Raw genomic sequence first — 57,671 nt, 5'->3', positions numbered from 1 at the left:
CTTCAAGATACGACACATGACTGCCTTCATCGGCAATAATCAAAGTACGTTCAAACTGTCCGGTGTTGGCAGCATTGATGCGGAAATAGGTGGACAATTCCATCGGGCAGCGCACGCCTTTGGGGATATACACAAACGAGCCGTCGGTAAACACCGCCGCATTCAAGGCGGCAAAATAATTGTCGGTATGCGGCACAACCGAGCCAAGATACTGTTTGATCAATTCGGGATGGTCACGCAAGGCCTCGGAAATCGGGCAGAAAATAACCCCGACATCTTTCAGCTTACCCTTAAACGTGGTCGCCACTGACACGCTGTCAAACACCGCATCCACCGCCACACCCGCCAAACGCTCCTGCTCATCCAACGGAATGCCGAGCTTTTTGTAGGCTTCCAAGACTTGCGGGTCGATTTCATCCAAACTTTTCGGGCCGTCTTCCTTACGTTTGGGCGCAGAATAATAGCTGATCGCCTGATAATCAATCGGCTCAATCTTGAGAAACTGCCACTTAGGCGGGGTCATGGTCTGCCAATGCCGAAACGCTTTCAGGCGGTATTCCAGCATAAACTCCGGCTCGTTTTTGACTTTAGACAACTTATGAATCACCGCTTCATCCAGGCCGACCGGAAAAGTATCGGTTTCCAGTTCCGTCACAAAACCCTGCTTGTAACCTTGGTTGATCAGATTGTTAATTTCTTGCGTACTGGCTGACATACAAAACTCTCTCTAATGTGGCGGGGATAATCAAGCTTACGGCGGGATTATCGACCCAGCTCTCGGTATAAACTGGCGACGGGGATATGAAATTCTTCGGGCAGTACGGCAGTTCGGGTCATATCCGCTAAAGATACGGACTCCAGGGCTTTTTGGATGGTCTGGTTAATCACGCTCCAGTTACCGCGAATCTCGCACCCAGAAGATTGCTCACAACCCTCATGGGATATACTGCATTCGGTCAGAGCTATAGGCCCTTCCATCGCGGCGATCACATCGGCAACCGTGATGCTGACGGGTTCCCTAGCCAACACATAGCCGCCTTTGGCACCGCGTGTGGACACCAACACCTTGCCATTCAGCAACAACTTCAGTATTTTGCTGACCGTCGGCAACGCAATGCCGGTTGTGGTCGCAATCTCCATTGCTGCGTGTATTTCCGCCTTATCTTTAGCCATAGCACTTAACATAACAATGGCATAGTCCGTTAACTTACTGATGCGTAACATGCCCTACCTCTGATTAATGTGGACTATTTTAGTCCTATTTAAATCCATGGTAAAGTAATCTTGTTATAAGCCATCAAACTAAAATTTTATGATGCATAAAATAAAAGATATTTAAAGCAAGACAACTAAAAACAAGCTGGTATATTGTTATGGATAATCGAGCAATAAAACACTGTGCTCCCTTTCTCTGAGGGAGGAGGTTGGAATGAGGGCAATCAAATGAATCATTACCACTACAGCCCTATACAATTTAAACTATTTCTAGTTTTAAGGACATTACCCACATGTATGAGTTCCACGCAAAAATTATTTGATCTAAATCAGTTACATTTTGATAATCGCTTTATCCGCGAATTACCCGCTGATCCAGAAATTACCAACACGCGCCGCCAAGTTGTGGGGGCTTGCTACTCTCGCGTTGTGCCTACCCCAGTTACCAGACCACAGAATATTGCTTATAGCCGAGAAGTCGCTGAGTTACTGGATTTATCCGATGAAGCTTGCAAATCCGAGCTTTTCGCACAAGTCTTTGCCGGCAACCAACTTATTTCAGGCATGGAATCTTACGCCACTTGCTACGGCGGCCATCAATTTGGTAATTGGGCAGGACAACTGGGTGATGGTCGCGCTATTAATTTAGGCGAAATTATTAATCAACGCGGTGAGCGCTGGGCGCTGCAACTCAAAGGCGCAGGCCCCACGCCGTATTCCCGCACTGCCGACGGCTTAGCGGTATTGCGATCTTCAATACGTGAGTTTTTGTGTAGCGAAGCCATGTACCATTTAGGCGTACCCACTACCCGCGCATTGAGCCTAACGTTAACCGGTGAATCAGTGCTGCGCGATATGTTCTATAACGGCAATCCGAAAACGGAGCCTGGTGCGGTCGTGTGTCGTGTTGCGCCCTCGTTTACCCGTTTTGGGCATTTCCAGCTCTGCACTGCCAGGCAAGATATTAGCCTGTTAAAACAACTGGCCGATTACACCATCCGTACCGATTTTCCACATTTAGATACTAGCGCACCAGACGTTTATAGCCAGTGGTTTAGTGAGATTTGTATTAAAACTGCTGAGATGATTGTGCATTGGCAACGCGTGGGTTTTGTACATGGCGTTATGAACACCGATAATATGTCAATATTGGGATTGACCATCGATTATGGCCCGTATGGATGGCTGGAAAACTATGATCCCAACTGGACGCCAAACACCACCGATGCCCGAGATCATCGTTATCGCTATGGCCATCAGCCACAAATCGCTTTCTGGAATCTTACCCAATTGGCGAATGCCATCTATCCGCTAATTGAAGCCATAGAACCGCTGCAAGATGCCTTAAACGCTTACGTGAAGGCATTTGAAAAAGGCTGGCAAGCGATGATGGCTGCTAAATTAGGTTTGCCGAACTACCAAGCCGAAACTGATGATGACCTCAGTGCCGATCTGCTTAAGCTTTTAGAGCAGAATGAAACCGACATGACTATATTTTTTCGTCAGCTTGCTTACCTTAAAACTGATACCGATTTTTTGAATAAAACCGACAATGAGTTATTAGCGCCCCTTTTTTCTAGCTACTATGCCCCCGAGCAACTAAGTTCCGCATACATAGCGCATATGGGCGATTGGCTACGCCGGTACATACAACGGGCGCGGGATAATCCATTTAATGATGATGACCGTAAAATAGCCATGCATGCCGTCAATCCGAAATATGTGCTACGAAATTATTTAGCTCAGTTGGCTATTGATAAAGCGGAACAAGGCGAATTTTCTATGGTTAATGAACTGCTAGAACTGTTGCGCAAGCCCTATGATGAACAACCAGAGCATGAAGCTTTTGCGGCCAAGCGCCCGGATTGGGCAAGAGAACGGGCAGGATGCTCTATGTTGTCGTGCAGTTCTTAATCAGTACTGGGCGGAGTATTTGAGAAGAACTGCACTTCGCCAAACTCAGCGCTAGCGGTATCCAATAATGACAGTTTCCGCGCCGCGCTCAGCAATATGCACACAAATTTTTCCGGTATTTTCTGTGCTGTAACCAACCGGTGTAAGTAGCAACATTGCAAAAAAACACCTGATTTTCATGCTCAAACCTAAGCGAGTTGATTAATTGGCATTTAACGATAACTGGCTGGTTATCGCCTTGTCTTTGCGCTCTGGATTAACTACTGTATCCAAAATATAAATACGTTCATTGGGTATGCCTGTCTTTTGCACCAAATATTTAGCGATGGCTTCGGCGCGGTCGGTAGCCAAATCTTTTAAACGTCTGAGATCGGGTTCTATGGATTCTGACAGTTTCTTTTTGGCAAAGGCATAAAAATCGGCATCTTCATTACCAATCAGTTTTGGCGTACCAAAAAGGGATATTTTGCCCAGTTGAGGATATTGCTCAATGAACACATCTCTTAGTAAACGGTTATAGTCATCAGCAGACAGATAAACATATTCCGATAAGGTTTTTTTACTGCTGCCCTTATTAACTTCATTAGCCCTAAGACCTTTTAGTCGGGCATGTAAAGCATCTTCGCGCAACATAGGCCAATCCTGTTCCTGAAATGCCGCACCTTTGATTTCAATATTTAAACTAGCCCGTTCTTTAAGTGCTTTAGCGATATTATCCAGTTTTTTCATCTCTTCAGGCATTAAAATGTCGGTGCCTGGCGCAAAGCTAACCATACTTAAATCGGCATTACTGCTACCGGCTAACCCGGCTATCGCATTAAAAGGCGAAGCAATAACTTTAGTCAGCAGATTAAGGAAAGCATCGCCTAGAATTTTACTGATACTGAACTTAGGATCTTCTAGGCTACCGGTAAGCGGCACATCAATTTTTATTTTGCCACTGGAATCTTTTAATAGGGCTACGGCCAATTTTAAAGGTAAAGACACCGCATTGGGATTTTCAACTTTTTCACCCAGTTCAAGCTGGTCGATTAAAATATTGTTCGCGGCAACCAACTGCTTATTTTCGATGGCATATTCCAGCCCCAGCGTTAACTTGCCTTTTTCGACTTTATAGCCGGCAAATTGCACCATGTAAGGCGATACCAACGGCATGGGCATGCCATCAAATTTCATTTTAATATCAAAATTACCCAAGTAAGGACTGATTGAACCCTTGATGTTTACCGGCGATAATTCAAAAGTGTTACCTTCCAAAGCAAGCGTCATTTTAGAAACTCGTTCTGAAGAAATACCGCTAGCTCCACCGTTAAGATTTTTAATGGGTGCGGAAAATGGCAGAATCAAGGAAAAATCCGAAAAGTCGGATGCGCCATCGATGATTTTAACGGTATTTAATTTGAAATAAGGCTGTTTACGGGGGTTTATATCAGCTTTATCCAGGGTTTTTTTAGTGGCAACTTCTATTTTTTTACCCTCTGAAATCAGTATATCTTTAAAATTTACCGTTTTGTCCTTTCTAATCGTCACCCTAGCATACGGTTTATTCATAATTAAAGCGTCGGCAATATAACGATTGCCCAGTACATCCGCATCAATATTTTTTAAACTCACATTCTCCCATTTTACAAAATCTTTATTAACCAGCTGATCACGCGTTAACAGCTTGGCAATATTGGTATTGCCTTTAAATTTAACATCCATAGTGTCGGTTTTTTTAGCCAGCGCGAGCTTGCCATCGACATTAAAATTACCTTCAATAATGTCCAACCGGGCAAATTTATCGACATAAGGCTGAAACTTTTCCAAAGCGATATCAGTGACCGCTACCTTTAACTGGGTAGAAAAAGGCTGTATTGTTGCATTGCCGTCCACTTTTATAGATCCGGTTTTATTAATGCCCACACTCAACTGCAATGGCAATGCAACGCCGGTTTTATTAGTAAAGTTTTTTAACTGCACATCAATAGGTCTGGCACTCATCGTAACGGGCTTTGCTAAGCTTTTATCTTCAAAGTCCACACCAAAATCTGTTAGTGCAAGTTTGTCGACTTTGATTTTCCAAGACGAGTCAGATTGTGCTTTAACCACAGCAACAGGTTTGGATTCACGGCGTGGCGTGCTATGTTTAGGCGTTACGAATAAAGTTTGATAGTTAATGGTTTTATCGGCATTAAGCCAGGCTTTAAAATCAGCATTTTTTCCGCTCACCGATTCCAAGACCAGCTCTTTGTTTTTAAGATTAACGCCTAAGCCACTGAACCCAAAAGCACTGATTTTAGCCAGGGTCGTTTTGTGGTCGGTATCATCCAACTGTAGTTTTTGCAATGCGCCACTGCCTTTGCTGGCAACAAAATTAAAGCCGTTATCTTTATTATCGGTTTTATAGGCAGCCTCTAACGCAATTTCAGTTGTTTTAAGCAGGATAGGCGCGATATCCATACCCGAAAGCTGGATATTCCGGCTGGATATTTTGGTTTTATTGGCAGCCACTTGCCAGATTTTATCCGCAAAATTAAACTGCATATCGGTTTCATGGCTAAAACTGGGTATTTTTACCGCCATTTTATGTTGGCCACTGTCTTTAAAATCAAAATTGCTGATATCCAGCTTGGCTTTATTGACATTTACCTGCAAGCCTTTGTCGTTCTGGCTATATTTAATATCGGTTTGATGGCTAAAGATCGGAATGTTAATTAACCTTTTATTAGCGCCTTGTTCTTCAATATGGATATCACGTACATCCAATTTGTCTTTATTGCTGGTTATTTGCAAATTATTGTCGGTTTGATGATATTGAATATCCGCTTCGTGGCTAATAACCGGAATTTCAATACGCCGGATTGTGTCACCGTGCTGGTCAAAACTCAGATCGCGTATCTCAATGTTACTTTTAGCGGTGCTGATGTCTAAGCTTTTATCCGTTTTATTAAGCTTAAAATCGGTTTTCTGTGACAAGCTAGATACTTTAATGATTTTCTTATCAGCGCCTTGTTGTGCAAAATACAGCTCGCGCACCGCCATTTTATCTTTGCTAGTGGTCACTTGCAGCACGTTTTCGACCTTGCTGACAACGATATTAGCTTCGTGGGTAATGTCGAGAATTTTTAGCAACAGCGCCGTCTGGCCTTTTTGTTCGTACTGAAAGTCCTGAATGGCTAATTTGAGTTTATCGGTATTAAGCTTTAAATGATTTTTTGTCTGGTCAATGCTGTAATCAGCAGCCAAGGTTAAGCTTGGAATATTAATAACGATAGGGTTCGGGACTTTTTTAGAAAACTTCACATCACGCAGATCAAGCTTGCTCTTGCTGAGCGTCAGCTTTAAGCTGTCTTTGATGTAATTGAGTTTATAATCAGCACTGAACAGCTCATAGCCTTGTAAATCAAAAGCGGGTTTGTTGGGCAACGCTAGCGCCAGCAGAACGGGTAATTTAATTTTATCGAGCTTAATTTGCCCATGCGATGCAATCGGGTTAACGCCAATTTCACCTTTCCACTCCAATTTGCCACCCGAATTTAAAACCAGTGTAATACCCAGTTTAGATTCATGATCGGCATGGGTAGTAAAGTTATCAATATTAAGATTAATAGGATTAATTTTTTCTTGGACGGATTTATCCAGATGATGATCTTCCCAAAACACCTTGCCATCAATAATGGCTATTTTGTTAATATTGACCGGAAAAATTTTGCTGTCCGACTTTTTCTTTTCGGGTTTATTTTTGGAAATGTCGGCAAAATTAAAGCCGTCGTTTTTTAATCGGGCAATATGGACAAACGGCTTGGTTAACGTGACTTCTTCTATGGCTAATGCTTTTAGTTTAATGGATTGCCAGGCGTTAATTTTGGTGGCGAAACTGTCGAAGCTGACAAAGGGCGAGCCATTTTTTTCTTGTATGTTGAAGCCTTGCAAACGACATCGCAAATTAAACGGATTAAAGGCAATTTTAGCAATGGATGCTTTCCTGCCGGTTTGCTGGTGAATAATATCCGGCAATTTTGCCGTGAGGATTTTGGGGAGTATCACAAAACCCATTAACCCATAGAGCGCAACCACTGCAATAATAATGGCAAAAATCTTGATGATTTTAGATGCTATGCTTGGAATTTCCATACTACCTCGCCCCACCTTGATCATTTGAATAACTGATATTACAGATTGTCTACGAAAACCAAAAGTAGGCGCTTTTAAGCGGTACGAAAGACACGAAAAAGCTTAGCTAGCTGGTTTTGATTGAGCCAATATTACCCATGAGACCTCATCCGCTTTTAAATACCTGCACCACCTGCAAACAAAAAAGGCAGCCTCTCCGTGTTGAGAAGCCGCCTTTTTACATTAGCCTTATACAGCCATCTTATAAATCGAGATAGCCAGTTTCTTCATGCAATACAGTATCAAGCCCTTGCACTTCTTCGTCCACAGTCACACGCAATCCGATAAGCTTGTCCAAACACTTTAAAATAACGTAACTGAACAATGCACTCCAAACAATGGTAACAACAACGGCCAGCGCTTGCACACCCACTTGATGCGCTATAGTGACGCCTTCCGCCAAACCTAAACCTCCCAAACTGCTGGCGGCAAATACGCCTGTCAACAAAGACCCGGTGATACCGCCAATACCGTGGACGGGAAATACATCGAGCGAGTCATCGATTATTAACTTGCGTTTAACAATTTGTGTGGCGTAAAAACACACGATGCCTGCGGTAACGCCTATTACTAATGCACCGATCGGCCCTACAAAACCTGAAGCCGGTGTTATCGTGCCTAATCCTGCCACCATACCGGTCACAATACCTAATACACTAGGCTTGCCATAGCGCAGCCATTCAATAAACATCCAGGTTAAAGCGCCGGAAGCTGCGCCAATATGGGTCGCCAACATGGCCATACCAGCGCGTCCGTCTGACGTTAACGCACTACCGGCATTAAAACCAAACCAACCTACCCATAACATACCTGCACCTGTCACCACCATTGTCATGTTATGGGGTGGCATGGCAGTAGTCGGAAAACCTTTTCTTTTACCGATAACTAAGGCAGACACCAATGCAGCAACGCCCGCATTAACATGGATAACAATGCCGCCAGCAAAATCCATCGCACCCAAATCGGCTAACCAACCACCACCCCAAATCCAATGGCAAACCGGCACATACACAATCATTAACCATAACCCACTGAACCACAACATCGCCGAAAACTTCATCCGTTCGGCAAACGCGCCAACAATCAAGGCGGGCGTGATAATAGCGAAGGTCATTTGAAACATAAAGTACACACTTTCAGGGATGTCGCCTGTTAATGAGCCTGTAGTTATACCGGGCAAAAATACTTTTGCCGCACCACCAATATATTTTTGCAGCTCGCCACCATTGGCAAAAATAAAGCTGTAACCGCCTGCCAGCCAAAGTATAGACACCAAGCAGGTGATAGCAAAACATTGCATAAGTACCGACAAGACGTTTTTACTGCGCACCAACCCCGCATAAAATAACGATAAACCTGGAATAGTCATAAACAACACCAGGGTTGTCGATGTTAAAATCCAGGCAGTATTAGCCTGATTTAATTCTGCCGCCTGTGCAAATTCTGGCAGCAAAAACAAGCTCACTAAAAGCTTAGAGTTTATTTTTGACATGATTTTATTATAATTATTGTAGGGGACGTTAAATGGCATCCTCGCCTGTTTCGCCAGTTCTGATACGGACAATTTGTTCCAAGTTGGTTACAAATATTTTACCATCGCCAATTTTTCCGGTGCTGGCAGCGTTAACAATGGCTTCAATGGCTTTATCCACCATGTGATCGGCAATTGCAATTTCCAGCTTAACCTTGGGCAAAAAATCGACTACATATTCCGCCCCTCTGTACAGCTCGGTGTGGCCTTTTTGTCGGCCAAAACCTTTAACTTCAGTTGCCGTTACACCGGCAATGCCAATCTCAGATAACGCTTCGCGCACATCATCCATTTTGAATGGTTTGATGATAGCCGTGATTATCTTCATAATTTATCTCCCAGTATTGAACCAAATGCCTACCGGCAAGTTTGCAATAATACACTGTATTAATCAACAGGAAATTAACCGTATTTAAACAATTGCACCGCGTTAAGCCTTAAATTGGCACGATTTTTCAATAATCTTGTTCTGGGAAACGAGTTTTAATATAAGACCTTGGCGGAACCGCGCGTCATAGTTATTGCAGTGACGATGACTGTGTAAAAAAAAATGACAGCTGGTCAATACCTCTCTGTATAGAAGCTATAACCTATTTTTACATAGACTAAATTTGCCGATTTATGGGTATACCCTGAAATTATTAAAATTAAATGATTCACTTATCAATTGGTTACAATTAACAACGTTCAAAGTATTTATTTTGTATTTTTTATGATACTTTTGTCAGAATAATTTACGTTATTGTTGGCGAGCTTTATTGTCACTTGGTTATTTCTTTATTAAAACAGGCCGTTAGAAATATAATTTTTATATGGCAAATAAGTTGCTAGGTAATTGTATTACTGATATTTTTAAAATTTGAGAAGGTATTATCTAGAATTTTTAAAAAAGTATATTTTAAAATATCCCGCACCCGCCCCTCACATTATGCCTAGAGATAAAAGGCATCCATGTGGCTCATAAAGTTTCAAATTTGGGAGAAGCCCTTGTCTACAAAGCACAGATTTCAAGATACTAAAGATGCCGTTACGGCCAAAGACGACGCCAGTGCATTAAAGCCAAAAGTCGTGTCACAAAGCGACAAACGCTTGATGGAGCTTACCGAAAGCATTCAGCTCGCAGAGCAAATTGAAATTTTTCAAGGCACTGCGTTGTTTGTTGATAAAGACAGTGGGGAGTTTATAGGCCCAATTGCCGAAGGTACTATGGGGATTATTCTCTATGCAGGCTCGGCCAAAAAGATTAAAGAAGATGGCTTAAACAGTGCCGATGCGATTCGTATTCCACGTTTGCTGCAACTGGATGAACTGTTAAATTTCCATATCGCAGAAATTTCCTATCATGAAGGCATACAAGCCGAAAAAGCCGCCGATCTTTCGGGATTAGGGGGTGCAAAATGTATGCTACGCCCTGGAAAACCGAATTATCATGCCACCATTCCTGGCGGCGATCGCAGCCCGTGCTATGTCGGCTTTTACTTGTCGCCTAATGCAAAATACAGCTTGGCACTGGTATCAGAAAAACAGGCATGGCCGCTGGAATTTGCCAATTATTTACATCAGGTAGGTTATGAACCCAAAGATCTATACGCGGAAATTGATCGTTTTACCAGTCTGGATATTGAAAATCGCGCGGTAGACAGAAGTGATACCTTAGAAACCTTGTTATACCTGCCCGACTTACGTAAACGTAAACAAAAAAACCGAAAAGCCCACGAAGAAGCAGAAATTAATGCTCAAAAATCAGCCAGCAAATTACGTAGCCTAGGACGCAGTATTATAGAAGAAGCTTATACCCGCAAAGATGTTGGAGGCTGGTGGTTTAATCTGCCGATTTGTCTTTATAGCTGGATGACTTCGGATATGGAACGCTTACTGACCGGCTTACTGGACGATGACACCACCGCTCCCCCTGATCCTGGCGCTGAAAACAGCCCCATGTCCGATGCAAGGTTATTATCAAGCTGGCGCCCCATTACCTGGCTGTCATTAGCACGGACGCTCACTTTAGGCTTAAGCGCATTACATACCAAAGGTTTGATACACGGTGATCCTCGCCCTGCTAACATCATGGCCAAATTATCGGAAGAAGATGTGCTGCTGCCCGATCACTTTCGTTGGATCGACGTAGGCTTAGGCTACGGCCATGTGTCGTCAAACTCAACCGAACCCGATGGACGCGTAACGCAAACACCACCAGCGCCTTTAGGCGGTGGACGCGTAACGCCTTTCTACGCACCGGAACGGGTTGAATCCGTAGAGTTTGAAGATGCGGATATGGTGCGCTTATCCAAACGCAGCGATGGTTATTACAAACTGGAATTTCTCTGGAAACGCCGCACTTACGAAGAACCGGTATCTTTATTGCTTAAAGATGCGCGCGGCAAACCATTGCGCGAATTAGGCAAGCTTGGCAAAGGCGACCGCATTCAATTGCGCGAATTTATTTTTGATGTTGAACGCGTAGAAGCCAACCATGTTGTGGTATCGCGAATTTATGAAGTGGTGCTGGATCGGGTATTGATTGAACACAAAGAAACCGAAAATGAAGCCAGTATCATCAGCAAGCTGCAAAATGTTGCCATTTCCCGGTATCGTGTATTCAAACAATGGAGTCAGGCTACCGATATTTTTGGGCTGGGCATTTTAGTCCTGTACATGTTTTTTATCCGTGGCTTATATTTAAGAAAACAGTATCTCAACAAAGAAAGCCCGTCCAGTAATCACAGTGAATTCTATTTAGAAAAGTCCAGCCGAGAGCGTATTTTTCATGAGTTATCCACCTTAATTCGCAGCCAAATTTTTCTCAACGGCTTTATTGCCGCCATCAAAGAACGCGGTAAATACGCTAACAAAAGTCAGCTTTGGCAAAAAGATGTGCTCATGCCTTTAGCGCATGACTATAAACGCGAAGATTTTACTGCCAAGGCTAATCCGGCCCATCCGGAACGCATCCAACAAATTGTCGATCATGTACTGACCATGGATGCCAACTTTACCACGGTGTTAATGGGCGCTAACCGTAACAATGGCTTGTTTGTTTTGATCATTTATTTTTGCCTGTCTTGTGTATGGCGGCGTGATGAAGTATCTGACTTACTGGCATCAGATTTCCCTTTTGAACCGTATTGCGATTCACGGGAAATTATTACCGATAAAGAAGGCCGCTCTAAACCTGCACGTAGAGCCAGAGAAGATTTGGAATTGCTGTGCGAACTCATTAATGCCGCACAGATCAATGAAGACATCAGCAGTGATGAATTAGGCAACTATTCTTCGGAGGTTATTTTGCGCTCTCGTAATGACCAAATGCAAATTGCCCTGGAAAACGCCCAAAAATCCAAGCGCGAAGTGCAAGACAAAGAAGCTAAAATCAGCAGCCTGGAAAAATTATTAGCGGATTTTGAAGCCTCAATGCGCATAAAAGACAGCAGTCTTGATGAATTTAAAGAACAAACGGAAAAATTTCAACAAGACCAACAAAAACAAAAAGACAGAATCCGCGAAGAAGAAAAGAAAGCCCGCCATTTGGAAACTGAGAATAAACGCCTGCAAGACATGCTGACGCGCTCACAAGAGCAATTAAATCGCAGTATTTTCCGTATTTTTAAAAATGACTCTAATACCAAGCCCCAAAAATGATAAGCATCAACGGTCTATTTTAACAGTAGCTTTTTGGAGGTTCCACAGCTTGATTTCCTACGAATAACTTACCCCACAGAGACGCAAAATCTTGCGTCTCTACATTAATTTAACAGCAGGAATGGGATGTATTATTCTCTATAAATCACCGTTAATTATGTAATCTGATATTTTAAAATACTTTCCATCCATCAATTCCCCTTTTTTAAAGGGGGGGCGAATAGATACTATTTTATTGAGAATTATGAATTACGCAATCAGCCAAATGTAAGTTATAATGACACCAGAAAGAGTCGGTTGAGCAGTCGCTATTGCTATCGCAAGATAACGGTAGAGGAAAGTCCGGGCTCCAATGGGCAGGGTGCCAGGTAATACCTGGGAAGCGTGAGCTTACGGCAAGTGCCACAGAAAATAAACCGCCTAGCCTCTGAATTTTTTGTCTATTTGTGTTTAAACACAAGATAGATAATTCAGGGGCTGGGTAAGGGTGAAAAGGTGCGGTAAGAGCGCACCGCGCAACTGGTAACAGCGGTGGCATGGTAAACCCCACCCGGAGCAAGATCAAATAGAGGGACAGACGCGTGGCCCGCGCGGTTCCTGGGTAGATTGCTTGAGCCGAAGGGTGACTTTCGGCCTAGATGAATGGCTGCTCGCGACAAAACCCGGCTTATAGACTGACTCTTTCTTTTATTTCTTTCCGTTAAACATTACTCCCCATTCACAAGGCGGGGTTAAACTTCTCACCGCGACATATCTGTCACCCTTAACTTTTACGCGGATCACAAACCCCTTTCCTCACGAACTCATCGTTTTTGCAAAAAGATTACAGCGCTATAAAAATAATTTGATAATTGTACAGAAAACCTGAAATAATTGACCCTATTAGGCGCGATTTTATGGGGTAGTTATGCACTGGATATTGATTGGTATCGGATTAATTGTTTTACGCCTTACCGAACCCATGTTTGGCATGTTTTTAAGTGAAATCAGTTGGTTTGTTTTTTCTGGGCTATTCATTTATCTTGGTTTTGCACTAAACAACCTACAAACAGCTATTCGAGAATTACAAATAAGGCAACGCGAATTGCTGCTGGAATTAAAAAGAGTCTCAAAAACCACGCGGCGTGCTGTACAAACTCTGGATTATAACTTCGGCCACGAATCTTCAAATGCAGCCCAAGCCAATACCTGGCTTGAAACTGATGATGGCAGCCAAGATATGTTTTTCTCTGAAATAGCCGATACGCTTAATGAGGATGAATGGGAGGATTGGTTAGCTGACGAGCCGGGTGAAGTGCCTAATATTTATAAAGAAGCACAAGCAACATCCAGTCCCCATACCACTCATTCAAAAACTGATCAAGCCTTTGTAGAGACCGATGAGTCACCGAGAAAAAATAAAGAGCATGATCCGTTAAATTAATAGGCGACTTGTCAACTGAACATGAGAGATCAAAACACATTATCCCGCGCATTATCCAAAATAGCCGTCACCGCCGGATGCTTAAGTTGCCTACGTACCGTAATTGCGTAAAAACGCTCTTTGACCGCCGCAATTCTCCCCACCACTTCCACCACATACTGGCGTTGAATTTCCGCCTCAACCGTGGTGGGCGCAACAAACAGCCCCATGCCGCCTTTGCCAAAGGTTTTTATTAACGCGCTGTCCTCAATTTCGGCCTGAATGTTGGGTCGGATGCTTTCGCTGTCAAACCACTGGTCTAAAGATCGGCGCAGTGCCGTATTGCTGGTGGGCAGCAAAAACGGCGCGCCACTTAAAGAACGCGGAAAATTGGGGCGATAAATGGCTGCCAATTCAGCAGTTGCAAACACCGTCACCGAAGACTCACCCAATAGATGGTTGAATACATTGGCATTGCTGTTAGAGGTAAGCGGTGTATCGGACAGCACCAGATCAATACTTTGCAGTGACACATCAGTCAACAAACGTTCCACCTTATCTTCATAACAGAAAATTTGCACAGGTTCCGGCAGTTGGAACACCGGCTGCATCAACCGATAAACCACCAATTTGGGCAACGCATCGGCAATACCAATACTTAAGCGTAATGCCCTGCCAGTCGGCAAGCCTTTTAAGGTATTGCCCAACTCACGCCCTAAAGCAAAAATCTCCTCAGCATAATGAAAAACAATGCGTCCGGTATCGGTCAATTGCAGTTTACGGCCTTGTTTATAGAATAATTTTTCGCCTATCGCCTGCTCAAATACTGTCAACTGCCCACTGATGGTCGGCTGGGCGAGATGCAGCTTTTCACAAGCCGCAGTAATGCTGCCTTCGGTGACGACATGCCAGAAATAAAACAGATGTTGATAATTGATGCGCTGCATAGTAGGCCAATAGTTCGTAATTTACGATAGTATTCTTCTAAACATTCTATTTTTCAATAAATAAATGACCGTGTACACTGTTATCAAGTCATTTAACTACCAGGACATGTCATGCAAAAGTTACTACAAGGCCTGCAACATTATCAAACCACGGTTTTCGGCTCACAACGCGAATTGTTCGAACGCCTGTCGGAAGGCCAAACACCGGAGGTTTTGTTCATTACCTGTTCCGACTCACGCATTAACCCCAACTTACTCACCCAAACCGAGCCTGGCGAATTATTCATCTTACGCAATGCCGGTAATTTGGTGCCACCTTACGGGGCATTGCAAGGCGGCGAGGCGGCGACGATTGAATTTGCTGTCGCAGGCTTGGGTGTTAAAGATATTATCGTCTGTGGCCACAGCCATTGCGGCGCCATGAAAGGCCTGCTTGCGCCGCCTGCACAAACCGACTTTCCCGCCTTAAGCCAATGGCTGCACCATGCAGAATCCACTCGCCGTATTGTGCGTGATAAATATGCCCATCTGGGCGATGCGGCATTACTCAATGTGGCTACCCAAGAAAACGTGCTGATGCAGATGGAAAACCTACGCACCCATCCTGTGGTTGCATCGGGTCTATCGCAAGGTACAATTAAATTACACGGCTGGGTTTATAAGATTGAAACCGGTGAAGTGTTTGGCTACGACCCACAGATATGCCAATTTAAGTTGCTGACCGAACAACGTGCCGCTTTGTCGTTACCTGAGCGCCCGTTTGTGGCCTTAGAAATTTAAATCGCTAACCTTACAAAGATAATCCACTATGACAACCTCCTATAACGACAACGACTTAAGCCGTTCAAACCGCCTTTTGGGCTCGGTATTAACGCGGGTTTTGAACGATCAAACCCACCCTGAAATTAGCGCCACCGTTGATCAACTGCAAAACCGCTTTGCCGGTTGGGTGAGCGATGGTAATACCAGCAAACTGAACCAATTACGCACCAGTATAGAAAAGCTGAATGTAGATGCGATCAGCGGCGTGGTGCGAGTGTTTAACCATTATTTCAGCTTACTCAATATCGTCGAGGAATCCTACTATTTGGACTTACGGCGGCGACAAGCCGAGCAAGGTGGGCATTATTGGCCCAACTCCTTCCATGACACCTTGTTGGCGCTCAAAGATTCAGGGGTGACGGCGGATAAGCTCCAGTTGCTGCTGGATGAATTGCTGTATTTGCCGGTAATGACCGCACACCCCACCGAAGCCAAGCGCCGCACAGTAAAAAATGCCTTACGTAATGTGTTTGTCACCCACGAATCACTAAGCGATAAACGCCTGAAAGGCTATCTGCGTAAAGAAGGCCTTGAGCGTTTGCAAGCACAAATTCAACTGCTGTGGAAAACTGACGAAGTGCGTGGGCGAAAAATGACCGTCGTCGATGAAATTGATGCGGGCTTGTTTTATTTTCCGCTGTCGCTGTTCCAGGCCACCGCACGCGTGTACCGCAATTTTGAACGCTCGTTGGTTGATGTGTATGGCGAAGACATTGCGGCTACCCTGCGTATCCCCAGCTTTTTGCAATACGGTAGCTGGATAGGCGGCGACCGTGACGGCAACCCCAATGTCACCCCAGAAACCACCGTGCTGGCCTTACGCTTACAGGCACAAACCGTGTTGCAAGAATACATACGGCGGCTGGAGGTTTTGCACGGCGAATATTCGCATTCCTATGGTTTTTGTGAGCCATCAGATGATTTTATCAACAGTCTGACAGCAGACCGTAGCAAATTGGGGGCGTTGATTATTGAGCTGGAAAAACCCTATTTGCAAGAACCTTACCGGCACAAACTGGCACTCATGAAATACCGCATGGGGCGCAGCTTAACCCAGGTACAACAACGTCTGCGTGGCGAGTCGGTATTGCCCGATAACTACGGTTATGCCAATGTAGCCGAGTTTCTGGCGGATTTACATTTAATAGACACCGCGCTACGTAGCCACGGTGATACCGACATCGCCAACTTGGAACTGCACGATTTAATCCGCCTGACCGAAACCTTTGGCTTTCATCTGATGCAGCTGGATGTCCGGCAAGAATCCACCCGCCACAGTGACGCGGTTGCTGATATTTTACAGGCCTCGTTGGGGCTGGATTATAGCGCCCTGGATGAAAACCAGCGTCTGGCCTTGCTCAGTGAAGCCATCGCCACGCCTGGCGGCTTGCTATACGACAGTGCCAACCTATCGGCTGCTACCCGTGAAACCCTGGCCAGTTTTGAGGTGATGGCGATGATGCGCCGGGAAATTGCTGCCGGTTGTTTTGGGAAATACGTCATTTCCATGACCCATGCCGCCAGCCATATTATGGAAGTGATGCTGCTGGCGGCACAAAATGGCTTAGTCGGGCGTTTGGGCGGACGTTGGTATTGCCACATCGGGGTCAGTCCGTTATTTGAAACCATTGATGACTTAAACCGCATTGACAACGTGCTGAGCCAATTGTTTGACACCCCGACCTACCGTGAATTATTGCGCGTATCGGGTGACCGCCAAGAAATCATGCTCGGTTATTCAGACTCCTGCAAAGACGGCGGTATTTTGGCTTCCGCGTGGGGACTGTCGCAAGCACAGCGTAAAATTATCGCCCTGGCTGAGCCACGCGGTATTAAATGCCTGTTGTTTCATGGCCGTGGCGGTACAGTCGGGCGTGGCGGCGGCCCTACCCATGAAGCCATTTTGGCGCAGCCGCCCGACACGGTGCGCGGGCAAATCAAATTTACCGAGCAAGGCGAAGTGTTGTTTTACCGCTATAACAACATGGAAACCGCCATCTACGAACTGACGATGGGTATTACCGGACTGATGAAAGCCAGCCTCAGCCTGGTGCAACCGGTGCGTCGTGATGAGCCTGAACATTTGGCCATCATGGATGATCTGGCGCACATTGGCGAGCAAAGTTACCGTGACCTGACCGAACGCACCCCAGGATTTTTAGATTATTTTTACGAAGCCACACCGGTGGGGGAAATCGGCCAGCTTAATATTGGCTCGCGGCCTTCGCACCGCAAAAAGCAGGATCGCTCTAAAAATTCGGTACGCGCGATAGGCTGGGTATTCGCTTGGGCGCAATCTCGTCAGACGTTTCCGGCTTGGTATGGCATTGGTTTCAGCTTGGCGACTTGGTGTGCAGGCAAACCAGAACGCTTGGCCACCTTACAAACCATGTACCGTGACTGGCCGTTTTTCCGCAATTTATTGAGCAATGCCCAAATGGCACTGAGCAAATCTGATATGGGCATTGCCAAAGAATATGCCAGCTTGTGTGTTGACCCTGACACAGGCCAGCGTATTTATGGCCTGATTGCCAGTGAGCATCAACGCTGCGTGGAATGGATTTTAGCCATTGCCAACACCAAGCAATTACTGGCGGAAAATCCGGTTTTAGCCAGCTCCTTGCACCGCCGTGATGCTTATTTAGGGCCGCTCAATTACTTGCAAGTGTTTTTGTTACGCCAGGCACGGTCTGTGGATTTTGAAAACACTGAGGATAATCCTTGGTTGAAGCCCTTGTTACGGAGCATCAATGCCATTGCAGCAGGAATGAGAAATACCGGTTAATAACAAGGGAAGCCTCATGAATTTGACGCACTTAAAACAGTTGGAAGCTGAAAGCATCTTTATTATACGGGAAGTGGCCGCCTGTTTTGAGAAGCCGTGCCTGTTTTACTCCATTGGTAAAGATTCGACAGTCATGCTGCACCTGGCCAGAAAAGCTTTTTGGCCCGGCAATCTGCCTTTTACCTTATTGCATATCGATACTACCTGGGAGTTTGCCGAAATGGCACGTTTTCGGGACAACCTGATTACCAGTTTGGGGCTTAAGCTAATAGTCCACATCAACCAGGAAGCGCTGGCAGCGGTCATACACCCTATCGAATCAGGTTCGGTCAAGTATAACGACCTGATGAAAACCGAAGCATTGAAACAAGCCGTGAATCAGTACAGTTTTGATGCGGCCCTGGGTGGCGCACGCCGTGATGAGGAAAAGTCGCGCGCCAAAGAAAGGGTGTTTTCGGTTAGGGATGCCAACCACCAGTGGAACCCAAAGCAACAACGGCCTGAACTGTGGCAAATTTATAATGCCCAAATTGACCGTGGCGAATCGGTCAGGGTTTTTCCGCTCTCCAATTGGACTGAACTGGACGTTTGGCAATATATCCTGCTGGAAAATCTTGATCTGGTGCCACTGTACTTTTCAGCGCAACGGCTAAGCTGGATTGACGAAAGTAGCGGGCAGATTCTGGCCTTGGATGACGGGCGGATGCTGCCGCATTTAAACCACAACGAACGTAACAGCCTGAAAGAGCGCCAAATTCGTTTCCGTACTTTGGGCTGTTATCCCCAAACCGGCGCTATAGAAAGTAATGCCACTTGCGTCCAGGACATTATCGCTGAAATGTTGGTCACCCGACAAAGCGAAAGACAAGGACGGCTCCTGGATCAGGATCAGGCCGGTTCTATGGAAAAGAAGAAACGGGAAGGCTATTTTTAAAACCTGATGAGGGTTAAAACAATGATCAAAGCAACGTTGTCTAAAGCTGCACAATGGACTGATGCCACACTGATCGGTCAGGATGCTGAATTTAATGGCATAGCGATTGATTCTAGGCTTGTAGAACCGGGTTCACTGTTCGTGGCGCTTAAAGGCTACCGGCATGATGGGCATGATTATATTGAAGATGCAAAATCAAGGGGGGCTAGTGCTGCATTAGTCAGTCGGCTTGTGGCCACGCAGTTACCCTTATTGCTTGCAAAAGACGTTGTGCAGGGATTAGGACAGTTGGCCACGGTTTGGCAGCAGCTATACGGGTTACTTGTTATAGGTGTTTTGGGGAGCAATGGCAAGACCACAGTTAAGGAAATGGTCACCACCATTTTGCAATGCCACTATGGGGATACCGCCGTATTGGCAACGCAGGGCAATCAGAATAATGAACTGGGAGTGCCCCTAAATTTGCTAAGGCTTAATGCCAGCCATCGGGCCGCCGTCATAGAAATGGGTGCCAATAGCCATGGGGAAATCACCCGCCTTGGCAATATTGCCCAACCTGATATTGCAATAATTACCAATGCCGGATTAGACCATGTTGCAGGGTTTGGTGGGGTAGAGGGTGCGGCAAGGGCTAACGGCGAAATTTTTGCAACCATGGAGGGCAACGGTATCGCTATCCTCAACGGTGACGATCCATGCCAACCTATTTGGCATAGCCAGTTGGGCAAACGGCATTGCCTACAATTTGGCCTTAACCCTGGCGCAGATGTGCGCGGTTATTGGCAGCCTACGCCCACTGGCGGTCAACTGTCTATTGATTCACCTTGGGGGAGAACCCAATGTCACTTGAATCTAATGGGGCAGCATAATGCCCTGAATGCCTTAGCAGCGGTATCTGCATGCTTGGTTTTGGATGTGGGGCTAAACACGATTGCCGCCAGTTTGGAGTCTATTAGCCCCATCAAAGGAAGGTTGAAGCCCCAATTATCGGTTAGTGGCGCCCTTATTATTGATGATACCTACAATGCAAACCCCTCCTCGCTGCTGGCGGCATTAGAAGCATTGTCTTCTTTGTCGGGTAAAAAAATTTTGGTTTTAGGTGATATGGCTGAACTCGGCGATGCGGCCGAATCCTGGCATACTCAGGCAGGCTACGCCGCTCGTTCTGCGGGTGTTGAATGCTTATTGGCTGTAGGCGATCTTGCCCGTTTTGCTACCAACAGTTTTGGGCAAGGCGCAAGTCATTTCGCCAATAATCAAGCGCTTTTCAAAGTAATGCTGCAACAACTGGGACCTGGCATTAATGTTTTGATTAAGGGTTCTCGGTGTATGGAATTAGAAAATGTTGTTGAAAATATTTTACAGTGTTCAAGTTAATAAAACGAAATTCATAGCAGAAGTGATATGGGTATTTCATGGGGCGGACTACCAAGACTACTTGAGGTATAGGACGGGCTGATTCAATATGAAAGTGTAAATATCAAATATGGATTGCCTGCGATTAAAACAAACGATGAAGAATCGTGGGGCAATTCATTGAACTTCAATAGAACAACGGGGGATTAATGGCTAATTTGATTCGGCGCGGACTGTTCGTAACAGGCACTGACACGGGTGTCGGCAAGACCCGCATTTCCGCAAACATCGCGCATCATCTCAACCAACGCGGCTTGGTTGTGCGCCCACGCAAACCGGTGGAGTCCGGTTGCCTGCGTGGCGAAAACGACCTTATCCCTGCCGATGCCATTACTCTGCAGGTTGCCGCTGGCAGCGATGAGCAGTTGGCTCACATTTGCCCTTACCGGTTTGAATCGGCTTTATCGCCGGAAAGGGCGGCAAATCTGGCCGGTCAAACCCTGACACTCGGTGATGTTACTGCCGTTTGCCGCCAAGGGGTGGTAGATTCCGATTTCTTACTGGTTGAAGGTGCTGGCGGATTCTATTCGCCCTTGGCTTCGGGAGTACTGAATGCTGATCTTGCCGTAGCTCTGTCCTTACCGGTGTTACTGATCGCTCCGGATCGGTTGGGTGTCATCAGCCAAACTTTACTTGCTGTGGAAGCGATCAAACGTCGGGGCCTGACGTTGGCGGCGGTCATTTTAAATCAGGTTACAACGGATATTGATCCGCAAATGGATAACGCGACAGAGCTTTCCCGCTGGCTGGGTGAGCTGGTTATTGTGACCAGTTACTACGTAGCCGATAGTACCGAACCCGCTTGGTTGTTACCTTGCCCTCGGCTGATAAATTTGGTTGATCGTCTGGTAGGTGGTTGTGAAAATCCTGTCAGATAACGTCTACCAGCATCGGCACGGCCACTTCCTACGGGGGCATCAAGGAACAGGCTGTAAACCTGAACTCCCTGTGTTCAGGTCGGAGAATTTTCATTTTTGCGGAGAGTTTTAATTGACCGTTGAAACTTAAGCAAGCTATTAAGGAGTTAGATAGGCCGATATATTAAATACCAATAAACCCCTTTGTTTAAGCAATCAATCCTTCCACAACTGCGAGGAGTTTATCATGAAGACAGCTAGCACATCCAGAAAATGGCTAAATAAGTATCCCTATGATTTATGGCAACAAATAGGCATCAAAATACTCCATAGCTTACTGGTAGGTTTTGCCTTGCTGATGTTTGGCCACGACCTATTATTTACACTGGGGCATTTTTTGCATGTATTGGTGTCAATAATAGAATGGGGGTTAGAACATCTACTTGAGTGGTTATTTAAGGTATCGCCAAGACAGGCCGAAATTATGACCTTTTGGCTAGGCTTCACGATGTTGGCCGGCTTGGCTTGGCCGATTCCACGTAGAGCCTATAAGGTTTTAAAAAACACCTATAGCCGCTGGCTAGCCCAGCCAAAATCGGATAAATACATGACGCTCATCCAATTTCTTGTGATAGGCTCAGTGTTGGCTTTGTTTTCTTAAATGGATTCAAATAGCCTATCGAAAAAAAACTGATCGGATAAAATCAAAAACTTAACTGTATTTTTATGGCATCTACACATAACCCATTAAACCGGCTGAAATTGCTCATTAACATTGAGCAACACGACATTAAGACCTTGCTGGCTTTCGGTGTTGGTATTGGCCTGATGTCCCTGGCCACGCCGGTTGCTGTGCAAGCGTTGGTTAATACTATCTCGTTTGGCGCTTTGTTCCAGCCATTGATAGTGTTGACCTTGATTTTGTTTGTTTTGGTTGGATTTAGCAATTTTCTGGTTGGTTTGCAATTTTACGTGATTGATATGCTACAACGCCGCTTATTCGTGCGTTTATTTGGCGAGGCGGCTTTCAACTTGCAACAAGCGTCTTACAGCCTACGTGACAAACAACATTTGCCCGAATTGGCCAACCGCTTTCTCGATGTTGTCACCTTGCAGAAAACTGCGGCTGTGTTGCTGATGGAAACCTTGGGTTATTTTTTGCAGACCCTCATTGGCATGGTGTTATTGGCGTTTTACCATCCTTTATTGTTAGCATTTGACTTATTCCTAATTGCCGCCATCGTGTTCATCTTGTTTGTATTAGGCAAAAATGGCATTAATGCCGCTATTGAGCAATCTAAAGCCAAGTACGATGCCCTGGCCTGGTTAGAAAATTTAGCGGCTAACCCGATGCTAGGCAAAACCGAGCAAGGCCAAGCATTTTTAAAACAACAAACCAATGGCATCGCACTAACTTATTTAGAAGCCTCCGCTAAACATTTTCGCATTTTATCGCGGCAAAATACCGGCGCCCTCATCCTGCATACTCTGGCCAATACGCTGCTATTAGGCATGGGAGGCTGGATGGTCATTGAACGCCAGTTAAGCCTCGGCCAACTGATCGCCGCTGAATTGGTGGTAAACGTTATGATCTATGGCTTGACCCGCTTAGGCAAAACACTGGATAATTTTTATGAAATGGTTGCCAGTACCGACAAAATCAACTATTTGCTCGAACTCCCCCAGGACTCAGTAACAGGCATTACACCACAAAACAAAGCTTCGCCTTACCAAGTGGATGTCGTTGACTTATCCCTGCCGCTCAATACCGATTATGATGCGTTAATTGACTTCAACCTGCATTTGGTATCGGGTGAACAACTAGCCATTACCGAAGGTGCAGATAAAAGCAGCCTATTTGATACCTTATATGGTTTGCGGATTCCCCTGACAGGCCATGTGTGTTTAGATCAGCAAGATTTACGCGACCTCAACCTCAGACAGCTACGCAACACGATTGCATTGGTGCGCGAACCAGAAATTTTGGAAGAATCTGTCCTGGACAACGTGCAATTAGGGCGTGATTTACCTGTACAGGCGCTAAAACAGGCATTGGAAAATGTTGGTTTACTCGATGACATTTTATTATTGCCGGAAGGATTGAACACCCGATTATCTATTCATGGCAAGCCTTTAACCAACGAACAAACTTTACGGTTGACCTTAGCCCGCGCCATTGTCGGCAACCCTAGGCTCTTATTACTGGATAATGTGCTTGACCGCATTGATAGCCGCGTGCTTCCTAGCCTTTTGGCCGTGTTATTTACTAAACAGGCTTCTTGGACCTTAATTGTTACCAGCCATGAACCTAAAGTGATTAACCTGTGTAATAGGCGCGGTAAAATCGTCAAGGGTGTTTTTGTAGAAAACCCAACCACAATTGTGGGCTAGCCAACAATGATTCTACCCGAAACACAACTCAGTGCTTTAGATAAGGCCACCACTTGGCCGCTGGCTGGTAAAATTGCTCGTTCATTACTGGTATTATTTTTATTACTGTTAATTTTCTTGATGTTAACGCCTTGGCAACAAAACGTACGGGGTTATGGGCGAGTGATTGCCTTTATTCCTTACGAACGACAACAATTTATTGATGCTCCCATTGAAGGGCGGATTGCTCATTGGCTTGTTACCGAAGGTACACGGGTAAAAAAAGGTCAGGTGTTGGCCCAAATGCTCGATAATGACCCGCATTTTTTGCAACGAATTGAAGCTGAGAAAAAAGTAGTCTTAGAACGCCAAGCAGCCGTTGACCGACGCCTACAAACATTACAAGTTCAATTGCGTATGGCAGAACTGGCTAGGCCACAAGCCTTGTCAGCGGCGGACTCGCGCATATTGATGGCGCGTGAACGCAATAAAGCTGCACAACAAGCTTTGGCAGCAGCAAATGCGGCACAAAAAACTTCCGCACTTAACTTAGTACGTCAACAACGTTTGTTCAGCAAAGGCCTAGCTTCCAAACGCACCTTAGAATTAGCCGAACTGGAAAAAGCCCAGCGCGAAACCGAATATGAACGTGCAAAAGCCAGCTTGCAAGCCGCCAACAGTGAAATAGACGCACTCAGTTCCGATGCTGGCAAATTAGGCAACGACACCACCTCGGCTATCGAAAAAAGCCGTTCTGAACTCAATAAAGCGATAGAAGATCAAAATTACGTTAAAGCCGAATTACTCAAGCTGGAAACCCGGTTAGCACGCCAAATGACCCAAACCATTGTTGCCCCTAGAGAAGGGACCATCTTGCGGCTTTTAACCAATCCGGGCGCAGAACTCATTAAAGCGGGCCAAGCGTTGGCCATTTTAGTGCCCGATAGCCAGGAAAGGGCTGTCGAACTGTGGTTAGATGGCAATGATTTACCTTTGGTGGTCAAAAACAGCCATGTCCGTTTGCAATTTGAAGGCTATCCTGCTGTTCAATTTGGCGGTTGGCCTGAGTTTTCTATTGGTTCTTTTGGCGGCCAAGTTACCTTAATTGATTCGACTGATGATGGTAAAGGCCATTTCCGCGTTCTGGTTTCACCTGATAAAAACGATATAGCCTGGCCCGAACCTCGTTTTTTACGCCAAGGGGTACGAGTCAATGGTTGGGTGCTATTGGGGCAAGTAACGTTAGGCTATGAATTATGGCGTATTTTTAATGGTTTCCCCCCCTTGGTCTTGCCAGAGCCTACAGCACCAGAAAAAGTGAAGGACGACAAATCCAGCCTAAAGGGGGGATAAAAAAAGTGATGATGACTAATCAAGTTGCCTTATTGGTATTTTTATTGCTTCCGGCCGCTCTTTATGCAAAAGTCCAAACCTTAGTGCTGGACGATGTGCTAAGTGCTGCCGAAAAATCTTTCCCTGCGTTGCTAGCTACTGAACAACGGCGGATGGTAACGGAAGGTGATTATATTTCGGCTCAAGGGGCGTTTGATACGGTCGTAAAATCACAAAACCGTTGGTCTGTCATTGGTTTATACGAAAATCAAAACTATGATGTCAGTGTAGAGCAGCCTACCCCTTACTGGGGAACCACGTTTTTTGGTGGTTGGCGTCGTGGTACAGGTGATTACCCTATTTATGACGGCAAAAATATTACCGCAACTGATGGTGAGCTCCGCGCTGGCGTTAATGTACCCTTATGGCGTAACCGTGAGATTGACCGCCGCCGCGCAGGATTAAAGCAAGCTGAATTAGCGCAACTAATTGCTGGCCATGATGTTGACCAAGCCTTGCTAGATATCCGGAGGCAAGCAGCATACCGTTATTGGGATTGGGTATTAGCTGGGCAACGGTTGCTGATCGCAGAGCATTTATTGAAAATAGCCGAAGAACGTAATTCTGGCATTTTAGAACGAGTAGCTGCTGGTGATATTCCACAATTTGAAGCACTGGATAATCAACGTGCCATCATTGAACGCCAAGAGCGGCGTGTAGCCGCACAACGCATGCTGGAACAGAGCGCTATTCAACTATCGTTATATTGGCGTGATGAAAAAGGTGAGCCACAAATGCCCACAACTGAGCAATTGCCCAAAGACTTTCCCAAAGAGCCTGTTGTCGATGCCGATTACCACAAAGCATGGGTACATGCACAAACGCAGCGCCCTGAATTGAAACGCTTAGATGTTCAAGCCAAGCAAACTGAAACTGAATTAGAGCTGCAAAAAAACCAACAGGCACCAGCAGTAGATTTATCTGTCGTAGGTTCAGTCGATAATGGCAAAGGTAAATCTGGTCTAAACCGTGATGAACTGTATGTCGGCTTAAATTTCGATTTCCCTTTACAACAACGAGCAGCCAAAGGTAAAGCGCAAGCCGCTGCCGCCAATTTACAGCGGTTAAAGTGGGAAACTAATTTGGCAGAAAACCGCATTGCTGCAGATATTAAAGATGCCTTATCACGTCTTGCTGCATCACGTCAGCGGCTAAGTTTGATTAAAGAACAACAAAAAACGGCGGAAGAGCTTGAAAATGGTGAGCGGGAACGCTTTGATTTAGGCGCAAGCAATATTTTATTTGTTAACATGCGTGAATTAGCCACTGGTGATGCAGCTATTATGGCCATTGAAGCTTCGAGCAACTTGTTCAAAGCACATGCAGATTACCTGGCGGCATTAGGAACGCATACCGTGGTTAAATAAAAAATGACCAGAATTTTTTTGTTATTAATGAAAGACGCTGCGCATTTGATTACCAATAAAGACGAACACCCCAATTTTTTTGCACGATACCTTAATGTGGCGCTTATTAACACAAAACAGCACACACCAGAAACCTGTCATATACCGATTTAATAAGACCCTACCCGATTAACGTTACTAAATCGTTTAAATTATTGTCCCAGCTAAATTGAGTTTTAACAAAGTCACGGTTATTTAAAGAAAGAGTAATTTCAGGTTTGCTGAGCAAGGCGTTTATGTGCTCAATCATAATCTCTGCTTCATCAGAAACCGATACAGACAACGTCAAATCATAAGCAATACCTTCCATTGCCGCTGAGGTCGCCACTACATGTTTAGCCATAGACATGGCCTCTAATACTTTGTTTTGAATGCCCCTGGCAATCCTTAACGGGGCAATAGCAAGCTTCGCGTAAGCAAGGTATGGCCTGACATCCGGCACCGCACCCGTGACAACCACATGACTGCTCGCCAAATCCAGAACTTCTTGGGCTGGCTTAGATCCGACGATATAAAATTTGGCAGCTGGATGACTTTTAATGACCTGTGAAAAAACTTGTTCAACAAACCATTTCACCGCATCGATATTCGCCCAGTAGTCCATTGCGCCAGTAAAAACCAATATTTGCGCGCTCTCATTATTTGAGTAAGGTGAGTCAAAATCATGTTCTTGAGAAAAATAGTCCACATTAACACCATTGTTGATATGCGAAATCTTCTCGCTAACAGCGGGTGCTAATTTTTTAAATAAACCAGCTTCCTGCTCCGATACAAAAAAGCTGGCTTTAGCTCTGGCTGCCAATGCTTGTTCGTAATCAAACAGGTATTTGGCTTCGCGCTGATATATCCATTTGGCTATCCCGTGTTTTTTTTCTGCATACTGGCGCCATTTATCAGAATCAATATCGACAAAATCCACCACCATTTCAACATTATGTGCAGGCTTTATAAACTGCCCCATCACCGATGAGAACAGTAGCACTTTTTCAATGCCATGAGTTTTTACGGTACTGTCTACCCACTCTTGCATAGCTTGATTACGATAATACGGCAAACTTAGCGCATCACCTGTGAATAATCCTGTCGCACTGCCTAGTTTGGCGCGTAGGGCATTTAAAGGCTGATAACAGGTGCTCGTACACAACGCATCCACTTTATCGGTGTATTGCCAGTCGTTAGCATCGTCTATAAATGTGCCTAGATGTACGATATAAAGCGTTGATAAGTGCTTTAAAAAATGAAACGAGCGAATTTTATCGCCTTTGTTGGGCGGGTATGGGATACGGTGGACTAGGAAAAGTAGGTCTTTCATAAGAAAAGCTATTGATACTCATAGATAGTTAAGTTAATGTTTAAAAACAATATTATGCAAAACCACATCATTAATTCAGGTTTTAAAAATAATTTATTTTTTCGAATCCATACAGGTTTCTGAGCAAATCAATAGGAAAACAATAATCAATGACAAAGAAAATACATTTTTTGCGATCGATATAAATTAGGTTAGCGTGCCAATCCCCAAGAAGCGAATCATTAGACTCCTCAATCAATAAATCCGATTTTATCACCTCTATTTCTTTCTGGAGTTTGCCGATACATTTAATCAGTAGCATATAACTCCCAGAGAGAACTTCAAAATCAACTGCTCGTTTTTTGCATCGGCTGCATTTTCTTGAGTGCCATTACTTCTAGAAATTGCTCAAAATCTGACTCTTTTTCGAGCTTCATATCAATATGCGATTGATAGGATTGTTGGTCTGGCCCCCAATCAAAATAGATTCCAGTATTTGGTTCAGACAATTTAGCCGCTTGTGCGTCACTGATTGCTAAATGTATAGATGCCATTTCATGAAAAGTTGATCTGCCCACCAACTTCGCAAATACAATCAATTTATATGAACCTGAAAGAAAGGCGAAATTAGTCCCGTCCTCCGGCAGTAAAAAGTGATGATCATAAGAAACGCCTTCTTGGGGTATATAAAGACCACTTCCTCGTTTTAAGTCACCTTTATTTCCGTATACCCATATGTTGAAGTTTTGTTTCGATTCGTTGCGTTGCAATGAAATATGGAGGCTTTCCAAAACTTGACCTCGCTTAGCGGTGCTATATAGAAGTGCGCGTAAGTATACTTTGTTTTTCTTACTATCAAAGCGAGAACCATCAGGACCAAAAAACACGACAGCTGGTTGGGTAATCACCAATTTACCTTTGCGAAACAAAGTAAGCCAGGCTGTCACAATTGAAACAAGCAGTGCCAAACAGGAAAACACCAAACTGATTATATACAATTCTTGCGGCAAGCTACGATCTCCATGTTGTGACTCAAAAAACCATTACCCCAAATCTTTAGATAAAAACGGCCCCACAAACTGGCTAACCGGCAACGGCAACTTTTTCCAGGCTGCAATAAACAGCTGGTACTTAGGGTTTAAAGGATTAATATCCGGCAGAGTTTTAGATTTAACCAGATAGAATTCATAAAACAACGGCTCGGGCACAAAGCCCCAATTTTTCTTAAAGCTGTACGAACCGGTACCGATTTTGCTGCGGCCAAAATCGAACACTTTAATGCCCTTTCCTACCGCACGGCGCATCACTTCCCAGTACATAAAATCATTGCCCTTCACATCCCGCGCCAACGCCGTACCGCCGCCGTAATAAGGCAATACTTCATCCTTGTAATAAAAATTCATCACACTGCCGACCAACTGGCCATTAAGCTCAACGCTTAATACTTCACATTGCTCGCCAAATACTTCTTTTAAAATTTTAAAGTATATTTTAGAAAAAACTGGCGTACCTAAATTGCGCACACTTTCTGAATACGCTTGGTACAGCCTGTCAACATTGACATCAACAGTGCTGGTAAGGCCTGAATCAATAGCTTTTCTCACCATTGCCCGCTGCTTTCTGGGAATAGCCAGCATGTTTTTTTCTACATCAGCATCCAGTATTTTTCTAAAAGTCACGTATAAATCTTTGTGTGGCCGCTCCGGTGTTTTTTGCGTTCTGTTGCGCATCTCCAGGCAATCAACACCCAGTTGTTCAGCCAACCGACAGGCTTCTTGATCTAACGCTGAATAGGTCTGCTCATCTTTAGCGACAATACCGCCATATACACAAAACGCCGACGACACCAACTGATTACCAAACAGCAGGCTATTAACATGCACCAACGGCAAAATACCGGTAATTTCACCGTCGTGTTCGCTATACAGAAAATAGGTTTTATGACCAAAAGCCGTTTCGATAACCTCTTTCCATCCCGACAGATGGAAAAACGTGGCTTCATCTGTCGTATTAACAAAATCATCCCAACGGGCGTAGTCAGAAACATCCAATGTTTTAATCATGCGTAGAAATCCCTTTTAGTGCGTCAATTGCTGGTTTTATTTTAGAAAAACGTTTTGCATGGTATCCCATTTAAAATCGGTAAGCAGTTGTGTGATTCTACCTTCCATTTTATTGAGGTTAAGATAATGACGGAATTTGGACTTGGCACTTAAACCTTGTTGTTTAGGCTGTTCAGGATCAATTTCCCAAGGATGAAAATAGAAAATACCCGATTGCTGCTCGTTGTTATTTACCCGTTGAAAGGCCCATTTTGACAGTGCGTACGGATAAAATCTAAAAAAGCCACCGCCACCACAAGGCCAGTTTTTACCACCCAGCGTTAAGGTAGTAATGGGGATTTCTTTAAAGTCCTGGCCAGCGATAGGTTCAAACATAAAACGCGATGCTTCCGGCATACCGTATAAATCATGCTTAACCGGGTAAATACTGGAGCTATATTTAAAACCCTCTCCCAGCAACACATCCAAGGCCCACAAGTTTTTAGCACCGATGGAGTAAGTGGGCGCACGGTAGCCAATAACCTGCACTCCGCCAATATCTTCCAGAATTTTTTTAGCCCTGACAATATCTTCACGAAACTGATCGGGCGTTTGCTCAGTAACCCGCTTATGCGCATAACCATGACACGCCAGCTCATGATTTTCTGCGACAATACGCTTGATCAGTTCCGGATAACGCTCAGCGACCCAACCTAAAGTAAAAAAAGTGGCTTTAATATTTTTGCTGGCAAACAAATCCAATATTCTGTGGGTGTTATTTTCTACGCGATGCGGCAGGCTATCCCATTGGCTTTTTTCAATGTAAGCCTCTAAAGCTGCCACCTGAAAATAATCTTCGACATCGACGGTCATGGCATTTATTTTTTGCATTGCCAGCCCATCTTGTTGCCCCATAAATTTTGAATCGCCATTTAACGATGCCCTTTATTCGCTAATATCATCGTAAACATCACCCATTTCAAGCTGGATAAGGATGGCTTTACGTAACAATGAGCGTTCTTTGTTCAAAACAGTTTTCAAATTAACCACTGTTTTTTCCAAAGCAGCAATTCTTTCTTCCAACTGGGGAGAAAGTGTATCCGAATGATTTAGGCTCAATGATGCAGATAAAGCTACAACATCATGAAATTCATCAGTCACAATAGAGGCTTCTTCCTCAATATCGGCAATCACTTTATTAACCGCATTTAAGCCAATAACCGATAATTCATCCAGATAGCCAAACAGCAAGACCCGATCACACAGGGTATTGATGCGTCTTGGAATACCTTGGGTATAAGTACAAATGGCATTAAAAACGTCTTCTTCGAATTGTGGCGTTTGTTGCCAGCCGGCTTTTTCAAGACGAAACAGGATGTAACTTTTAGTTTCCTCTTCTTCCAGGGGTTTCAATTGGTAGGTAGCAACGATGCGCTGTCTTAATTGCTCCATTTCTGGTAAAAACAGCGTTTCACCCAATTGCAACTGGCCAATCAGAAAGGTCTGGAACAAGGCTTTGCCGGACATTTCAAAGTTAGACAACATACGCAATTCTTCCAATGAATCTTTGGGCAGATTTTGCGCCTCATCGACAATCATGAGTACTCTTTTGCCTTCAACCGCTTGTTGAATAAAGAAGCGTTCAATACGGGTCAGCAAAGTGGCCTTATCTTCGCCATCATAAGGCAAACCAAAAGTTGCCGAAATAATCTTCAGTAAATCATCTGCGCCAACCTGTGATGACACCATAATCCCTATGGTGATGTCATCACTGTTTAAGCTATTGACCAACTCCTTAACCAGCATGGTCTTACCGGTACCGGGTTTTCCCGTTACCACTACAAAGCCTTCGCCTTGCGTTAATCCATAGCGCATATAAGCCAGTGCGCGTTTGTGTACCGCACTGTTAAAGAAAAAGTCACTGTCCGCATTTAGCTGAAAGGGTTTTTTACTGAGGTTATAAAAACCGTCATACATAATTAAAATCTCATAAATAGGTTGGCTGTTACGCGGTTTTCTTGATAATCGTTTTTAGGTAAATCCGATGTTTGCTTTAAATGGTTAAACTCCAATCTGCCATTAAGTCGGCTGGTAATGCTTTGGTTTAGCCCTACGGCAAAATCATAACGATTATCATGCGATTGAGACAGAGCAGACTGTGGATCATTTCTATCAATCTGCTGCCACTGGGGACGTAAATAAGCACTGGTCTTACGGGCAAACTGCCAATTCCAGGTTGCATTCACACCACTGACATGTTCGGTATATTTGCTTGTTTGAAAGGTTCTATTCTGCTTAAACGCATTAATGCTAATTGAACTCTTGCCGGTGTAAAAAGACGCCGCCAGATTCCAGCTTTCTCTCACAATAACCTCATTAGTTAAAGGTACGGTAGTGGTTGGAATACCCGTTAAATTTGGATCAGGTTGCAAGACTGGAGAATTATCGTTGTTGTCGTTATTCACACCACCGCTAAAATTACGATTGCTCAAAATATCCTGACCGGTCAGGGTATCGTTATTGTGCATTAATGACCATCTGGATCGTCGCGTTCTGTAGTTCAATGCCGTCTGCCAAGTGGTGCCCGAATTTGTGCCTATTGTATTGTGCCGTAATGTGGTTAACCAACTCAGGCGCTGCATGGGCGAAATATTAACTGTAATATAGCTGTTATTGCCGCCACCAGCTTCTACCCAGTAATGCCTGCTGAGTGTCCAACGGCCACCTAACGTATAAAAAAAGCCATTTTGATTACTGTTTGTTTGCGAAGTGAAGCGATTGGCGCTTTGGCCTACCGTCGCAAACAAACTAAAATGCTTATCCATGTATGTTCTTAATGTTGCGTGCGAATTTTGAAAAGTCACATCATCAGCACCAGCTCGATAACTTTGCGCATTACTAAAACCTGCCGTCCAGCTAATCCGTTTAAATTTGCTGCCGCTATTCAGCTGAACTATTTCAGCAATGCTTACGGAATCAGCAATAGTACCGTTAGCATTATTGGCATTACCATTCGTGCTGCCACTCGCACCTGAAGAGAAGCTATCAGCGTTAACCCGCACACTGCCGTTGGCATAATGACCAAAACTCGGTAGCCAGGTCGGCGAAATACCCACCGAACTTACCGTCGTGGTATCCGCTCTGCTTCCTGATATATTATCGCTAACCAAACGATTATTATTAATATTTTGCTGACTAATTGAAGCCCTGGAATTCACAAACAGCCGATTTTGCGACAATACATTATGGGCATTAAACTGTAACTGGTGCGCCAGGCTGTAATCACCATCACCGTGGGCATTGTACAAATTTTGCATATTATAGTAGAGGTTAAGATTAGACTTACCTGCCCGCCAAACAATAAAGGCTGCTGGACTTAGCGAAGTAACCAGCGCACTTTTAGCTTTATCTGATGACGCTAAGGTGATGTTGTCCGAGTAAATTTCCTGCAATTGAATACTAGGCGTTAAATGCCAGTTTTGCGCATAAACCTGTCCGTGATAAAAAAAAATATACGTAACACAGCTATTAATGAAAAATGTATTTTTCTTGAGCATTCTAGACTTTTCTCGATTTCAATTGCTCAAAACACACACCGCATATTTTCATTATTCATTAACTACAAATAGATTAAAACTAGCAATAGGGTTTAGGGCTACCACTTAAGACGGGACAGTTTAAAAAATCCGTTCGTGGTGAGCTTGTCGAACCATGAACAACAACCCCTTCGACAAGGTCGTCTTAAATTGATAGCCGAGTTTAGTGTGCATATTGTCCATAAGCATAATAACTGCCATCCATATGGCCTTGTGATTTGTTAAAAACCGCCAGCACCACATCACACGGCGCCAGTTTACTCACCGATTCCATCACCATGCTTTGTAACGTTGATTCGGCTTCAATCACCAATACGACCTGCCCTACCAGTTTGGCGAGCACTTCGCCTTGCGTGGCTGCCAACAACGGTGGCGAATCAAATATCACCATCCTGTTAGGATAGCGGGTACTTAACTCCTGCGCCAAAAGACTCATTTTGTTACTTGAAAGCAGTTCGGTTGAGTATTTATGCTTTTTTCCTGCCGGAACGACACTAAGCCCCGGCATATTGGTTGCCAACACAATCTCTGAAAAACTCATATCCGGAGATTCCAGATATTCAATCAAACCCGGTGAAGATTTAATGCCTAATGTTTTCGACACTGACGGCCTGGCCACGTCAGCGTCAATCAATAAGACGTTTTTGTCACGTTCATTAGCAATACTTAACGCAAGATTAATCGCCGTAAATGTTTTGCCTTCACCGGGCACACTGCTGGTCACCAAAATCAAATTAGATCGCTCTATGCCTAAACTGCTTTTACCAAAGGCATTACTGACTAACGGCCTTTTAATGTTACGGTATTCTTCTATAGTCTGGGTATTGATGTCATCCGGCGTTACAAAGCCCAGCTCGGCTAATCGCTTCCAGTCAATTTCCACCACTTCAGATGGATGAAGATCATGGCTATTTTTTTCATAGCTGTTGCCTGTAAAAGCCTGATTTACTGGACGCGGCCTATCCGTATTTCTGAATGTAGTTCTGGAAAAATCTGTAGCGACATTGGCTTCTCGCCCTTGATCTTTAGCTTTATTTAATGCTTTTTCAATGATACTCATCGCGCGCCTCTAGAAAAACGTCAGGTAATACTCTGCAAGAGCTTGGAAAGACTAAAAAACCTTATATCCATCATTTCAATAGCCATAAAACTAACATACATAACCACCAATCCCACCCCGGCAAAACCGTACCGAATCCTGTCTTTTTTATACTTATCCAACTTATCGCCGGTGATTTTTAAAGACACGCTACCTAGCACCGGAAGCCCTGTTAACTGCCTAAGCTGCAAAGTCGACATAATCGTCGGCCTAATAAAATACAATAATAAAGCTAAGCCCAAGCCACAAATGCTGCCACCCAGCAAAATAGCTGAAAACAATAATTCCCGGTGTGGCGAAGACGACTTAAGCGGTTTATTGGGGGCATCAGCAATTTTAAATTTCAATGCCTCTGCCTGATTATCAACCTTTTCGGACATTTTTGCCTGTTCCCTACTTTCCAGTAACTTTTCATAGTTACTTTTTATAGAGTCGTAATCACGATTTAGGTTTTTTAACTCGGTTTCTACCGTCAACCGAGAATTCAACTCATTGTCAATCTTATTAACCCGCAGTTGTAACTCCTTAACCCGAGATTGAGACGATGCTACTTCTGCCTCGGCTTCATTCAGCGAAACCTGAATGGTTTGTATATAAGGATTTGCCATCACACTCGGTGTAATCAACGGGTTTTCTGGTGACTCAACTTTCTGTTCATGTTGTTTGCGCTGCTTCATCAAGGCAATGGTTTTATTAATCGATACAATTTCAGGGTGTCTTTCTGTATATCGAACCAGCAATTCTTTTTTTCGCGTTGTTAGCACTCCAATCGTCGTATCTTCTTCTGACAAATGTTGATCTTGTTGAAGATCCGTTACGCTCCAATCGGCATCCGATTCCTTAATCTTATTCATCTGCTGCAATAGCACATCCCGACGCGACAGAGTTTCGTTCAATTTCATTTTAGCATCGGCCAATAAACCGGAAATGTTTTGCACTTGCGTAATCTGATCGCCACCCTCACCCGGCAACAAACCATAGTTGGCCCGCTTAAAGTTTTCTCTGGCTTTTTCTGCATTGCGTAAACGCGTTTCATAATCACGAATTTGTTCTTCTATAAATTTTTTCGCAACGTCTGCACCTGAAATTGTAGATTTGTGGGTTTGTTCGGAAAAAACCGTCAATACTGCCTGTACAACATTTTTTGCCACATCCGGATCAAGCGCTTCGTACTTGATACTAAAAATATCATCCCCGCCGCCATTAATTTGAATATCCTTTTTCAACCGGGCAATCATGGCTTGTCGCTGTGCTTCGGTTTGCACGGTTTTACCCAGATCTGACAATTTAATAATTTCCTCGAGATTAGATTGCGTAAACATGAGCAATTGCATAACCCGCAGCAGTCCACGCACATCAGATTGAATAGTCATGCCTTGCAGCAAAGGTTGCAGCATTGTTCTGGTTTCAACATGCACCCTGGCCTCGGAGGTATATTTATTGGGCATAGCCAATACAAACAACCAGCCAAGCAGGCAAACCATCCAGGCGACCACGATGCCATGCCACTTGTACTTTAATGCGCCCTTTGCATAATAGATAATTTCGGAAATTTGCTCTTGCATATATTTTGTTGCCTTTCTTAAATCATCCTGTTATTTCTTTTACAGCTCAACCGCTAAAAAAATGCTTCCGGAATGATAATAATATCGCCTGGAAGAATTTTTACGTTGGCAGATAAATCAGCATCATCGATTAAATCGTTAATTCTAATACCAAAGTGCTGTGATTCACCGTCAATTTTACGAATAATACTGGCTCTGTTGCCATCGGCATATTGCCCTAAACCACCCACTTGTATCATCAGATCCAGCAATGTCATATCTTTTTTATAGGGGAGCGCCTTCGCAGAAAATCCACCGCCACCACCCGAAAATCCACCGCTACTGCCAATACCGCCGCCGCTACTTAAGCCAATACCACCGCCAAAGCCACCACTACTGCCACCGCCACCGCTTAATTGACCGATAATTCTGATTTGCTGAGAATAAACACCCTCAAAGCCACTGACCATAATAACAACTTGAGGATCTCGCACATACTTTGATAACTCTTTTTCCATCACCCGAGCCAGCTGAGAGGGTGTTTTACCGCTAGCCAATAAATCTTCGGCTAAAGGAATGGTTATTTTTCCATCAGGTCTTACGGTGGCTGTGGTTGATATATCTGGATTGCCCCAAACAAAAATACTGATACTGTCGCCAGGCCCAATAATATAAGTATAGTCAGTAGGAATAACGGCGTCTTCTTCTTCGCTCAATTGCGGATAACCGCAAGCTGTAATCAACACAACAATAAGCAGGGGTAAAACCCGTTTTATAATATTTAAAAAACTCACCCAAGATACCTCAGTTATTTGAATACACTATATTCTTACTTGATACGGAAAATATATTAACCCGCCAGGGAGATAGATCTAATAAATCTCCCCTAAGCTCTCTTTTTCAAAGAGGGGGACAGAAGGTGTACAATACACCCAGAAAATTAATGGCCTCTGGTTTTAGCAATCAATTGATCCAACAAAATTTTTGTTTCTTTCTGTTCAGGAAAGTTGCCATTTTTATTCACTAAATCTAAAGCCTGTTGCAACTCCGCAATAGCACTACCATTATTGTCGCTATTGGCATAGGCAACGCCTAAGTGGTATCGAAACACCGGCACATCCGGTAGACTGGTAATGACTTCCTGCAATATCGTAACGCCTTCGTTTACTTTGCCTTGTTTAATCAAAGCCCACGCATAAGTATCTCGGTAATAGGCTTGATCTGAATCTTTAAAACGTTCGGTCAATTGAACCGCTTTTTTCAGCATTTCCGCACTAGAATACTGATCCGTTAATAATACCGCCAAACTGTTAATCACCCCATTCAGGTTAGGATTTCTTGCCAACAACCCCTCATATATCGAAACAGCCAAATCATTGTCACCTTGCTGCTGATAGAAGTCAGCCAAAGATAAAGATAGCCTAATTGCGTCAGGATTGTGATTCAATCCTTCTTGAAAAGCCGAAAGTGCAGCCACTTTATCATTCTGAGCGGCTTTAAGCTTGGCCAATATAATATAGGCCTGAGGCACTTTAGCGTTGTTTTTTATTAGTTTTGTTAAAATATCCACGCCTTCCGACATTTTTTTCTCCCGCAATAATAAATCTGCCAGCAGAAGACTAATTGAGGCATTATCGGGAGTTTTAGCATGCAAGTCATGTAGCACAATGATCATGTCATTGCGCTTATTTAGCTTCTCAAAACAACTCGCCATATTATCCAGCGTGTCTTGATTGCCAGGAAACTTGATGAGCAAAGCTCTATACAGGTCTATCGCTTTGTGGCACTCACCTTCAGCCTGAAAAATTTGTGCCTTTAAATACCGAGCCACATCAACCGCTAATGGATTCGTTAACTCCGAAATTTTCTGTACCGCTATTTTCGCACCCTCAAGATCCTTATCCAATAGGCTAGCACTCGCCAATTTTTCAAGAAACGCCAGATTATTGCCTTGATATTTAACGGCGGTTGTCGCCATGTCTTTAGCTAATTTTATTTTTTTTTCGGACAGCGCCTTGTCATAAAGATAATCAAGTGCCTGCCCATTAATGGGGTTAATTTTTAGAGCGCTTTCAAAATATTGACTAGCATTTTTCTGATCATTAGTCGCAACATACGTTTGCCCAAGCAATAACAAGGCTTCTTCCAGCTCGGGCTGATTCAACAACACCTTTCTTAACAACTCCATCGCTTTATCATATTGTTTGCTGACTAAAAATATTCTCGCCTGCAACACTTTGGCATCATTATAATTTGAATTATCTTGTAAAATTTCGCCGATTAGACGTTCCGCCTCTTTTAAATCGTGTACTTCAAAAGCTATTTTTGCCAGCAAGGTTTTTGCAGAAAGCCCTACAGAACTGTCATCTTCCAAAGCAACAACTTGATTCAGTATTTTCCTGGCTTCATCGAGATGATTGCGTGTAATCGTCCACGTTGCCAGCTCAAGTAATCTGCGTGGGGCATCCTTGAAATGGGCTATATACTGATGCAAATGCTCTATTACTTTATCCGGAGCAGTATCACTTAAAAAATCAAGTAACAATAACCTCGGCTTAGTAATGTTGGGTGCTAGCGCTATTAACTCACCCAATAAGGCTTCAGCTTCTTGTTTTTTACCCACTTGGGTATAAAGTTTTGCTAAAGTAATTTTATAGTCCTGATTTTCAGGGTATAAAACCGTCAAATTTTGATAATCCACCAGTACAGCCGGCATATCTTGGGCTTTGGCATGCAATTGAATTTTAAAAAAATGTAAATCAATATTTTTAGGATCTACTGCCAATGCTTCATCAACCAAAGCCAGCGCCTTATCCGATTCACCTTTTTCGCTATAAATAAGCGCTTTCAATGATAAGGCATCAATAAATTTTGGATTTTTCTGCAATATGTTGTTAATAAGCGCTAAAGCCTCCTCCTGTTTTTTCTTGCGAATAAAAACAGAAGCCTTCAGCGCCAGTGCATCCAAATTTTGACTGGCCTCCTTCAAAATAATTTCGGCCTGTTCCAAGGCAGCATCAGGTTCACCAAAAGGCAATAGCAGCTTGCCTAATTTTAAACGCGCTTGAGTATTTTTAGGCTCAAGCTCAACAACTTTTAACAAGTTTTCCCGCATTGCTTTGTATTGATGATTCCTTTCATCCAGCAAAGCCAGGTAATAATAGGTTTCAGCAGTATTTTTATCTGACTGACTAGACGTTTTCAGTTCAAGTTTGGCTTTTTCATAATCGCCCTGTTTAAAATACTCAACACCACGCTGCAAATGCTCTTTAGGATCACCTTTATTACAGGCAACCGACAGCCATAATGTCGAAAATAGCACAGCAGCTGTCGACAACCTGTTGTTACGATAAAAACCAATCATTCTAATCAATCACCAAAAATTTAGTCTATTGTAGCTATCTTTATGTAAAATTTTAGGGATGCACGTCATCATTCTGTCATCGTATAGCTCTAACAGTTAGATACGTCGTACACTCTGGATACTAATCAGTATAGTCAACTTATCTATTATACTGTTTAAATTTTTACCATTCTTGTTATACGCCAATGTTTTGTTCGCGCTATTAAAACGCTTAAAACGCAATTAAAATGATTTTATAATCATGCACATGTCATTTTTGTATCCAAAAATAGTGTGATAAAGCAAATTACCCCAAAACTAAGCCATCTATCTCATTTCATCTGAACTGAACTTGGTAAAGTACAAAAAGATCGTATTCAATAAAGCTTATTCAAAAACGCATAAAATACGCACTGCTGGCGATTTTAATAGAGTATCTCGGGTATCATTGTGCCACTAAACCAACATCGCGAGTATAACAAACAAGTGATTAAGCAAAAATTAAAGTGGCCATTAGCAATAGCGCTGGGAATTGCACTCATCGGTGCTGCTTATTATGGCAAATCTTATTTTCTTCAATCCAAACAAAGCATTCCCGTCAATCCATCTGATAAACGCACTAAAGGTGTAATCGCTGCCGTGGCAACGCCTGCAACCCAACAAGATGTGCCGGTGTATTTAACCGGGTTAGGCACGGTCACGGGCTTACAGACGGTTACGATAAGATCAAGAATTGATGGTGAATTAGTCAAAATATATTTTAAAGAAGGCCAAATGGTCCGCGCTGGTACGTTGCTGGCGCACATTGATGCGCGTGCATTTAAAGTACAAGTCCTGCAAGCCGAAGGCCAGTTAAAACGTGATATTGCGTTATTAAAAAATGCCCAAACCGATTTCACCCGCTATAAGACCTTATTGCAGCAAGACTCTATTTCAGCGCAGCAAACGGCAACACAAGAATCCCTGGTAAAACAATACCAAGGCACAGTAGCGGTTGATCAAGCCGTGCTTGATAACGCCAAACTGCAATTAAGCTATACCCAAATTACCGCACCGATCAGTGGTCGTTTAGGCTTGCGCTTAATTGACCAAGGTAACATTATCCATGCCAATGATGCTACTGCCCTGGTGGTTATAACTCAAACCCAACCCATTAACGTAATCTTTACGATACCAGAAGATGCTTTACCCGCCGTTATGCAGCAACGCCAACTTAACAAACAATTAAAAGTAGAAGCGTACGACCGCAGTGGCAACAAAAAACTGACACAAGGTTATTTAACGGCTATTGATAACCAAATTGATATCAATACCGGTACTGTAAAACTAAAAAGCCAGTTTGATAATAAAGATGGCGTGTTATTTTCCAACCAGTTTGTCAATGTCAAAATGTTGATAAATATCTTAAATTCAGTAATAACCGTTCCTGCCGCCGCCATTCAAAACGGGGTATCCGGATCGTTTGTGTATGTGGTCAAAGATGACCAGACCGTTACTGTGCGCAACGTAAAACTGGGCGCAGTGAATGGCGAGCAAGTGGTTATTGAAACCGGCCTTACTGCGGATGAATTAGTCATTGTCGATGGCGTTGATAAATTACGTGATGGTACGCAGGTTAAATTGATTAACCGCGATGTACCCAGTTCCAATCCGCTTGAATTTCAAAAAGATCAGACGCAAACCCGTCCTATAAAACAGTTATGAATCCATCGCGGCTGTTTATTTTACGTCCGGTTGCCACATCTTTATTGATGTTAGCCTTATTACTGCTGGGTCTTTTTGCTTACCGGCAATTGCCTATTTCAGCGTTGCCGCAAGTGGACTACCCCACTATGCAAGTGGTCACACTGTATCCTGGCGCGAGTCAGGATGTGATGGCAACGCTGATTACCTCACCTTTGGAACGAAATCTGGGCGAATTGCCCGGCCTCAAGCAAATGACCTCCACCAGCTCAGGAGGCGCGTCCGTTATTGTCTTACAATTTGCCTTGAATTTAAATCTCGACATCGCGGAACAAGAAGTACAAGCGGCCATTAATGCAACCAGCACCTTGTTGCCCGCTGACTTACCCAAACCGCCCATATACAGCAAAGTCAATCCTGCCGATGCGCCCATCATGACGTTGGCCGTCAGCTCCAAAACGTTACCGCTTTATAAAGTGGAAGACTTGGTCGACACCCGTTTAGCGCAAAAATTGGCGCAATTGTCGGGTGTCGGTTTAGTGACTATCAGTGGTGGCCAGCGTCCTGCGGTTAGAATTCAGGCTAATCCCGTTGCGTTATCGGCTTATAACTTAAGCCTGGAAGACATACGTTTGGCTATTAGTAATGCCAATGTTAACCAACCCAAAGGCATGTTTGATGGTAAAAACCGTGCCGCCATTATTGATGCCAATGATTCTTTACGTTCTGCAAAAGAATATGCGGCTTTAATTATTGCTTATAAAAATGCCAGACCTATCAGTTTATCCGATGTCGCCGACGTTAAAGATGATGTCGAAAATAGTCGCTTGGCAGCCTGGGCTAATGGCAAGCCGACGATTATCGTCAATGTGCAACGTCAACCGGGCAGCAATGTGATCGAAGTGGTTGACCGCATTAAACAGCTATTGCCGCAAGCACTGGCTGCCCTGCCTGCCGGATTAGATGTGGTGGTATTATCAGATAGAACCACGACCATCCGTGCTTCGGTAAACGCCGTAGAACATGAACTCATGCTGGCACTAGGCTTGGTAGTTTTGGTCATGTTCCTGTTTTTACGTAATCTATCCGCCACCATGATTCCGGCTGTTGTCGTTCCCCTGTCGTTGATTGGTACGTTTGCAGTGATGTATTTAACCGGTTTTAGCATCAATAATCTTACTTTAATGGCCTTAACCATCGCCGCCGGTTTTGTGGTGGATGATGCAATTGTCGTGATCGAAAACATTACCCGCTATATCGAAGCAGGCGAATCTCCCTTGCAAGCAGCACTGAAAGGTTCTCAGCAAATTGCTTTTACCATATTATCACTTACGGTATCTTTAATTGCGGTACTGATACCGTTGTTATTTATGGGTGATGTGGTGGGGCGATTATTTCGCGAGTTTGCCATAACTTTATCCGTCGCTATTTTGATTTCTGCTGTTATTTCATTAACACTAACCCCGATGATGTGCGCGCGCATGTTACATGCGGTAGATGAAAAGCAAGCCGGATGGTTCTACCGGGTGAGTGGCCGTTTTCTGGATGGCATGACGACAGCTTACGGCAAAATGCTAAATGTCGCGTTAGGCTTTCAGGGCATTATCTTATTAGTCGCATTTTTAACGATGTTGCTGACCGCCGTGCTCTATCTGGCTATCCCAAAAGGCTTTTTCCCGGTGCAAGATACCGGTGTTATCCAAGGTATTTCCGAAGCCTCACAAGACATCTCCTTTGTCGCTATGGCAGGGCGGCAGCAGGCTTTAGCGCAAGTCATTTTAAATGATCCGGCGGTAGAAAGCGTATCTTCCTTAATTGGCGTAGATGGCACTAATGCAACCTTAAATAGTGGCCGACTTTTGATTAATTTAAAGCCGCTGGCTGAACGTAACCTGACCGTCACCCAAATAATTCAGCGCCTGCAACCCAAACTGGATGAAGTACAAGGCATAACGCTGTACATGCAACCCTTGCAAGACTTAACGATTGAAAACAAGGTTAGCCGCACCCAGTACCAATTTACAGTAAACTCCGCCGATACCGATGAATTAAATGAATGGACAACGCGCATTGTAGATCGCCTTGCCCAGTTGCCGGAATTGGCAGATGTAGCCAGTGATAGCCAAAATAATGGCTTACAAGCATTCATTAAGGTAGATCGTAACAGCGCTAGCCGTCTGGGCGTTAGCATGGCCGATATCGATAATGCCTTGTACAACGCTTTTGGGCAGCGTCTGGTGTCGACCATGTTTACCCAGGCAAATCAGTATCGGGTGGTTTTGGAGGTCAAGCCGGAATATCGTAGCGATATAGCGAACTTGGCTGCGGTACGGATTCCTTCCAGCAACGGTACGCAAGTGCCGTTATTATCCATGGCAACGGTAACTGAACGCTTAGCGCCGTTGGCTGTCAACCGTCTGGATCAGTTTCCTGCATCAACCGTTTCTTTTAATTTAGCACCGGGTGCGTTTTTGGGCCCTGCTGTTGAGTCTATCGAAAAAGCCATACAATCAATGGAATTACCAAAAAGCGTACAAATTGATTACCAGGGCGCTACCCAGGCATTTAACGCGTCACTCAGCAATACCTTATGGTTGATTGTCGCTGCGATTGTGACCGTGTACATTGTCTTGGGCGTGCTGTATGAAAGCTTTATCCATCCGGTGACTATATTATCGACGTTGCCATCAGCGGGTGTGGGTGCATTACTCGCCCTTAGGCTATCGGATAATGATTTAAATATTATTGCGATTATTGGCATTATTTTGTTGATTGGCATCGTTAAAAAAAACGCCATCATGATGATCGATTTTGCTCTGGAAGCTGAACGTCACCAAGGTTTGCCAGCACGCGAGGCAATTTATCAGGCCTGTTTACTGCGTTTTCGACCCATTATGATGACCACGATGGCCGCCCTGCTCAGCGCATTGCCGCTCATGTTGGGTACTGATGTGGGCTATGAGTTGCGTCATCCATTGGGCATTACCATGGCAGGCGGTTTGATTGTCTGTCAAGTGCTGACTTTGTTTACCACGCCAGTGATCTATTTGGCGTTTGATCGCCTGAGTCAACGCTTTACTAAAAGCACAGCTTAGGGGGCATCTTGAATATTTCGGCTGCTTGTATCAACAGACCCGTTGCCACAACCCTCTTAAGCCTGGGTGTTGCCTTGGCGGGTATTCTGGCTTTTTTTCAGTTGCCGGTCGCCCCATTGCCACAAATTGATTTCCCTACTATTTCAGTGCAGGCCACCTTACTGGGTGCTAATCCTGAAACCATGGCGGCAACCGTAGCTACCCCCCTCGAACGATCATTAGGTACTATTGCCGGTATTACCGAAATGACATCCTCCAGCTCGTTGGGTTCTACCAATATTTCCTTACAATTCGATCTTTCCCGTGATATAGACGGTGCGGCGCGGGATGTTCAAGCCGCCATTAACGCCGCCAGCACCTTGTTACCCAGCAACCTTCGCAGTCGTCCCAGTTATCGCAAGATTAATCCCGCCGATACGCCGATTATGATACTGGCCTTAACCTCAAAAACGCTGTCACGAATACAGATGTACGATGTGGCAGCCACCTTGCTGGAGCAAAAAATCGCGCAAATTGACGGTATTGGCCAAGTCACCATTACCGGCAGTTCGTTGCCAGCGGTTAGGTTGGAACTTAACCCTAATACCTTGGCACGCTATGGCCTGGGGCTTACTGATGTGCGTAATGCCATTACCTCCGCTAATGTTAACCGACCTAAAGGCAGCCTGGAAAATGTCCAACGGCGCTGGCAAATCGCCAACAATGATCAAGCCAAAACCGCCCATGATTATCAGCCGTTAATTATTAGTTACCGCAATGGCGCCGCCATCCGAGTATCTGATGTGGGTAGCGCTATCGATTCGGCTGAAGATTTGAGTTATGCCGGATTTTTTAATAGCCAACCTGCCGTGTTATTGGTACTAAACAAACAATCTGGCGCTAATATTATTGAGACGGTAGATAAAGTAACGGCATTAATACCGCAGTTAAAAGCCTCTATGCCCAGGGCAATTGATCTGTCGGTGGCCATGGATCGTTCGGGTACCATTCGGGTTTCTTTGCACGAAGTGGAACGCAGCCTGCTGATTGCCATTGGCTTGGTCATTATTGCCGTGCTGGTGTTTTTACGCAATTGGCGCTCAGCCATGATCCCTATCATCACCGTACCGCTGTCATTGCTGGGCACTTTTGCTGTGATGTATTTGTGCCATTACAGTCTGGATAATTTGTCTTTAATGGCGTTAACGGTCGCGACCGGCTTTGTGGTTGATGATGCCATTGTGGTGTTGGAAAATAGCGCACGCCATATAGAACAAGGCGTACCGCCTAAGCAAGCAGCGTTAAAAGCCACCCAGGAAGTCGGCTTTACCGTGCTGTCTATGAGTTTGTCTTTGATAGCGGTTTTTTTACCTATTTTACTGATGGGCGGCATTGTGGGACGCATGTTCCAGGAGTTTGCCGTCACTTTATCGACGGCGGTTATTGTCTCGTTAATCGTTGCGTTAACTACGACACCGATGTTGTGTGCCTTATTATTAAAACCTCATAGCAACACACAATCTGATCAACCTCATCAAACCAATGAAAGCTGGTTTAACCGTGTAACAAAGCATTACGGAAGCTCATTACGATGGGCACTACGGCATCGTTTACTGGTATTGCTATTGTTAGCGGTGACCATAGCCTGCAATATTTATCTTTATATCGCAGTGCCTAAAGGATTTTTCCCGACCCAGGATACCGGGCGTTTAACTGGCTTTATTCAAGCGGATCAAACCATATCATCAAGAGCCATGCAAAAAAAACTGCTGAGTTTTGTAGAAAAAGTCGGCGAAGATCCTGATATTGATAATGTATTGGGATTCACCGGCGGTCGTGGCGGAGGCCGCGCCAGCAATAGCGGACAAATGTTTGTCATTCTAAAATCTCTGGAACAACGGCAACTCAATATCGACCAGCTACAAGAACGCCTGCGCAATAGTTTATCGGCAATGCCGGGAGCCAAATTAACCTTACAACCTGCCCAGGAGTTACGCGTAGGCGGGCGAAGTTCCTCTGCCATGTTTGAGTACACCTTACAAGCTGAAGAACTGTCGGATTTACGTATCTGGACACCACAAATTATTCAGGCGCTTAGCCAACGGCCTGAACTTGCTGACGTCAATACTCAGCAACAAGACAAAGGCCAGCAAATTTCATTGCAAATAGACAGACAGGCGGCCGCTCGTTTAGGCGTTACTCAGGCTTTAATTGATTCAACCTTAAACGATGCTTTCGGACAACGGCAGGTATCTGTCATTTATAACCCGCTTAACCAATACAGGGTGGTCATGGAAGTTGCGCCAGAATATGCGCAAAGTCCCGAAGCTCTAAAAACCCTGTATGTCAGTGGGCCGCCTAGCTTAGCCCAACCCGAAGGTGCACAGGTTCCTCTGTCTGCTTTTGCCCATTTTGCCACCACTAATGCCGCACTCTCTGTTAATCATCAAGGGCAGTTTCCGGCATCAACGTTATCCTTTAATTTAAAACCCGGTGTTTCTTTATCTAATGCGACTCAAGTTATTCAAGAAGTATTAGGGCAATTGGCTGTGCCAGATTCTGTACGGGGCAGTTTTCAGGGCACTGCCAAAGCCTTTCAAGAATCATTAAACAGCCAGCCGTGGTTGGTACTGGCAGCATTGTTGGCTATTTATATCGTACTGGGCATTTTGTACGAAAGCTATCTGCACCCGTTAACTATTCTTTCAACGCTGCCTTCAGCGGGTGTTGGTGCCATTTTAGCGTTGATGTTTTGTCATACCGAGTTCAGCATTATTGCTTTAATTGGGGTGATTTTGCTGATTGGTATTGTTAAAAAGAATGCCATCATGATGATTGATTTTGCCCTGGATGCTGAACGCACGCACGCTATGCCAGCTGATGAAGCCATTTACCAAGCGTGCTTATTACGCTTTAGGCCCATTATGATGACTACATTTGCAGCACTATTAGCTGCTTTACCCTTGGCATTAGGCACTGGCTATGGCTCGGAATTGCGCAGGCCATTAGGTATAGCCATTGTGGGTGGCCTTATGTTTAGTCAAATCTTAACGCTGTACACCACGCCGGTTATCTATTTGTATATTGATGGTTTTCAGTCCTGGTGTCGTCGTGTATTGCCCCGCAGCTCTTCAAATTTATTTCATAAGCCATGAAAAATGCTGCCTTGAAAGCTATACCTCTAAATAATAGGCATCATGAAATTAAGGAAAAGAAGGATAAATACCTTTCTCATCCACCCCATTCACGCTTTTGGGTTTTAATCCTTATGATGACGTTAAGCTCATGTACTGTCGGGCCAAATTATCAGCGCCCTGCCCCTAATGCCGACATTACCCAGTTTAAAGAAAACCAAGATTGGAAGCTGGCGCAGCCCAGTGATGATAAGCTACCCAGCAAATGGTGGCTGCTTTTTAATGATCCGTATTTAAATACTTTAGTAACACAAGTAAGTATTAATAACCAATTATTAGCGCAAGCTGAAGCACAATTTAGGCAAGCACAAGCCTTGGTGCAAGGTGCAAAATCAGCGTATTATCCTGTCATTAACGCGAATGCTTCTGTAAACCGGTTTAAAGCCGCGTCGGGGCAAAGTGTCGCGGTAGCGGGTGTTAGAACCTTATTTAATACTGCATTAAGTATCGCCTGGGAGCCTGATTTATGGGGCAGTGTGCGCAGACAAGTGGAAAGCAATCAGGCCAGTGCCCAGGCCAATTTTGCCACTTTACAAGCACTGCGTTTATCAACACAAGCCACACTGGTGCAAAACTATTTTCAATTACAGGCACTGGATGCCCAAAAAGCAATTTTGGATGACACCAGCGTCATTTATACCCAAACGTTAAAAGTCACTCAAAACCGCTATGCGGTAGGTGTTGCGGCCAAATCTGATGTTATACAGGCACAAACCCAGCTCGAAGCGCTCACGGCGCAAGCCATTGATCTTGGCGTGCAACGCGCCCAACTGGAACACGCTATTGCGTTATTAATGGGAAAAACACCGGCAGGACTTCATATTGCCCCGCTAGCACTTACTTCCCAACTGCCTGATATTCCGCTGACTGTGCCCTCGCAGTTGTTAGAGCGCCGCCCTGATATTGCTGCGGCGGAACGTCAGATTGCCGCCGCCAATGCGCAAATTGGTGTGGCTAAAGCTGCCTATTTTCCAACCGTTAACTTATCAGCTACCAACGGTTTTCAAGCAGGAACATTATCTAATTTATTTACTACAGCCGTGCGTTATTGGGCATTAGGGCCTGCGGCTTTTGCCTTGCCTTTATTTGATGGCGGCGCGCGTGGCGCACAAATGGCGGCAAACATTGCTGTTTATGATGACAGTGTCGCCGCTTACCGCCAAACCGTGCTGACAAGCTTTCAAGAGGTTGAAGATCAGCTGGCTGCTTTGCGTATTTTAAATCAGGAAATTGAAGTTCAGGGCAGAGCGGCAAACTTGGCCCAACAAGCCTTAGCTTTAAAAAGCAACCAGTTTCAGGCAGGAACCGTCAGTTATCTTGAAGTGATGACGGCCCAAGTGATAGCACTCAATAATAAGCTAACCGTGCTTATCTTGTTCGGGCAGCGTTTGGATGCCTGTGTTTTACTCATTAAAGCGCTGGGCGGTGGTTGGCAGGATAGCGAAATACCGAGCCGGGATAAAATTGGCGGTAAAGCTAAATGGTCGCAGTTTTTGCCGATTCCCATACGCTAAACTATTTGGATCAGGTATCATTGCAGTTCAATAAAATCCATGAGCAGTGACGATGACTTACCCCAATGATTTTTTTATCTTATCAAACCAGTTGATAGAAGCCGGGCGATTTATTGACAATAAAGGTTGGGTGCCAGCCACAAGCGGAAATTTTTCTGCGCGGCTGGCCGATGACACTATTGCTATTACGGTTTCCGGAACGCACAAAGGCTGCTTACAGCAAAGCGATATCATGTTGATTGATAGCGAGGCTCAGTCTTTAGATGGTAAAAAGCCCTCCGCAGAAGCCGTATTGCACACTGCGCTTTATAAGCGTTATCCTGATATTCAATCTATTCTGCATCCCCATTCCATGAATGCCACGCTGGCATCACGTATTTTTAAAACAGAAGTGGTGTTGCAAGATTATGAATTGTTAAAAGCTTTACCAGGTATTGATACGCATGAAGCTCGGATTATTGTACCGATTTTTGCTAACGATCAAAATATTCCACGCCTGTCTGAACAGGTCGATCGTTACATAGACCAACACGGGGACATTCATGCTTATATCATTGCAGGGCACGGTCTTTATACATGGAGTGATTCGGTAATGCACACTCTACATCTACTTGAAGCGTTGGATTTTCTATTGGGTTGCGAACTAAGTCTACACGGAGTAAAAATATGAGCCTATTAACGATTTATGCAAATAACCAGCCTGAACACGGTGAGTCTTACCGGGATTTTTCCTCGATTGAGCAACAACTTAAGGCTATTGGCGTACAGTTTGAACGTTGGCAAGCCGATTGTAACTTAACGCCAGATGCCAGTCAGGATGATATATTAGCGGCTTATCAAGAACCTATCGAACGTTTAAAAACTCAGTATGGTTTTAAATCCGTTGATATTATCAATTTGAATGCCGACCACCCTGAAAAAACCACGCTACGGCAAAAATTTTTAGCCGAACACATTCACAGTGATTTTGAAGTGCGTTTTTTTATTGACGGCTGTGGGCTGTTTTCCTTGCATGTAGGTGACAAGGTATATGCGGTGTTATGTGAGAAAGGTGATTTAATCAGCGTGCCGGCAAATACTAAACATTGGTTTGACATGGGTGAAAACCCCAGCTTTAAATGTATTCGTTTGTTCACTACAACGGAAGGCTGGGTTGCTGATTTCACCGATAATGACATTGCCAAAGCCTTTCCTACCCTTGACCAAACCGTGGCGGCACTGCCATGATTAAAGCCATTGTTACCGATATTGAAGGCACCACGTCATCCATTTCATTTGTTAAGGATGTGTTATTTCCTTACGCGCGAACCCATATCCCAGAGTTTGTACGCCAGCATCAAGATGAGCCAGAAATTCAGTCTTTATTACAAGATGTGCGTGATAGCGTAGCCATGCAATTAACCTTAGATCAAACGATTGCCCAATTGATTACCTGGATAGACGAAGACAAAAAAGTAACGCCGCTCAAAGCTTTGCAAGGTTTGATATGGGAAGAAGGTTACCAACTGGGCGCTTTTGTAGGCCATATTTATCCCGATGTGGTAGAAAATCTACGTGCATGGAAAGCCAGTGGCATTGATCTGTATGTTTATTCGTCGGGTTCGGTACACGCACAAAAGCTATTGTTTGGCCATACCGAACAGGGTGATTTAACGCCGCTGTTTTCAGGTTATTTTGATACCCGCATCGGAGCCAAACAAGACCCTGGTGCTTATAGCCACATAGCGGATCAAATTGGCAACTCGCCGACTAACATTTTATTTTTATCCGATATTAAGAGCGAACTAGATGCCGCACGTAGCGCAGGGTTTCAAACACTATGGTTGGTTAGGGATGGTTTGATTGAACCCCAAGCCGAACATCGTCAGGTAAAGGATTTTAATCAGATGGGTGATTTAAACGGATGAGCGTAGAGATGCAAGATTTGCATCTCTACATTACCGCAACTGATATCGACCCACCAAAACCCAGCTTTTAATTGAGTTTGGTATAACGCAATTGAAACTGTAAAACCGCACATGAACCCAATACTGCCAGCAAACAGGAAATACCCAGCAATATAAAAGTTTCACCGTAACTGAAAAACAGCATCTTGAATGCATCCTGGTAAAGCGCGGAAAGCGTCTCGACAGATTGCTTTAAAATCAGCATCATGATGGTCACAATAAACCACGCCATCACCCCGGATAACAAACCTATCCAAAAGCCACTGTATAAAAACGGCCTCTGAATAAAGCTATTGGTAGCACCCACTAATTTAGCGATCACAATTTCGTCGCGGCGATTATGTACTTCCAGTCGAATGGTATTGCCGGTCACAAATATCACCGCAATCCCTAGCATTAACCCTAATAAAGTCGTCCCTCGTTTGGCAATAGCGACAATAGATTGCAAACGCTTAACCCATTGCATATCCATCTGCGCCAAATCTACTTCAGGAGAACGTTTTAAGTCGTCAAATAAAGCCACTAAGCTTTGCTCATCTTCTAAAGTATCTTTGGGCAATACTTGAATAACAATAGGCAACGGGTTAACTTCCAAGGCATTAATGGCAGAACCAAAACCGCTGTAGGTTTCAAATTCGGCTAAGCCTTGCTCTTTGCTAATCACTTTAACCGATTGAACATTCGCATTGTCTTTGATGCTATCTGCAAATTTACTGGCATAGGCATCAGATACATCGTCTTTAAGAAATAAGGAAATCTGATTACTGTCTTCTAAGCTGCCGGTTAACTGCTGTAAATTAACCACTAACATATAAAAACCACCTGCCAGCGAAATGGTAATCGCCAGCACTATTATGGTCACGATTGAAGCAAAAGGCGATGCCACCATACGTCCCAGACTGGAAAACAATGCGTGCGCATGTTGATCGCGGTAAGCTTCCACTTTACTAAAAAAACCGCCACGTGATGCCGTGTTCTTGCGATTATCCGGTTTGGTTTGAGACTTATGCTTAGTTGATTTGGCTTGTTTCATAACCTAACTTGCAACCAGTTGCCCGTGATCCAGCGTTAGCACACGATGATTTAATTTTTTAATCAGGAAAAGGTCGTGCGATGCAATCAATACGGTCACACCTACTTGCTGAAAACTTTCAAATAATGTCATGATTTCTGATGACAGTTCCGGATCTAAATTTCCGGTGGGCTCGTCAGCAATAATCAACTGCGGTTTGTTGACCACGGCTCTGGCAATGCCGACGCGTTGTTGTTCCCCGCCTGATAATGCCAACGGATATTTGCGTTCCTTACCCAATAAACCCACTTTATCTAACGACGCCCTCACCCTACGCGCAATTTCTTGATGGCCATAGCCTGCAATTACCAGCGGCAAAGCAATATTATCGAAAACCGTTCTATCTTGTAGCAGCTTATAATCTTGAAAAATAAAACCCATTTTTCGGCGAAGATAGGGTATTTGGCTTTCTTTGACACGGTTCAAACTTTGACCGTCCAATATAATTTGTCCGCGCGTAGAACGCTCTATCACTGCAATCAATTTTAATAATGTACTTTTGCCTGCGCCCGAATGCCCTGTTAAAAAAGCAATTTCACCGCGTTGCAAATGAAAACTGACATCGCGCAGCACATCACCGGTTTCAGGGTAACGTTTGGTTACATGTTCAAATTTTAACATACTGTCATTAGTCTTTAACGAACAGCGCATCTACAAAATTTTCGGCGTTGAAGTCCTGCAAATCATCAATGCCCTCGCCTATGCCAATAAAGCGAATCGGAATACCTATTTGTTTAGCCAAAGCAAACATAACGCCGCCCTTGGCGGTACCATCCAATTTTGTCACGACTAAACCCGTCAATTCCACTGTTTCATTAAATAATCTTGCTTGAGATAAGGCATTTTGCCCGGTTCCAGAGTCTAACACCAATAATACTTCGTGCGGCGCTGTCGCGTCCAATTTTCCGATAATGCGCTTTACTTTTCTCAGCTCTTCCATCAGGTTAGCTTTGGTATGTAATCGCCCGGCAGTATCAGCAATCAATACATCAATACCTTTGGATTGCGCTGATTGTACCGCATCATAAATAACCGATGCCGAATCAGCGCCGGTATGTTGCGCCACAACCTGAATGTTATTACGTTCGCCCCAAACTTGCAATTGTTCAACAGCGGCCGCTCTAAAAGTATCACCCGCTGCCAGCATCACACTGTGCCCTTGAGCTTGCAGGCGTTTTGCCAATTTGCCTATGGTTGTCGTTTTACCCACACCATTAACACCTACCACTAAAATAACAAATGGCCCATCTTGCTGAGGAATATGCAAAGGCTGGCTACACGGTTTAAGTATAGTTAATAATTCGTGCTTTAGTGCTGTTGACAATGCCGCGCCATCGTTAAGCTGTTGACGCTCCAAGGTTTCAGTCAAACGATTAATGATTTTACTGGTGACATCTATGCCAACATCGGCCATGAGCAAACTGGCTTCAATTTCTTCCAGTAAATCACCACTGATTGACTTCGCCCCTATCGGCAAATTGGCCAATATACCGCCCAGTCCAGATCGTGTCTTTTTGAGTTGTGATTTAAGACGTAAATACAGTGATTCCGCACTAGGCGCCACATAAACATCTTGAACGGGAGGATAAGTAAGCGTTTTTTCTACTGTTTTACGTGGCGTAACCTCAACAGGAATGGGTAAAGGTGCTTCTGCAAACCCGTAACGACTATAAAACCCCATAGCAATCAACGGTAGCATCAACAATGCTGCAACCACATTGTGCGCCACCCACAACTCAGGCAAGGCCAATTTTATGCCGATTACACCCAAGCCCATCTGCACAAATAACAGCAAACACAACACTAAACCGGCGCGTCTTATCGGTTTAATATAGTTACCAAATGCGGCCGTCAGCATGATTGCAAAGACAACAATAAAACAGATCAAGCCGCCGATTCTATGCAGGCTGTTTACCGCAACCTGGGCATCAAAAGCAATATCACCGGTGTAGCCCGTCAAAAAACCCTGCACAACATTTAACGCGCCCTGATAATCAGCAATCGGCCACCAAGCGCCATTACATTGCGGAAAACCCACACAAGCAGCTCCACCATGATTGGTAGTTAACCAAGCGCCTAAAGCGATCTGCAAAAATAACAGCCCGCGCGTACACAGTACGAAAAAACTAAAAGTAGGCGAAGTTTTACTGGCTACCAAATTAGGCTGAACGCGTAAATACAGCTTGAATAATGCCCCTAAAACAAGCACAGACAATAGCACATGGCCTGTAACCAGTACTGGCATGGACTGCATTTTCTGCGTCCAAATCCCTAAAGCGACTTGCAAGCCGGTAAAAAACAGCGCAGTAAATGACAACAGCACTGCACTAGCGCGGCAGTGTTTTTGAGTCCATGACAACTGGGTAAGTATTAACGCCACAACGGCTAATACCGACCCTAAATGTTGATGGAGTTTAAGTATTGACAGCGTGCCGATCATTATCGACGGCATAAAATGTGCGCACGAACCCGCTAAAATAATGGATAGCGCTAATAGGATGCCAAACAGCGTAACTTTTCTGTACATATTATTTCCACTAACCTATTTGTGAAATTCGCAGCAAGTGCATGAGATCACTTTTTACTTTATAGGGATCAAATCCCGGTTCGTATTGCATCATGATATTACCCAAAGGATCTATTAAAAACAGCATGCCTTCGGGTATAACACTTTTTCGGATATCGGTCATTTTTTGCCGTAACGCATTACTGGACGTTACCTTGATTAAATCGGATTTTAATGCCGTCTCTTTATTTTCCTGGCCAATTAATCGACTTATCAGCACATCATCTACCGAATTTTCTGGATTCAGTAATGTGGTATACAAAGCATTATCGGTTTTGTAGTCCGCTTCACTTTTAACCCCTTTATCGAGCAATCGCCACAATAGCGACTCTTTGAGCCATAATTGCTTAGCGTCGTCTGGTAAAAGCGCGTCAAATGCGACTACAACACGGCGGGTACGCAGCATATCTTTATTAAGCATTAACTGCAATTGCCGGGTATCCAGTATGGCTTTAAGGCAGACTGCGTTGCAGGTTTTTTGCGGGATGACATTAACAATCAACCAACGGCCGGGCAATTCATTCATTTTTTGTGCGGAAATCGCATCCATCGCGACCCAATCAGTCCGTTCGGTAGTGACCGGTGGCGTGATTAACTGACCTTTATTAGTGGTGTGCGCATTACCCAGCAATTGCACGTTTTTACTTAAGTGCCAGGCTATTGCGAAAGGCACAATACTCATGGCAAAAATAACAATCACCAATAGACGGTTTTTTTTCTGTTGCTTAGTCATTAACTTTTTTAAAACTGTAGCGAATAAATAATACGGTTAGCACTAAAGCCAAGGCAAACCATTGTACGGCATAAGCCGTATGTTGTTCCGGCCGCATGAGGGTAGTTTGTTGCCAGTCTCGTTGGTAACCATTCGGTTGGGTATCAGCCAGTTCAATTTGAAACGGCAAAAGTGGGTAGCCCAAAGTTGCCGATAAAACAGCACTGTCTACCACACCAACCACTGACGGCCAGTTTTTAGAGGGCATTTCAGCACCCGATAATTTTAATCCCACGCCAGGAAAGCTATTAATACGGCCCAGTAGGGTTGTTGGCGTATCGGTCACAGTAATTTGGGGCAACTGCGTTCTATCTTTTAGAGGTATCCAGCCCCTGTTGACCAAAACGGTTTTGTCACTGCCTTCCAGTACAAAAGGTGTCAACACAAAATAACCGACTACGCCTGCATTAATTTGATTATCCAGCAAAAATTGATGGGCGTTATCATAATGTCCGGCAACACTCACTTTGCTATACTTTAAAAGCACTAAATCCACTGGCGTATCAGGTTTTAATACAATAACCTCCGATTGTAACCGTTGTTCTTGCATTTTAAGAAATATCTGCTTTTCTTCAGCGCGATTCAATTGCCAAACACCTAGGGTAATCAGCAATGGCAATACACAACAATACACTAATGTCGGTATTAATTTGAATGTCATTCGTACAGCCATTATAAACCCTCTCTTTGCGGACCAAACCCGTGACAGGATGCGATTGAAACTATTCGTAAATTAACTTAAGGACACTTAACCATTAAATAGAGAGCTTGAATAATGTTAAGAATCAACCACCATTTTTAAAAGTATTGGCAATAGCTTAAGAATCAATGAGAATATCAATAATTCAATAAAAAACTACCCTCAGCATCAATTTATGAAAATTATCGTTATTATTATTTTTATTCTCATCCTCGCCAGCTTGGCAACTGCTTTATTTCATTTGGTTAAACATAAATCAGGTTTAGATTCTGAAAAAATCATGAAAGCCTTAACGCTTAGATCAGGTATTTCTATTTTATTATTTATACTATTGTTTCTGGCTGTGGTCACGGGCTTGGTTAAACCGCATGGCTTAGGTATGCAAATGCACAAACCAGAGTCTTCATCTAGCCCACAAAGACAATAAATGCCCTTTATAATTTTATAAAATCTCCATTTAAAAACATTGACTTATAACAACAAAAATCAGCGCAACCCATTATCCAGCGCAGGTTGCATTGAATTAATATCGGCAAAAAAAAAGCGCTGTCTTGCGGCAGCGCTTTTTAATTTATCGCTAAGTGGATTTTACATCAAATATACAAATATAAATAACCCCAACCAAACTACGTCCACAAAATGCCAATACCACGCGGCGGCTTCAAAGGCAAAATGGTTTTCTGGTGTAAAATGCCCTTTCCAGCTGCGGAACAAAATTACCGATAAAATAATCGCGCCCACACAGACGTGAAAACCGTGAAACCCAGTCAACATAAAAAAGGTAGAGCCGTAAATACCCGTACCCAACGTTAAGCCTTCTGCATAGGCTTCGTGGTATTCCACCGCTTGACACAGCACAAACAGAAAACCCAGGCCAACCGTAGCAACCAATCCCTTAATCAACTGATTGCGGTTTTTTGCCAACAAACCATGATGCGCCCAGGTACAGGTAACGCCACTGCTCAACAGTAATAAAGTGTTCACAAAAGGCAATCCCCACGCGCCCATGGGCTCAAATTCAGCACCAAAAATGCGATTACCTTCTTTATCCAGACCCAGTTGCTCAGGGCCATTAGTCGGCCAAGTCCCTTCAAATAATGGATGCAAAAATTCTTTGGTTGCACCCTCACCCAACCAAGGTACAGATAAGTTACGCGTATACCACAACGTTCCGAAAAATACGGCAAAAAAAGCAACTTCGGAAAAGATAAACCACATCATACCCATACGGTAAGAAATACCGACCTGGGAATTAAAGATGCCCGATTCACTTTCTCTGGATTGCAAGGTAAACCAACCGACCAGCATGACAATAAATATCAAAAAGCCGGTAAGCATTAAAAAAACGCCTACGGATGAGCCATTTAAATAATTTGCAAATCCGGCCACCATGCAAAACAACCCCGCAGTACCAATGACTGGCCAAGTCGCTTTATGCGGAACGTAA

General features: G+C 44.2%; 45 protein-coding genes and 1 other RNA gene (2 of these 46 cut by a window edge). 22 read left to right on the top strand and 24 right to left on the bottom strand.

All coding sequences use genetic code 11. The features are described 5' to 3' along the window. Nucleotides 1-715 carry the beginning of a Fe-S cluster assembly protein SufB gene (sufB, locus tag ACHZC4_RS14995; protein ID WP_394754679.1) on the bottom strand. The gene continues 734 nt to the left of window position 1, outside the view, so only the first 715 of its 1,449 coding nucleotides appear in the window; it begins with the start codon at nt 713-715; the stop codon falls past the left edge of the window. Nucleotides 716-762: 47 nt separating this feature from the next. After that, nucleotides 763-1,224 carry an SUF system Fe-S cluster assembly regulator gene (locus ACHZC4_RS14990; protein WP_394754678.1) on the bottom strand — a complete coding sequence of 154 codons (462 nt, stop codon included), beginning with the start codon at nt 1,222-1,224 and terminating at the stop codon, nt 763-765. 288 nt (nt 1,225-1,512) lie between these two features. Here ACHZC4_RS14990 and ACHZC4_RS14985 point away from each other — a divergent pair, with 288 nt between their 5' ends. Further along, a complete protein-coding gene (locus tag ACHZC4_RS14985) occupies nt 1,513-3,129 on the top strand; it encodes a YdiU family protein (protein ID WP_394754677.1) in 1,617 nt (538 codons plus the stop codon). 51 nt (nt 3,130-3,180) lie between these two features. On the opposite strand, the gene ACHZC4_RS14980 is transcribed toward ACHZC4_RS14985, so the two are convergent. The 4 genes from ACHZC4_RS14980 to ACHZC4_RS14965 form a co-directional block, all read right to left on the bottom strand. Further along, on the bottom strand, nt 3,181-3,309 hold the full coding sequence (locus ACHZC4_RS14980; RefSeq protein WP_394754676.1) for a hypothetical protein: 129 nt from the start codon (nt 3,307-3,309) through the stop codon (nt 3,181-3,183). A 21-nt stretch (nt 3,310-3,330) separates the two neighbouring features. Next, nucleotides 3,331-7,245: a DUF748 domain-containing protein gene (locus ACHZC4_RS14975; RefSeq protein ID WP_394754675.1), complete on the bottom strand. Its 3,915-nt coding sequence runs from the start codon at nt 7,243-7,245 to the stop codon at nt 3,331-3,333. Between the two features lie 241 nt (nt 7,246-7,486). Beyond that, nucleotides 7,487-8,776: an ammonium transporter gene (locus tag ACHZC4_RS14970; RefSeq protein WP_394754673.1), complete on the bottom strand. Its 1,290-nt coding sequence runs from the start codon at nt 8,774-8,776 to the stop codon at nt 7,487-7,489. A 28-nt stretch (nt 8,777-8,804) separates the two neighbouring features. Next, the gene (locus tag ACHZC4_RS14965; protein ID WP_394754672.1) at nt 8,805-9,143 is read right to left on the bottom strand and encodes a P-II family nitrogen regulator; all 339 of its coding nucleotides are present in this window, start codon (nt 9,141-9,143) and stop codon (nt 8,805-8,807) included. A gap of 659 nt (nt 9,144-9,802) precedes the next feature. Here ACHZC4_RS14965 and ACHZC4_RS14960 point away from each other — a divergent pair. The 3 genes from ACHZC4_RS14960 (at nt 9,803) to ACHZC4_RS14950 (ending at nt 13,880) form a co-directional block, all read left to right on the top strand. Further along, complete coding sequence (locus tag ACHZC4_RS14960; RefSeq protein WP_394754671.1) at nt 9,803-12,457, top strand: hypothetical protein; 2,655 nt, start codon at nt 9,803-9,805, stop codon at nt 12,455-12,457. 289 nt (nt 12,458-12,746) lie between these two features. Further along, nucleotides 12,747-13,143: RNase P RNA component class A (gene rnpB / locus ACHZC4_RS14955), an RNA gene on the top strand. Nucleotides 13,144-13,364: 221 nt separating this feature from the next. Next, nucleotides 13,365-13,880, top strand: a complete 516-nt coding sequence (locus ACHZC4_RS14950) for a hypothetical protein (protein WP_394754670.1) — start codon at nt 13,365-13,367, stop codon at nt 13,878-13,880. 29 nt (nt 13,881-13,909) lie between these two features. Here ACHZC4_RS14950 and nhaR read toward each other — a convergent pair whose 3' ends face one another. Then, the gene (gene nhaR / locus ACHZC4_RS14945) at nt 13,910-14,806 is read right to left on the bottom strand and encodes a transcriptional activator NhaR (protein ID WP_394754669.1); all 897 of its coding nucleotides are present in this window, start codon (nt 14,804-14,806) and stop codon (nt 13,910-13,912) included. A 111-nt stretch (nt 14,807-14,917) separates the two neighbouring features. On the opposite strand from nhaR, the gene ACHZC4_RS14940 reads away from it, so the two are divergent. The 10 genes from ACHZC4_RS14940 to ACHZC4_RS14895 all read left to right on the top strand — a co-directional run bounded on the left by ACHZC4_RS14940 (nt 14,918) and on the right by ACHZC4_RS14895 (nt 26,902). Further along, the gene (locus ACHZC4_RS14940) at nt 14,918-15,586 is read left to right on the top strand and encodes a carbonic anhydrase (RefSeq protein WP_394754668.1); all 669 of its coding nucleotides are present in this window, start codon (nt 14,918-14,920) and stop codon (nt 15,584-15,586) included. A 28-nt stretch (nt 15,587-15,614) separates the two neighbouring features. Then, the gene (ppc, locus tag ACHZC4_RS14935) at nt 15,615-18,413 is read left to right on the top strand and encodes a phosphoenolpyruvate carboxylase (RefSeq protein WP_394754667.1); all 2,799 of its coding nucleotides are present in this window, start codon (nt 15,615-15,617) and stop codon (nt 18,411-18,413) included. 16 nt (nt 18,414-18,429) lie between these two features. Further along, nucleotides 18,430-19,347, top strand: coding sequence for a sulfate adenylyltransferase subunit CysD (gene cysD, locus ACHZC4_RS14930; RefSeq protein ID WP_394754666.1), 918 nt, complete (start codon nt 18,430-18,432; stop codon nt 19,345-19,347). Nucleotides 19,348-19,368: 21 nt separating this feature from the next. Further along, a complete protein-coding gene (gene murF / locus ACHZC4_RS14925) occupies nt 19,369-20,724 on the top strand; it encodes a UDP-N-acetylmuramoyl-tripeptide--D-alanyl-D-alanine ligase (protein ID WP_394754665.1) in 1,356 nt (451 codons plus the stop codon). Nucleotides 20,725-20,912: 188 nt separating this feature from the next. Then, nucleotides 20,913-21,641, top strand: a complete 729-nt coding sequence (gene bioD, locus ACHZC4_RS14920; protein ID WP_394754664.1) for a dethiobiotin synthase — start codon at nt 20,913-20,915, stop codon at nt 21,639-21,641. A gap of 226 nt (nt 21,642-21,867) precedes the next feature. Further along, a complete protein-coding gene (locus tag ACHZC4_RS14915; RefSeq protein WP_394754663.1) occupies nt 21,868-22,281 on the top strand; it encodes a hypothetical protein in 414 nt (137 codons plus the stop codon). 65 nt (nt 22,282-22,346) lie between these two features. Then, nucleotides 22,347-24,011: an ATP-binding cassette domain-containing protein gene (locus ACHZC4_RS14910; RefSeq protein ID WP_394754662.1), complete on the top strand. Its 1,665-nt coding sequence runs from the start codon at nt 22,347-22,349 to the stop codon at nt 24,009-24,011. 6 nt (nt 24,012-24,017) lie between these two features. Then, entirely contained in the window at nt 24,018-25,343 is a 1,326-nt protein-coding gene (locus tag ACHZC4_RS14905; RefSeq protein WP_394754661.1) for an HlyD family secretion protein, read from the top strand. 8 nt (nt 25,344-25,351) lie between these two features. Beyond that, on the top strand, nt 25,352-26,749 hold the full coding sequence (locus ACHZC4_RS14900; RefSeq protein ID WP_394754660.1) for a TolC family protein: 1,398 nt from the start codon (nt 25,352-25,354) through the stop codon (nt 26,747-26,749). Between the two features lie 3 nt (nt 26,750-26,752). After that, nucleotides 26,753-26,902, top strand: coding sequence for a hypothetical protein (locus tag ACHZC4_RS14895; RefSeq protein WP_394754659.1), 150 nt, complete (start codon nt 26,753-26,755; stop codon nt 26,900-26,902). Nucleotides 26,903-26,909: 7 nt separating this feature from the next. Here ACHZC4_RS14895 and ACHZC4_RS14890 read toward each other — a convergent pair whose 3' ends face one another. From ACHZC4_RS14890 to ACHZC4_RS14840, 11 genes are all read right to left on the bottom strand, one after another. Continuing rightward, the gene (locus ACHZC4_RS14890; protein WP_394754658.1) at nt 26,910-28,100 is read right to left on the bottom strand and encodes a TIGR03087 family PEP-CTERM/XrtA system glycosyltransferase; all 1,191 of its coding nucleotides are present in this window, start codon (nt 28,098-28,100) and stop codon (nt 26,910-26,912) included. 82 nt (nt 28,101-28,182) lie between these two features. Continuing rightward, complete coding sequence (locus ACHZC4_RS14885; RefSeq protein WP_394754657.1) at nt 28,183-28,401, bottom strand: DUF6933 domain-containing protein; 219 nt, start codon at nt 28,399-28,401, stop codon at nt 28,183-28,185. 25 nt (nt 28,402-28,426) lie between these two features. Then, nucleotides 28,427-29,089 (bottom strand): hypothetical protein, encoded by a 663-nt coding sequence (locus ACHZC4_RS14880; protein WP_394754656.1) that lies wholly within the window; start codon nt 29,087-29,089, stop codon nt 28,427-28,429. A gap of 33 nt (nt 29,090-29,122) precedes the next feature. Continuing rightward, nucleotides 29,123-30,142: a FemAB family XrtA/PEP-CTERM system-associated protein gene (locus ACHZC4_RS14875; protein ID WP_394754655.1), complete on the bottom strand. Its 1,020-nt coding sequence runs from the start codon at nt 30,140-30,142 to the stop codon at nt 29,123-29,125. A 36-nt stretch (nt 30,143-30,178) separates the two neighbouring features. Continuing rightward, nucleotides 30,179-31,012, bottom strand: a complete 834-nt coding sequence (locus ACHZC4_RS14870) for an XrtA system polysaccharide deacetylase (protein WP_394754654.1) — start codon at nt 31,010-31,012, stop codon at nt 30,179-30,181. A 54-nt stretch (nt 31,013-31,066) separates the two neighbouring features. Beyond that, a complete protein-coding gene (locus ACHZC4_RS14865; protein WP_394754653.1) occupies nt 31,067-32,098 on the bottom strand; it encodes an XrtA/PEP-CTERM system-associated ATPase in 1,032 nt (343 codons plus the stop codon). 2 nt (nt 32,099-32,100) lie between these two features. After that, the gene (locus ACHZC4_RS14860) at nt 32,101-33,678 is read right to left on the bottom strand and encodes a TIGR03016 family PEP-CTERM system-associated outer membrane protein (protein ID WP_394754652.1); all 1,578 of its coding nucleotides are present in this window, start codon (nt 33,676-33,678) and stop codon (nt 32,101-32,103) included. Between the two features lie 202 nt (nt 33,679-33,880). Beyond that, on the bottom strand, nt 33,881-34,777 hold the full coding sequence (locus tag ACHZC4_RS14855) for an XrtA-associated tyrosine autokinase (protein WP_394754651.1): 897 nt from the start codon (nt 34,775-34,777) through the stop codon (nt 33,881-33,883). A gap of 20 nt (nt 34,778-34,797) precedes the next feature. Continuing rightward, complete coding sequence (locus ACHZC4_RS14850) at nt 34,798-36,381, bottom strand: XrtA system polysaccharide chain length determinant (protein ID WP_394754650.1); 1,584 nt, start codon at nt 36,379-36,381, stop codon at nt 34,798-34,800. 53 nt (nt 36,382-36,434) lie between these two features. Beyond that, nucleotides 36,435-37,154: a polysaccharide export protein gene (locus tag ACHZC4_RS14845; RefSeq protein WP_394754649.1), complete on the bottom strand. Its 720-nt coding sequence runs from the start codon at nt 37,152-37,154 to the stop codon at nt 36,435-36,437. 146 nt (nt 37,155-37,300) lie between these two features. Continuing rightward, entirely contained in the window at nt 37,301-39,724 is a 2,424-nt protein-coding gene (locus ACHZC4_RS14840; RefSeq protein ID WP_394754648.1) for a tetratricopeptide repeat protein, read from the bottom strand. 429 nt (nt 39,725-40,153) lie between these two features. On the opposite strand from ACHZC4_RS14840, the gene ACHZC4_RS14835 reads away from it, so the two are divergent. The 7 genes from ACHZC4_RS14835 (at nt 40,154) to mtnC (ending at nt 51,075) form a co-directional block, all read left to right on the top strand. Beyond that, the gene (locus tag ACHZC4_RS14835; RefSeq protein ID WP_394754647.1) at nt 40,154-41,407 is read left to right on the top strand and encodes an MdtA/MuxA family multidrug efflux RND transporter periplasmic adaptor subunit; all 1,254 of its coding nucleotides are present in this window, start codon (nt 40,154-40,156) and stop codon (nt 41,405-41,407) included. After that, nucleotides 41,404-44,481 carry an MdtB/MuxB family multidrug efflux RND transporter permease subunit gene (locus tag ACHZC4_RS14830; protein WP_394754646.1) on the top strand — a complete coding sequence of 1,026 codons (3,078 nt, stop codon included), beginning with the start codon at nt 41,404-41,406 and terminating at the stop codon, nt 44,479-44,481. Before ACHZC4_RS14835 ends, ACHZC4_RS14830 begins: the two co-directional genes overlap by 4 nt. Nucleotides 44,482-44,489: 8 nt before the next feature. Then, nucleotides 44,490-47,615, top strand: a complete 3,126-nt coding sequence (locus ACHZC4_RS14825; protein ID WP_394754645.1) for an efflux RND transporter permease subunit — start codon at nt 44,490-44,492, stop codon at nt 47,613-47,615. Between the two features lie 113 nt (nt 47,616-47,728). Continuing rightward, nucleotides 47,729-49,168, top strand: a complete 1,440-nt coding sequence (locus ACHZC4_RS14820) for an efflux transporter outer membrane subunit (protein ID WP_394754644.1) — start codon at nt 47,729-47,731, stop codon at nt 49,166-49,168. Between the two features lie 52 nt (nt 49,169-49,220). Next, nucleotides 49,221-49,838 (top strand): methylthioribulose 1-phosphate dehydratase, encoded by a 618-nt coding sequence (locus ACHZC4_RS14815; RefSeq protein ID WP_394754643.1) that lies wholly within the window; start codon nt 49,221-49,223, stop codon nt 49,836-49,838. Further along, nucleotides 49,835-50,395 (top strand): 1,2-dihydroxy-3-keto-5-methylthiopentene dioxygenase, encoded by a 561-nt coding sequence (locus ACHZC4_RS14810; protein WP_394754642.1) that lies wholly within the window; start codon nt 49,835-49,837, stop codon nt 50,393-50,395. The genes ACHZC4_RS14815 and ACHZC4_RS14810 overlap by 4 nt, the downstream gene beginning before the upstream one ends. Next, complete coding sequence (gene mtnC, locus ACHZC4_RS14805) at nt 50,392-51,075, top strand: acireductone synthase (RefSeq protein ID WP_394754641.1); 684 nt, start codon at nt 50,392-50,394, stop codon at nt 51,073-51,075. Before ACHZC4_RS14810 ends, mtnC begins: the two co-directional genes overlap by 4 nt. Nucleotides 51,076-51,142: 67 nt before the next feature. Here mtnC and ftsX read toward each other — a convergent pair whose 3' ends face one another. From ftsX to ACHZC4_RS14780, 5 genes are read right to left on the bottom strand one after another with little or no spacing between them, the layout of a single operon-like run. Continuing rightward, a complete protein-coding gene (gene ftsX, locus ACHZC4_RS14800) occupies nt 51,143-52,147 on the bottom strand; it encodes a permease-like cell division protein FtsX (protein WP_394754640.1) in 1,005 nt (334 codons plus the stop codon). Between the two features lie 3 nt (nt 52,148-52,150). Then, entirely contained in the window at nt 52,151-52,807 is a 657-nt protein-coding gene (ftsE, locus tag ACHZC4_RS14795) for a cell division ATP-binding protein FtsE (protein ID WP_394754639.1), read from the bottom strand. Nucleotides 52,808-52,814: 7 nt separating this feature from the next. After that, nucleotides 52,815-54,713, bottom strand: a complete 1,899-nt coding sequence (gene ftsY / locus ACHZC4_RS14790) for a signal recognition particle-docking protein FtsY (RefSeq protein WP_394754638.1) — start codon at nt 54,711-54,713, stop codon at nt 52,815-52,817. Between the two features lie 10 nt (nt 54,714-54,723). Further along, nucleotides 54,724-55,485: a hypothetical protein gene (locus ACHZC4_RS14785; RefSeq protein ID WP_394754637.1), complete on the bottom strand. Its 762-nt coding sequence runs from the start codon at nt 55,483-55,485 to the stop codon at nt 54,724-54,726. After that, nucleotides 55,478-56,185: an SURF1 family protein gene (locus ACHZC4_RS14780; protein ID WP_394754636.1), complete on the bottom strand. Its 708-nt coding sequence runs from the start codon at nt 56,183-56,185 to the stop codon at nt 55,478-55,480. Before ACHZC4_RS14780 ends, ACHZC4_RS14785 begins: the two co-directional genes overlap by 8 nt. A 214-nt stretch (nt 56,186-56,399) precedes the next feature. Between ACHZC4_RS14780 and ACHZC4_RS14775 the strand changes: the two genes are divergently transcribed. After that, nucleotides 56,400-56,651, top strand: coding sequence for a DUF2909 family protein (locus ACHZC4_RS14775; RefSeq protein WP_394754635.1), 252 nt, complete (start codon nt 56,400-56,402; stop codon nt 56,649-56,651). Nucleotides 56,652-56,812: 161 nt separating this feature from the next. On the opposite strand, the gene ACHZC4_RS14770 is transcribed toward ACHZC4_RS14775, so the two are convergent. After that, a protein-coding gene (locus tag ACHZC4_RS14770; protein WP_394754634.1) for a cytochrome c oxidase subunit 3 crosses the window boundary here: on the bottom strand, nt 56,813-57,671 show its 3' portion. Its footprint extends 20 nt past the window's final position; only the last 859 of its 879 coding nucleotides appear in the window; the start codon falls outside the window, past its right edge; it ends in the stop codon at nt 56,813-56,815.

Origin of the sequence: Crenothrix sp., assembly GCF_043729335.1 — a bacterium.
In the GTDB taxonomy this organism is placed as follows: Bacteria; Pseudomonadota; Gammaproteobacteria; order Methylococcales; family Methylomonadaceae; genus Crenothrix.
This window is presented reverse-complemented; position numbering and strand designations above follow the sequence as displayed.

Excerpts from the sequence above, each read along its gene's own strand:
- ACHZC4_RS14990 (WP_394754678.1), bottom strand. The coding sequence starts at position 1,224 with ATGTTACGCATCAGTAAGTTAACGGACTATGCCATTGTTATGTTAAGT.
- ACHZC4_RS14985 (WP_394754677.1), top strand. The coding sequence starts at position 1,513 with ATGAGTTCCACGCAAAAATTATTTGATCTAAATCAGTTACATTTTGAT.
- ACHZC4_RS14980 (WP_394754676.1), bottom strand. The coding sequence starts at position 3,309 with ATGAAAATCAGGTGTTTTTTTGCAATGTTGCTACTTACACCGGTTGGT.
- ACHZC4_RS14975 (WP_394754675.1), bottom strand. The coding sequence starts at position 7,245 with ATGGAAATTCCAAGCATAGCATCTAAAATCATCAAGATTTTTGCCATT.
- ACHZC4_RS14970 (WP_394754673.1), bottom strand. The coding sequence starts at position 8,776 with ATGTCAAAAATAAACTCTAAGCTTTTAGTGAGCTTGTTTTTGCTGCCA.
- ACHZC4_RS14965 (WP_394754672.1), bottom strand. The coding sequence starts at position 9,143 with ATGAAGATAATCACGGCTATCATCAAACCATTCAAAATGGATGATGTG.
- ACHZC4_RS14950 (WP_394754670.1), top strand. The coding sequence starts at position 13,365 with ATGCACTGGATATTGATTGGTATCGGATTAATTGTTTTACGCCTTACC.
- nhaR (WP_394754669.1), bottom strand. The coding sequence starts at position 14,806 with ATGCAGCGCATCAATTATCAACATCTGTTTTATTTCTGGCATGTCGTC.
- ACHZC4_RS14940 (WP_394754668.1), top strand. The coding sequence starts at position 14,918 with ATGCAAAAGTTACTACAAGGCCTGCAACATTATCAAACCACGGTTTTC.
- ppc (WP_394754667.1), top strand. The coding sequence starts at position 15,615 with ATGACAACCTCCTATAACGACAACGACTTAAGCCGTTCAAACCGCCTT.
- cysD (WP_394754666.1), top strand. The coding sequence starts at position 18,430 with ATGAATTTGACGCACTTAAAACAGTTGGAAGCTGAAAGCATCTTTATT.
- murF (WP_394754665.1), top strand. The coding sequence starts at position 19,369 with ATGATCAAAGCAACGTTGTCTAAAGCTGCACAATGGACTGATGCCACA.
- bioD (WP_394754664.1), top strand. The coding sequence starts at position 20,913 with ATGGCTAATTTGATTCGGCGCGGACTGTTCGTAACAGGCACTGACACG.
- ACHZC4_RS14915 (WP_394754663.1), top strand. The coding sequence starts at position 21,868 with ATGAAGACAGCTAGCACATCCAGAAAATGGCTAAATAAGTATCCCTAT.
- ACHZC4_RS14910 (WP_394754662.1), top strand. The coding sequence starts at position 22,347 with ATGGCATCTACACATAACCCATTAAACCGGCTGAAATTGCTCATTAAC.
- ACHZC4_RS14905 (WP_394754661.1), top strand. The coding sequence starts at position 24,018 with ATGATTCTACCCGAAACACAACTCAGTGCTTTAGATAAGGCCACCACT.
- ACHZC4_RS14900 (WP_394754660.1), top strand. The coding sequence starts at position 25,352 with ATGATGACTAATCAAGTTGCCTTATTGGTATTTTTATTGCTTCCGGCC.
- ACHZC4_RS14895 (WP_394754659.1), top strand. The coding sequence starts at position 26,753 with ATGACCAGAATTTTTTTGTTATTAATGAAAGACGCTGCGCATTTGATT.
- ACHZC4_RS14890 (WP_394754658.1), bottom strand. The coding sequence starts at position 28,100 with ATGAAAGACCTACTTTTCCTAGTCCACCGTATCCCATACCCGCCCAAC.
- ACHZC4_RS14885 (WP_394754657.1), bottom strand. The coding sequence starts at position 28,401 with ATGCTACTGATTAAATGTATCGGCAAACTCCAGAAAGAAATAGAGGTG.
- ACHZC4_RS14875 (WP_394754655.1), bottom strand. The coding sequence starts at position 30,142 with ATGATTAAAACATTGGATGTTTCTGACTACGCCCGTTGGGATGATTTT.
- ACHZC4_RS14870 (WP_394754654.1), bottom strand. The coding sequence starts at position 31,012 with ATGCAAAAAATAAATGCCATGACCGTCGATGTCGAAGATTATTTTCAG.
- ACHZC4_RS14865 (WP_394754653.1), bottom strand. The coding sequence starts at position 32,098 with ATGTATGACGGTTTTTATAACCTCAGTAAAAAACCCTTTCAGCTAAAT.
- ACHZC4_RS14860 (WP_394754652.1), bottom strand. The coding sequence starts at position 33,678 with ATGCTCAAGAAAAATACATTTTTCATTAATAGCTGTGTTACGTATATT.
- ACHZC4_RS14855 (WP_394754651.1), bottom strand. The coding sequence starts at position 34,777 with ATGAGTATCATTGAAAAAGCATTAAATAAAGCTAAAGATCAAGGGCGA.
- ACHZC4_RS14850 (WP_394754650.1), bottom strand. The coding sequence starts at position 36,381 with ATGCAAGAGCAAATTTCCGAAATTATCTATTATGCAAAGGGCGCATTA.
- ACHZC4_RS14840 (WP_394754648.1), bottom strand. The coding sequence starts at position 39,724 with ATGATTGGTTTTTATCGTAACAACAGGTTGTCGACAGCTGCTGTGCTA.
- ACHZC4_RS14830 (WP_394754646.1), top strand. The coding sequence starts at position 41,404 with ATGAATCCATCGCGGCTGTTTATTTTACGTCCGGTTGCCACATCTTTA.
- ACHZC4_RS14820 (WP_394754644.1), top strand. The coding sequence starts at position 47,729 with ATGATGACGTTAAGCTCATGTACTGTCGGGCCAAATTATCAGCGCCCT.
- ACHZC4_RS14815 (WP_394754643.1), top strand. The coding sequence starts at position 49,221 with ATGACTTACCCCAATGATTTTTTTATCTTATCAAACCAGTTGATAGAA.
- ACHZC4_RS14810 (WP_394754642.1), top strand. The coding sequence starts at position 49,835 with ATGAGCCTATTAACGATTTATGCAAATAACCAGCCTGAACACGGTGAG.
- mtnC (WP_394754641.1), top strand. The coding sequence starts at position 50,392 with ATGATTAAAGCCATTGTTACCGATATTGAAGGCACCACGTCATCCATT.
- ftsX (WP_394754640.1), bottom strand. The coding sequence starts at position 52,147 with ATGAAACAAGCCAAATCAACTAAGCATAAGTCTCAAACCAAACCGGAT.
- ftsE (WP_394754639.1), bottom strand. The coding sequence starts at position 52,807 with ATGTTAAAATTTGAACATGTAACCAAACGTTACCCTGAAACCGGTGAT.
- ftsY (WP_394754638.1), bottom strand. The coding sequence starts at position 54,713 with ATGTACAGAAAAGTTACGCTGTTTGGCATCCTATTAGCGCTATCCATT.
- ACHZC4_RS14785 (WP_394754637.1), bottom strand. The coding sequence starts at position 55,485 with ATGACTAAGCAACAGAAAAAAAACCGTCTATTGGTGATTGTTATTTTT.
- ACHZC4_RS14780 (WP_394754636.1), bottom strand. The coding sequence starts at position 56,185 with ATGACATTCAAATTAATACCGACATTAGTGTATTGTTGTGTATTGCCA.
- ACHZC4_RS14775 (WP_394754635.1), top strand. The coding sequence starts at position 56,400 with ATGAAAATTATCGTTATTATTATTTTTATTCTCATCCTCGCCAGCTTG.